General features: G+C 63.3%; 49 protein-coding genes, 1 tRNA gene, 1 other RNA gene and 2 pseudogenes. 38 read left to right on the plus strand and 15 right to left on the minus strand.

The annotated features are described in order from the left end of the window. Positions 1–125: 125 nt before the first annotated feature. The 6 genes from AAFX91_RS06035 to ssrA all read right to left on the minus strand — a co-directional run bounded on the left by AAFX91_RS06035 (position 126) and on the right by ssrA (position 5,134). Positions 126–1,700, minus strand: a complete 1,575-nt coding sequence (locus tag AAFX91_RS06035; protein WP_394565863.1) for an ABC-F family ATP-binding cassette domain-containing protein — start codon at positions 1,698–1,700, stop codon at positions 126–128. A 117-nt stretch (positions 1,701–1,817) separates the two neighbouring features. Beyond that, on the minus strand, positions 1,818–2,081 hold the full coding sequence (locus AAFX91_RS06040) for a ribbon-helix-helix domain-containing protein (RefSeq protein WP_394565864.1): 264 nt from the start codon (positions 2,079–2,081) through the stop codon (positions 1,818–1,820). Then, positions 2,078–2,266, minus strand: a complete 189-nt coding sequence (locus AAFX91_RS06045; RefSeq protein ID WP_130583017.1) for a DUF4169 family protein — start codon at positions 2,264–2,266, stop codon at positions 2,078–2,080. The genes AAFX91_RS06040 and AAFX91_RS06045 overlap by 4 nt, the downstream gene beginning before the upstream one ends. Positions 2,267–2,590: 324 nt before the next feature. Next, positions 2,591–4,012: a class II fumarate hydratase gene (gene fumC, locus AAFX91_RS06050; protein ID WP_394565865.1), complete on the minus strand. Its 1,422-nt coding sequence runs from the start codon at positions 4,010–4,012 to the stop codon at positions 2,591–2,593. A 72-nt stretch (positions 4,013–4,084) separates the two neighbouring features. Then, positions 4,085–4,606, minus strand: coding sequence for an SspB family protein (locus AAFX91_RS06055; RefSeq protein ID WP_130583016.1), 522 nt, complete (start codon positions 4,604–4,606; stop codon positions 4,085–4,087). Positions 4,607–4,770: 164 nt separating this feature from the next. Further along, positions 4,771–5,134: a transfer-messenger RNA gene (ssrA, locus tag AAFX91_RS06060) on the minus strand. Between the two features lie 88 nt (positions 5,135–5,222). Between ssrA and AAFX91_RS06065 the strand changes: the two genes are divergently transcribed. The 12 genes from AAFX91_RS06065 (at position 5,223) to AAFX91_RS06120 (ending at position 16,357) form a co-directional block, all read left to right on the plus strand. Beyond that, positions 5,223–5,834 (plus strand): chromate transporter, encoded by a 612-nt coding sequence (locus tag AAFX91_RS06065; protein WP_130583011.1) that lies wholly within the window; start codon positions 5,223–5,225, stop codon positions 5,832–5,834. Continuing rightward, positions 5,831–6,364: a chromate transporter gene (locus tag AAFX91_RS06070; RefSeq protein WP_130583010.1), complete on the plus strand. Its 534-nt coding sequence runs from the start codon at positions 5,831–5,833 to the stop codon at positions 6,362–6,364. Before AAFX91_RS06065 ends, AAFX91_RS06070 begins: the two co-directional genes overlap by 4 nt. 87 nt (positions 6,365–6,451) lie before the next feature. Then, complete coding sequence (locus tag AAFX91_RS06075; RefSeq protein ID WP_130583009.1) at positions 6,452–7,216, plus strand: tripartite tricarboxylate transporter TctB family protein; 765 nt, start codon at positions 6,452–6,454, stop codon at positions 7,214–7,216. 7 nt (positions 7,217–7,223) lie between these two features. Then, complete coding sequence (locus AAFX91_RS06080; protein ID WP_130583008.1) at positions 7,224–8,741, plus strand: tripartite tricarboxylate transporter permease; 1,518 nt, start codon at positions 7,224–7,226, stop codon at positions 8,739–8,741. A gap of 119 nt (positions 8,742–8,860) precedes the next feature. Beyond that, positions 8,861–9,844 (plus strand): tripartite tricarboxylate transporter substrate binding protein BugD, encoded by a 984-nt coding sequence (locus tag AAFX91_RS06085; protein ID WP_394565866.1) that lies wholly within the window; start codon positions 8,861–8,863, stop codon positions 9,842–9,844. A 352-nt stretch (positions 9,845–10,196) separates the two neighbouring features. Continuing rightward, the gene (locus AAFX91_RS06090; RefSeq protein ID WP_130581597.1) at positions 10,197–10,991 is read left to right on the plus strand and encodes a thymidylate synthase; all 795 of its coding nucleotides are present in this window, start codon (positions 10,197–10,199) and stop codon (positions 10,989–10,991) included. Between the two features lie 8 nt (positions 10,992–10,999). Next, complete coding sequence (locus AAFX91_RS06095) at positions 11,000–11,485, plus strand: GNAT family N-acetyltransferase (RefSeq protein ID WP_394565867.1); 486 nt, start codon at positions 11,000–11,002, stop codon at positions 11,483–11,485. Beyond that, complete coding sequence (locus tag AAFX91_RS06100; protein ID WP_394565889.1) at positions 11,485–11,997, plus strand: dihydrofolate reductase; 513 nt, start codon at positions 11,485–11,487, stop codon at positions 11,995–11,997. Before AAFX91_RS06095 ends, AAFX91_RS06100 begins: the two co-directional genes overlap by 1 nt. Before the next feature lie 163 nt (positions 11,998–12,160). Next, positions 12,161–13,303 carry an FtsH protease activity modulator HflK gene (gene hflK / locus AAFX91_RS06105; protein WP_130581592.1) on the plus strand — a complete coding sequence of 381 codons (1,143 nt, stop codon included), beginning with the start codon at positions 12,161–12,163 and terminating at the stop codon, positions 13,301–13,303. Further along, on the plus strand, positions 13,300–14,220 hold the full coding sequence (hflC, locus tag AAFX91_RS06110; RefSeq protein WP_130581591.1) for a protease modulator HflC: 921 nt from the start codon (positions 13,300–13,302) through the stop codon (positions 14,218–14,220). The genes hflK and hflC overlap by 4 nt, the downstream gene beginning before the upstream one ends. A 74-nt stretch (positions 14,221–14,294) precedes the next feature. Beyond that, complete coding sequence (locus AAFX91_RS06115; protein WP_130581590.1) at positions 14,295–14,495, plus strand: DUF2065 domain-containing protein; 201 nt, start codon at positions 14,295–14,297, stop codon at positions 14,493–14,495. Positions 14,496–14,851: 356 nt separating this feature from the next. Continuing rightward, positions 14,852–16,357 carry a Do family serine endopeptidase gene (locus AAFX91_RS06120; RefSeq protein WP_130581589.1) on the plus strand — a complete coding sequence of 502 codons (1,506 nt, stop codon included), beginning with the start codon at positions 14,852–14,854 and terminating at the stop codon, positions 16,355–16,357. Between the two features lie 132 nt (positions 16,358–16,489). Here the strand turns inward: AAFX91_RS06120 and serB are convergent, their stop codons facing one another. Next, entirely contained in the window at positions 16,490–17,383 is an 894-nt protein-coding gene (serB, locus tag AAFX91_RS06125) for a phosphoserine phosphatase SerB (RefSeq protein WP_130581588.1), read from the minus strand. Here serB and miaA point away from each other — a divergent pair. The 8 genes from miaA (at position 17,361) to ilvC (ending at position 25,610) form a co-directional block, all read left to right on the plus strand. After that, positions 17,361–18,386, plus strand: a complete 1,026-nt coding sequence (gene miaA, locus AAFX91_RS06130) for a tRNA (adenosine(37)-N6)-dimethylallyltransferase MiaA (protein ID WP_394565868.1) — start codon at positions 17,361–17,363, stop codon at positions 18,384–18,386. The genes serB and miaA overlap by 23 nt on opposite strands. Positions 18,387–18,709: 323 nt before the next feature. Continuing rightward, entirely contained in the window at positions 18,710–20,485 is a 1,776-nt protein-coding gene (locus AAFX91_RS06135) for an acetolactate synthase 3 large subunit (protein ID WP_394565869.1), read from the plus strand. 187 nt (positions 20,486–20,672) lie between these two features. Continuing rightward, positions 20,673–21,656 (plus strand): threonine dehydratase, encoded by a 984-nt coding sequence (locus tag AAFX91_RS06140; RefSeq protein ID WP_394565870.1) that lies wholly within the window; start codon positions 20,673–20,675, stop codon positions 21,654–21,656. Positions 21,657–21,679: 23 nt separating this feature from the next. After that, on the plus strand, positions 21,680–22,222 hold the full coding sequence (gene ilvN, locus AAFX91_RS06145; RefSeq protein ID WP_028161804.1) for an acetolactate synthase small subunit: 543 nt from the start codon (positions 21,680–21,682) through the stop codon (positions 22,220–22,222). 3 nt (positions 22,223–22,225) lie between these two features. Continuing rightward, positions 22,226–22,921, plus strand: a complete 696-nt coding sequence (locus AAFX91_RS06150) for a class I SAM-dependent methyltransferase (RefSeq protein WP_394565871.1) — start codon at positions 22,226–22,228, stop codon at positions 22,919–22,921. 28 nt (positions 22,922–22,949) lie between these two features. Continuing rightward, on the plus strand, positions 22,950–23,825 hold the full coding sequence (locus tag AAFX91_RS06155; protein ID WP_394565872.1) for an EamA family transporter: 876 nt from the start codon (positions 22,950–22,952) through the stop codon (positions 23,823–23,825). Positions 23,826–23,833: 8 nt separating this feature from the next. Beyond that, on the plus strand, positions 23,834–24,439 hold the full coding sequence (locus AAFX91_RS06160) for a LysE family translocator (RefSeq protein WP_130581584.1): 606 nt from the start codon (positions 23,834–23,836) through the stop codon (positions 24,437–24,439). Between the two features lie 151 nt (positions 24,440–24,590). Then, positions 24,591–25,610 (plus strand): ketol-acid reductoisomerase, encoded by a 1,020-nt coding sequence (gene ilvC / locus AAFX91_RS06165; RefSeq protein WP_394565873.1) that lies wholly within the window; start codon positions 24,591–24,593, stop codon positions 25,608–25,610. A 101-nt stretch (positions 25,611–25,711) separates the two neighbouring features. On the opposite strand, the gene AAFX91_RS06170 is transcribed toward ilvC, so the two are convergent. Further along, on the minus strand, positions 25,712–26,563 hold the full coding sequence (locus AAFX91_RS06170; protein WP_394565874.1) for an SDR family oxidoreductase: 852 nt from the start codon (positions 26,561–26,563) through the stop codon (positions 25,712–25,714). A 93-nt stretch (positions 26,564–26,656) separates the two neighbouring features. On the opposite strand from AAFX91_RS06170, the gene AAFX91_RS06175 reads away from it, so the two are divergent. Beyond that, positions 26,657–27,571 (plus strand): AraC family transcriptional regulator, encoded by a 915-nt coding sequence (locus AAFX91_RS06175; protein WP_394565875.1) that lies wholly within the window; start codon positions 26,657–26,659, stop codon positions 27,569–27,571. Positions 27,572–27,621: 50 nt separating this feature from the next. Here the strand turns inward: AAFX91_RS06175 and AAFX91_RS06180 are convergent, their stop codons facing one another. Then, the gene (locus tag AAFX91_RS06180) at positions 27,622–28,737 is read right to left on the minus strand and encodes a DUF2336 domain-containing protein (protein ID WP_394565876.1); all 1,116 of its coding nucleotides are present in this window, start codon (positions 28,735–28,737) and stop codon (positions 27,622–27,624) included. A gap of 137 nt (positions 28,738–28,874) precedes the next feature. On the opposite strand from AAFX91_RS06180, the pseudogene AAFX91_RS06185 reads away from it, so the two are divergent. The 3 genes and pseudogenes from AAFX91_RS06185 to AAFX91_RS06195 form a co-directional block, all read left to right on the plus strand. Next, positions 28,875–29,302 (plus strand): annotated as a pseudogene (locus AAFX91_RS06185) (SDR family NAD(P)-dependent oxidoreductase); the annotation flags it as partial. 54 nt (positions 29,303–29,356) lie between these two features. Then, positions 29,357–29,605 (plus strand): hypothetical protein, encoded by a 249-nt coding sequence (locus AAFX91_RS06190; RefSeq protein WP_130583227.1) that lies wholly within the window; start codon positions 29,357–29,359, stop codon positions 29,603–29,605. Between the two features lie 313 nt (positions 29,606–29,918). After that, a complete protein-coding gene (locus AAFX91_RS06195) occupies positions 29,919–31,325 on the plus strand; it encodes an adenylate/guanylate cyclase domain-containing protein (protein ID WP_282528371.1) in 1,407 nt (468 codons plus the stop codon). A gap of 212 nt (positions 31,326–31,537) precedes the next feature. Here AAFX91_RS06195 and AAFX91_RS06200 read toward each other — a convergent pair whose 3' ends face one another. Then, a complete protein-coding gene (locus AAFX91_RS06200; protein WP_394565877.1) occupies positions 31,538–32,356 on the minus strand; it encodes a Crp/Fnr family transcriptional regulator in 819 nt (272 codons plus the stop codon). Positions 32,357–33,187: 831 nt separating this feature from the next. Here AAFX91_RS06200 and AAFX91_RS06205 point away from each other — a divergent pair. After that, the gene (locus AAFX91_RS06205) at positions 33,188–34,897 is read left to right on the plus strand and encodes a sulfatase-like hydrolase/transferase (RefSeq protein ID WP_394565878.1); all 1,710 of its coding nucleotides are present in this window, start codon (positions 33,188–33,190) and stop codon (positions 34,895–34,897) included. A 112-nt stretch (positions 34,898–35,009) separates the two neighbouring features. On the opposite strand, the gene AAFX91_RS06210 is transcribed toward AAFX91_RS06205, so the two are convergent. Together AAFX91_RS06210 and AAFX91_RS06215 are read right to left on the minus strand one after the other, a co-directional pair. Beyond that, a complete protein-coding gene (locus AAFX91_RS06210; protein WP_282528374.1) occupies positions 35,010–36,569 on the minus strand; it encodes an ABC transporter permease/substrate-binding protein in 1,560 nt (519 codons plus the stop codon). Further along, positions 36,566–37,354: an ATP-binding cassette domain-containing protein gene (locus tag AAFX91_RS06215; RefSeq protein WP_130582998.1), complete on the minus strand. Its 789-nt coding sequence runs from the start codon at positions 37,352–37,354 to the stop codon at positions 36,566–36,568. The genes AAFX91_RS06210 and AAFX91_RS06215 overlap by 4 nt, the downstream gene beginning before the upstream one ends. 125 nt (positions 37,355–37,479) lie before the next feature. On the opposite strand from AAFX91_RS06215, the gene AAFX91_RS06220 reads away from it, so the two are divergent. From AAFX91_RS06220 to AAFX91_RS06280, 13 genes are all read left to right on the plus strand, one after another. Further along, the gene (locus tag AAFX91_RS06220; RefSeq protein WP_394565879.1) at positions 37,480–38,316 is read left to right on the plus strand and encodes an ABC transporter ATP-binding protein; all 837 of its coding nucleotides are present in this window, start codon (positions 37,480–37,482) and stop codon (positions 38,314–38,316) included. Continuing rightward, positions 38,316–39,098 carry an ABC transporter permease gene (locus AAFX91_RS06225; RefSeq protein ID WP_394565880.1) on the plus strand — a complete coding sequence of 261 codons (783 nt, stop codon included), beginning with the start codon at positions 38,316–38,318 and terminating at the stop codon, positions 39,096–39,098. The genes AAFX91_RS06220 and AAFX91_RS06225 overlap by 1 nt, the downstream gene beginning before the upstream one ends. A gap of 175 nt (positions 39,099–39,273) precedes the next feature. After that, positions 39,274–40,302 (plus strand): ABC transporter substrate-binding protein, encoded by a 1,029-nt coding sequence (locus tag AAFX91_RS06230; protein WP_394565881.1) that lies wholly within the window; start codon positions 39,274–39,276, stop codon positions 40,300–40,302. A gap of 9 nt (positions 40,303–40,311) precedes the next feature. Further along, on the plus strand, positions 40,312–41,013 hold the full coding sequence (locus AAFX91_RS06235) for an NUDIX hydrolase (protein WP_394565882.1): 702 nt from the start codon (positions 40,312–40,314) through the stop codon (positions 41,011–41,013). 10 nt (positions 41,014–41,023) lie between these two features. Continuing rightward, entirely contained in the window at positions 41,024–41,980 is a 957-nt protein-coding gene (locus AAFX91_RS06240) for a polyphosphate kinase 2 family protein (protein ID WP_394565883.1), read from the plus strand. A 653-nt stretch (positions 41,981–42,633) separates the two neighbouring features. Beyond that, entirely contained in the window at positions 42,634–44,193 is a 1,560-nt protein-coding gene (locus AAFX91_RS06245; RefSeq protein ID WP_130583003.1) for a 2-isopropylmalate synthase, read from the plus strand. Between the two features lie 347 nt (positions 44,194–44,540). Further along, positions 44,541–44,969, plus strand: a complete 429-nt coding sequence (locus AAFX91_RS06250) for a hypothetical protein (RefSeq protein ID WP_394565890.1) — start codon at positions 44,541–44,543, stop codon at positions 44,967–44,969. A 77-nt stretch (positions 44,970–45,046) separates the two neighbouring features. Beyond that, positions 45,047–45,751, plus strand: a complete 705-nt coding sequence (locus AAFX91_RS06255; RefSeq protein WP_394565884.1) for a lytic transglycosylase domain-containing protein — start codon at positions 45,047–45,049, stop codon at positions 45,749–45,751. Positions 45,752–46,792: 1,041 nt separating this feature from the next. Beyond that, on the plus strand, positions 46,793–47,794 hold the full coding sequence (locus AAFX91_RS06260) for a TRAP transporter substrate-binding protein (RefSeq protein WP_394565885.1): 1,002 nt from the start codon (positions 46,793–46,795) through the stop codon (positions 47,792–47,794). A gap of 167 nt (positions 47,795–47,961) precedes the next feature. Then, entirely contained in the window at positions 47,962–48,537 is a 576-nt protein-coding gene (locus tag AAFX91_RS06265; RefSeq protein WP_130582369.1) for a TRAP transporter small permease, read from the plus strand. Next, complete coding sequence (locus AAFX91_RS06270) at positions 48,534–49,859, plus strand: TRAP transporter large permease (protein ID WP_394565886.1); 1,326 nt, start codon at positions 48,534–48,536, stop codon at positions 49,857–49,859. Before AAFX91_RS06265 ends, AAFX91_RS06270 begins: the two co-directional genes overlap by 4 nt. Before the next feature lie 113 nt (positions 49,860–49,972). Beyond that, the gene (locus tag AAFX91_RS06275) at positions 49,973–50,518 is read left to right on the plus strand and encodes a Spy/CpxP family protein refolding chaperone (RefSeq protein ID WP_130582367.1); all 546 of its coding nucleotides are present in this window, start codon (positions 49,973–49,975) and stop codon (positions 50,516–50,518) included. A 173-nt stretch (positions 50,519–50,691) separates the two neighbouring features. Beyond that, positions 50,692–50,767: transfer RNA gene (locus AAFX91_RS06280), tRNA-Lys, on the plus strand. 175 nt (positions 50,768–50,942) lie between these two features. On the opposite strand, the gene AAFX91_RS06285 is transcribed toward AAFX91_RS06280, so the two are convergent. The 3 genes and pseudogenes from AAFX91_RS06285 to AAFX91_RS06295 form a co-directional block, all read right to left on the minus strand. Then, positions 50,943–52,469, minus strand: coding sequence for a hypothetical protein (locus AAFX91_RS06285; RefSeq protein ID WP_394565887.1), 1,527 nt, complete (start codon positions 52,467–52,469; stop codon positions 50,943–50,945). 672 nt (positions 52,470–53,141) lie between these two features. Further along, positions 53,142–54,362 (minus strand): tyrosine-type recombinase/integrase, encoded by a 1,221-nt coding sequence (locus tag AAFX91_RS06290; protein WP_394565888.1) that lies wholly within the window; start codon positions 54,360–54,362, stop codon positions 53,142–53,144. Positions 54,363–55,220: 858 nt separating this feature from the next. Further along, positions 55,221–55,613, minus strand: a pseudogene (locus tag AAFX91_RS06295) (recombinase family protein); the annotation flags it as partial.

The raw sequence follows: 55,613 nt of genomic DNA on the forward strand, positions 1-55,613 counted from the left end.
CTATCCTTATCGCCATCCTTACAACTATCTTTTGACATGGTGACCTCGTGACGAAACAATCCACGAGATCTTCCTAGCCGACCAGATCAGCCCTCAGTGCGTGGTCGCCGGATGACGCTCACGATTCAGAGCCCAATCTCCCGTTCGATCCCGATCGCCTGCAGGAACGCCTTGTCGTGGCTGACGACGACCAGCGCGCCATCGAAGTCGCGCAGCGCGCTTTCCAGTTCTTCGATCGCGGCGAGGTCGAGATGGTTGGTGGGTTCGTCCAACAGCAACAATAGCGGCGGTTCCGGCCGCGCGAACACGCAAGCCAAGCCTGCGCGCAGGCGCTCGCCGCCGCTCAACGTATCCACGATCTGCAGCGCGGCCCTGTTGCGGAAGGCAAATCGCGCCAGCGCGGCATGCGCTTCATTGGCTGACAATTCCGGATTGAGCCGGCGCAGATTGTCCAAAATGCTGGTGTCGGCATCGAGCAGGCCGACATGCTGGTCGAGCATCGCGATTCGGTCGGTGCGACGATGGATCGTGCCGGCAGTCGGCTGCGCCGCTCCAGTGATCAGGCGGAGCAGCGTGCTCTTGCCAGTGCCATTGGCGCCGCCGATCGCAACGCGCTCGGGGCCGCGCAGCTCGAACGACAGCGGGCCGAACAGGTGGCGGGCGGCAAAGGCCATCGCCACGTCGTTGAAGGTGAGGAGCTCGCGATTGGCGGGAAGGGCGGTCTTCGGCAGGTCGATCGACAGCGGCGTCACGATCTCCACCCGCGCGCGGGCTTCCTCGAATGCATCCGCGCGCTCGCCGATCAGGCGCTCGGCGAGATGGCCTTCGCGCGCGGCGCTGGCCTCCGCGCGTTCCTTCTCGCGGTCCATGAACATCTTGTCCTCGATGCCCTTGGCGCGCCAGGCTCGGCCGGCCTTGTCGCGGCGCGACTTTCTTTCGCGCGCCTTCTGCGTCGCGCGCTCGGCGCTGCGCAGCGCATCGGCCGCCCGCTCCAGTTCGGTTTCAGCGCGCGAGCGCGCCGCGTCGCGCTGCTCGGCGAAATCAGGCCACGCGCCGCCGAAAATCGTGACGCCAATCGGCGTCAGTTCGACGATGCGGTTGACATGCTCCAACAGCATACGGTCGTGGCTTGCGACCACGATGCCGCCTTGCCATCGCACGAGCAATTGCGCCACCGCCTCGCGGCCGTCGGCATCGAGATTGTTGGTGGGCTCGTCCAGCAGCAGCACGTCAGGTGCCTGGATCAGCAGCCGCGCCAGCGCGAGGCGCGTTCGCTCGCCGCCGCTGAGCGACGCTACCGCGCGATCGAGCGATAGGGCGGGCAGGCCCACTTCCACCAACGTGGTCTGTAGTCGTGCTTCCAGTGTCCAGTCAGCCGCGCTGGCATCCTCGAGCGTGCCATCACCGCGCTCGAGCCGGTGCAGCCGCGCGAGCTCGCCATCGACGCCGAGGGCTTGCGCCAGCGTCGCCCGCCCGTCGGCGATCTGCGCGAGCATGCCGATCGATCCGGCACGGTGAACCGATCCGGCTGCTGGTTCGACCTCGCCCGCGATCAGGCGCAGCAGTGTCGATTTGCCGCAGCCGTTGCGTCCGACGATGCCGGTGCGCTCGCGTCCGATCGCGAGCGTCAGCTCATCGAACAGTGGGCGGCCCTCAGGCGCGTGAACCGAGATGGAATCCAGGACGACAAAGGCAGGCATGGAGAGCTTCCGAAATGGACAGGTTTCGCGGCGCGGTTCGCTTGGCGATATCCATTTCGCTCTCCACTCTGGTTTGTCGGTGAAGCCGGTGCCAGAGCACCGGCTATCTACAACGGATCAGGCTTGCGGCCTGTTGTCCGGTACCTGGGTCGTCGTCGCGGCGATTGCGCGCGAACGGAAATACTCCAGCACGAAAAGCCGGATCGCGGACGACAGATTGCCCTGCTGGCGATTGCTGTCGATCTCGCCGACCAGCTCCGACAGCGTCATGTTCCGGAGGCCCGAGATTTCCTTCATGCCATTCCAGAACGCTTCTTCCAGGCTGACGCTGGTCTTGTGGCCGGCGACCACGATCGAACGTTTGACGACGGGCGATTTCATGATGCGTCTCCGCCGTCGATGCGATGCTGATCCAACAGCTTCTTGTCGCGCGCGTTACGAAGCTCATCCGCTTTCCGTTCAGACTTGTTGCGACCAAATCGTGCGCGGTTGGTTTCAGCCTGCTTCGCAGCTTCTTTGCGCTGCTCTTGTTTTCTTACTCGGTTCAAATTGATCACGTGCCCCATGCCCACCCCATCATCCAGCGATCCCGAAGCGCAAATGCCTGTTGGCGAAACAGCCGCAGCCAAGTTGCGCGCAAGCACAGCACATGCCCATCCGAAATCACTATATAGCGCCTAGTGATAGCATCAAAAGGTTAGCTTCGCCCCGCGAAAACCATATATTTCGCCGCTGTCCCATGCGTCAACGCAACGCCCGTTGCAACCAATCTCATTCTTTAGGCGTTATGATCCATAATTATATCAGTCGAGGGGCTGCGCTAATTCGTAGCGCGCCAGCACATCCTATCACCGCTTTTTCCCGGGAAAATTATGCAATTCGCGGTTCACTTAACCCGGATGTGTCATTTTGCCCGGCTGCACCAGGGAATCGAATTCACGTTCCGATACATAGCCGAGCCGCAACGCCTCTTCCTTGAGCGTAGTGCCACGCGCATGTGCTGCTTTCGCGACTTTCGCGGCGTTGTCGTATCCGATCTTCGGCGCAAGCGCAGTGACGAGCATGAGCGATCGCTGCATCAGCTCGCCGATGCGTTTCTCATCGGCACGTATCCCGACCACGCAATGCTCGGTGAAGGAGCTGATAACATCCGACAGGAGCTGAACGGAACTCATCATGCAATATGCCAACACTGGCTTGTAGACGTTCAGCTCGAAGTGTCCCTGGCTGCCCGCGATGGTGACGGCGGTTTCGTTCCCGAAGACGTACGTGCATACCATCGTCATCGCCTCGCATTGCGTCGGGTTCACCTTGCCCGGCATGATCGAGGAGCCCGGCTCGTTCTCCGGCAGGATCAGTTCGCCGAGGCCTGAGCGCGGGCCCGAGCCGAGGAAGCGGATGTCGTTGGCGATCTTGAACAGCCCGGTCGCCACCGAATTGATCGCACCGTGCACCAGCACATAGGCGTCGTTGGAGGCCAGCGCCTCGAACTTGTTCGGCGCACTGATGAACGGCAGCTTCGTGATCTTGGCGACGTGCCTTGCGAACAGTCTCGCAAAGCGTGGCTTGGAGTTGAGGCCGGTGCCGACAGCGGTGCCGCCTTGCGCCAGCGGCAGGAGATCCTTCGCCGCTGTACGCAGCCGCGCGATGGCGCTCTCGACCTGCGCGGCATAGTCGGAGAATTCCTGACCCAGCGTCAGCGGCGTCGCATCCTGGGTGTGGGTGCGGCCGATCTTGACGATCTTCGCGAACGCTTTCTCCTTGCGGCGCAGCTCGCGATGCAATTCGCTGAGCGCAGGAATCAGCCTGCTGAAAATTCCCTGCGCCGCTGCGATGTGCATCGCCGTCGGAAACGAGTCGTTCGACGACTGGCTCATGTTGACGTGGTCGTTGGGATGAACCGGTTTCTTCGCGCCGAGTTCAAAGCCGAGCAGTTCGTTGGCGCGGTTGGCGATCACCTCGTTGAGGTTCATGTTGGTCTGCGTGCCCGAGCCGGTCTGCCACACCACCAGCGGGAAATGATCGTCGAGCTTGCCTTCGATCACTTCTTTCGCGGCGCGCGTGATCGCATTGGCACGGCGCGCGTCGATCAGGCCGAGCTCGCGGTTGGTGAGCGCTGCCGCCAGTTTCACGATGCCGAGCGCATGCACGATCTCGATCGGCATGCGGTCGCGGCCGATGCGGAAATTCTGCCGGGAGCGTTCGGTCTGCGCGCCCCAATAGCGGTCGGAGGCGACGTCGATCGGACCGAAACTGTCGGTCTCGACGCGGATGGTTTTGTTTTTTTGTGAGGAGGATGTTGATCGAGCCATTGCCAATGTCCGTTGCGCCGTGAAGCGGCGTAACGTTCATTCTACAGCGTCGACGATTGATGCGTGTTTAGATTATTTCTTGCGGAAGCGGTCGAGCCGAACCACCTCGGCGCCTTCGCTCGGCTTTTCCGAGTCTTCCTTCTCTTCCGAAGCAGTCTCGGCCGCCTGCGCAGGCGGCGATGGTGCAGGCGAAGCCGCAGGCAGCTTGGGCTCGGGCTTCTCGGGCGCGACCTCCTCCTCGGACGGTTCGAAATGCAGGCCGAACTTCACGGAGGGATCGAGGAAGCTCTTGATGGCGGCGAAGGGCACGACGAGCCGCTCCGGAATGCCGCCGAACGAAAGCCCGACCTCGAAACGGTCATCCGTCACCACCAGGTCCCAGAACTGGTGCTGCAGGATGATCGTCATCTCCTGCGGATACTGCGCGAGCAGCCGCGGCGAGATCTTCACGCCGTCGGCGTTGGAGATGAAGGTGATGTAGAAATGATGCTCGCCGGGAAGTCCGTGCTCCGCGGCGTCCGCCAGCACGTGGCGCACCACCCCGCGCAGCGCGTCGCGCGCCAGCACGTCATATCGGATGTGATCGGTCGCCATGATGGTCCTGTCGCGTTCAAAAATGGCCGGCCGCATGCCGGTCGCCCGACTCGCCTTTAGCAATATGGTATCCCGGCCACAAGCCAAGGTCAGCAGGCCTTCCGGATCGAATTTGCGGCGCAAGCACCCGCTTGGGATGCACGCACTTTACCATGCAAATGTGAAGTGGAGGCTTCTGTTGCCAGGTGCCTCCGAACCCCGCCTAGCGGAGCTTAACCCGCTAGGGCTTTAAAGTGGTCTTTCAAACTGCGTTACGCAGCCTGAGCAACCGGAGCATAGTTGTCGTTGGCAACTATTGCATTGGCCCGATATCGGCGGAACCATACCGAGAAAAAACACGCCCTTTACGCCCTCGTCGATCCTATTTCGCCCCCGCCGGAACCCACGGCTCTCGGTTCCGCATGGGCTCTGGTGGAGGCGCCGGGTACCGCCCCCGGGTCCGAATGGTTTATTTCGACGGTCATTTATTTCCATAGCCGGCAAGCCGGCACTCCCAATATAGGGGGTAAAGCAACGGAAAAACAGGCCCTTGGCGGCCCCATCCCGGCGTTTCATGCATGGAACGGCTTCGGTTTATCGCCTTGGCCGGCGGGATGCGGCATTTTAGGGTCTTGCCATGTCCTCCGATTCTCCGCCGGCCGCCGCCCCCGTGGCGGACCTTCCCGCCTCGACCCCGCCCATCCAGCCCAGTCTGGGGGAACTGTTCGTGGCCTTTGCAAAAATGTCCCTGGCCGGCTTCGGCGGGGTCCTGGTCTGGGCGCGCCGGGGCATCGTCGAGCAGCACCGCTGGATGACCGCGGACGAGTTCAACGAGACCTTCGCCCTGTGCCATTTCCTGCCAGGGCCGAATATCGTCAATCTGTCGTTCGTGTTCGGCTCCCGCTTCCGGGGGCTCGCCGGCGGGATCGCGGCCTTTGCCGGGCTGGTCGGCCCGCCGATGCTGATCGCGATCGTGCTGGCGGCGCTCTACAAGCATTACGGCGAGCTCGAAGCGCTGCGGCGGACGCTCGCCGGCGTAGCATGCGTCGCCGTCGGCCTTCTGCTGTCCGTGATGCTCAAGATGACGATGCCGCTGGTGAAGCGGCGCGATATCGCCGGGCTCGTAGTCCTCATGGCGGTCTTCATAGCGATCGGGGTGTTGCGGCTGCCGTTGGCGGAGGTGCTGCTGGTCGCCATCCCCGCGAGCCTAGCCGTCACGCTGCTGATTCGCCAACGGGGGCGGGCATGAATGAGGATATGAATCCGATTGCGACGCTGATCTGGACGTTCGGCCTGATGTCGCTGTTTGCCGTCGGCGGCGCCAATGCGGCCATTCCCGAAATGCACCGGATCGCGGTCGAAGTCCACCACTGGATGACCGACAAGGAGTTCGCCGACGTCTTCGCGATCTCGCAATTGTCGCCGGGGCCGAACGTGCTGATCGTGACCCTGATCGGCTACTCCGTCGCCGGCATCGCGGGGGCACTGGCGGCGACACTCGCGATGTGCGGGCCGACCGCGCTGCTTGCCTATTATGTGAGCGGGCTGCTCACGCGCTCGCGCCATTCGCGCTGGCCGGCGATCATCCAGGCGGCACTGGTTCCGCTTTCGATCGGGCTGATGGCCGCGAGTGGGTTCATTTTGGCCCGGACTTCCGACCAAAGTTGGATTGCCGCTCTTACGACGGTGATAACGGCCATTGTTGCCTTTGCGACGCGGCTTAACCCTTTTTGGCTGTTGCTGGCCGGGGGCGTCCTCGGTTTCGCTGGCGTTATTTGACGAAAATCGCTAGGCAAGGCCGGGGCGGGTTGCAAATCCAGCCGATAGAATAACAGGGCCCGCGGTGCGGGCACGGAGGAGACATGCATGGCCGAAACGATGGGCCAAACCGCATCAAGCACACGTAACACGAACGCCGCCATCGGCATTTTCGTGCTGGCGCTGGCGCCGCAGCTTTTCGAGCTGGTGTGGTCGTTGGGCACAATCTTCGGACTGGGCACGGGCCGCGGGCCGGCGCAGGTGCTGCTCGCCCATGGCGGAGCGCTATTGTCCGCCGCCCCCAACGCGGTGTTCGGATCGGTCGCCGCCGACGCCAAGAAGGGCTTTTCCTCGGATGTGCTGCTGGCGCTGATCTATTCCTATCCGCTGTTTGCGGTTGCGATCGTCACGCTGTTCGTCAAGATTCGCGCGCCGCAGGATTATATCGGCGGCATCGTGCTGATGGCGCTCGCGCTACTGGCGCTATGGGCCTCGAGCGATCTGCAGGGCATGCGCGGCTTCTCCTTCGGCGCCGGCACCGCACCGCGGATGTTCGGCGTGCTGTTGGTTGGGCTCGGCGCCGGCATTGCCGTGACGGGGCTGTTCACCGAGGGACCGGGACTGGCGCACTATTCCTGGCGCGGACCGCTGTTCGTTTGCGCCGCGATCGTTTTCTTTGCATTGGCGATCCGTCCACTCGGTTTGGTGGTGTCGGCCTTCGCAAGCTTCATGATCGCGGCACTGGGCACGCATGAAACACGATGGATCGAGGCTGTCATCGTCGGCGCCTGCCTGACGCTCGGTTGCGCGCTCCTCTTCCCCTATGTGCTGGGGCTGCCGATGCCGATGTTCCCGCGTTTCCTGATCCAGTGAGGGCGTGATGGTCGATCTTTTTGCTAATCTCGCCCACGGTTTTGCCGTCGCCTTCTCGCCGATCAATCTGTTGATGTGCCTGATCGGCGCGCTTGTCGGCACGCTGGTCGGCGTGTTGCCGGGCATCGGCACCATCGCCACGGTGGCGATGCTGCTCCCGATCACGTTCGGGTTGCCGCCGGTCGGCGCGCTGATCATGCTCGCGGGCATCTATTACGGCGCCCAATATGGCGGCTCGACCACCTCGATCCTGGTCAATATCCCGGGCGAGGCGACCTCGGTCGTCACCGCCCTTGACGGCCACCAGATGGCAAAACAGGGCCGCGCCGGCCCGGCGCTGGCGATCGCCGCGATCGGCTCGTTCTTCGCCGGCTGCGTCGCCACCGTCCTGATTGCCATCCTGGGCGCGCCGTTGACAAAACTCGCGCTGGCGTTCGGGCCGGCCGAATATTTCTCGCTGATGGTGCTCGGCCTGATCTTTGCGGTGGTGCTGGCAAAGGGCTCGGTGCTGAAGGCGATCGCGATGATCGTGATGGGGCTGCTGCTGTCGATGGTCGGTTCCGACATCGAGACCGGCGCTTCCCGCATGGCCTTCAACATCCCCGAGCTCGCCGACGGCCTCGGCTTCGCCACCGTGGCGATGGGCGTGTTCGGCTTCGCGGAGATCATCCGCAACCTCGACCACGGCGCCGAGATGAGCCGCGATCTGGTGCAGCAGAAGATCACCGGCCTGATGCCGACGAGAAAGGACCTCATCGACTCCGCGCCCGCGATCGGACGCGGCACGGTGCTGGGATCGATCCTCGGCATCCTGCCGGGCGGCGGCGCCGTCATTGCCTCCTTCGCCGCCTATACGCTGGAGAAGAAGCTCGCCAAGGATCCGTCGCGGTTCGGCCGCGGCGCGATCGAGGGCGTAGCTGCGCCGGAGAGCGCCAACAATGCCGCGGCGCAGACCTCGTTCATCCCGCTGCTCACGCTCGGCATCCCGCCCAATGCGGTGATGGCGCTGATGGTCGGCGCGATGACGATCCACGGCATCGTGCCGGGGCCGCAGGTGATGCAGAAGCAGCCGGATCTGGTCTGGGGCATGATCGCCTCGATGTGGATCGGCAATCTGATGCTGGTCATCATCAACCTGCCGCTGGTCGGCATCTGGGTCCGGCTGTTGCGCGTGCCGTACCGGCTGATGTTCCCCTCGATCGTGATCTTCTGCGCGATCGGCATCTACTCCGTGAACAACGCTCCGGTCGACGTCGTCCTTGCCGGCGTGTTCGGCCTGGTCGGCTACTGGCTGATCAAGCACGATTTCGAGCCGGCGCCGCTGCTGCTCGGGATGGTGCTCGGGCCGCTGATGGAGGAGAACCTGCGCCGGGCGCTCCTGATCTCGCGCGGCGACTGGAGCGTGTTCGTCAGCCGCCCGTTGTCGGCGGTGCTGCTGGCGATCGCCGCAGGACTGCTGGTGCTGGCGGTCCTGCCGACCCTGCGCGCCAAGCGCGACGAGGTGTTCGTGGAGTCCGAGGGCTGAGGTTAGCCTGCGTCGGCGTGTCGCAGGCGGAAGTCGTATCGACTCCCCGAAGTTCGTTATGAAAGGAAATGCCGGCCGTTTGGCCGGCATTTTCGTTTAACGGACATCAGGGGATCTCGATGAATTGGTATGGTCGCTCGCTTGCGAGTGCTTCTCTCGCGCTGGCAGCCTTGCTGTCGGCTGTCGTCGCGCCAGCACGCGCGCAGGACTATCCGACGCGCAGCATCACCATGATTGTGCCGTTCGCGGCTGGCGGCCCGACCGACGTCATCGCGCGCATCGTCACCGGCCATATGGCGCAAACGCTCGGCCAGAGCATCATCATCGAGAACGTGGTCGGAGCTGGCGGCACCACGGCGAGCGCACGCGCGGCGCGCACCGCCAATGACGGCTATACGCTGATCACGGGGCACATGGGGACGCACGCGGCCTCGGTGCCGCTCTATCCCAATCTGGCCTACCATCCGGAGAAGAGCTTCGAGCCGGTCGGGCTCCTGGCCGGCACGCCGATCCTGATCCTGGCGCGCAAGGACTTTCCGCCGAAGGACCTGAAGGAATTCGTGACTTACGTGAAGGCCAACGCCGAGAAGGTCAACGCGGCGCATGCCGGCGTCGGTTCGGTCTCCCACGTCTCCTGCCAGCTCCTGAACTCGGTCCTCGGCATCGAGCCGGTCGGCGTGCCCTTCAACGGCACGGGCCCGGCGATGAACGCGCTGGTGGCCGGGCAGGTCGACTATATGTGCGACCAGATCGTCAACGCCGTGCCGCAGATCAATGCCGGCACCATCAAGGCCTATGCGATTGCGACCCCCGAGCGGAACCCGTCGCTGCCGAATGTTCCGACCACGGCGGAGGCTGGTCTGCCGGCCTTCCAGGCCCAGGCCTGGAACGCGATCTTCGCGCCCAAGGGGACACCGGCGCCGATCATCGCCAAATTGAACGCGGCAGCCGTCAAGACGCTGGACGACGAAACCGTCCGCAAGCGCCTGCTCGAGCTCGGCAGCGTCATCCCGCAGCCGGCCGACCGCACGCCGGAGGCGCTGGGGACGCTGGTCAACAACGAGATCAAGAAGTGGACCCCGGTGCTCAAGCCGGCTGGCTAGAGTGACCCCGTAGCCCGGGTGGAGCGAAAGCGCAACCCGGGGACACCTCGCTGTCATTCCGGGGCGTCCGAAGGACGAGCCCGGAATCCATCGGGCGGCATGCGCCAGCGGCGAAATGGATTCTCTGATGTGCAATTGCACATCATAGCTCGCGCTCCGCGCGCCCCGGAATGACAGCGAGCGGTCCCGGGTTGCGGACGTGGAGAAGGGCGGAACGCGGGTTCCGCCCTTGTCGTTTAAGAACGGGCCATCATTTTTCCGGGTATAATCGCCAGGGAAGGCCGAATCGCCGTGTCGACGGCCGTTTGTGGCCGGTACATTCGCCGTTCCCGAAAGGCCCGAAGCTCACGCCATGAACCAGTATCACGACCTGCTCGAACGCATCCTCGCCGATGGCGCGGAGAAGCACGACCGTACCGGCACCGGGACGCTGTCGATCTTCGGCCACCAGATGCGCTTCAACCTGTCGGCCGGCTTCCCGATGCTGACGACCAAGCGGCTGCCGCTGAAGGCGATCGTGCATGAACTGCTCTGGTTCCTCGCCGGCGACACCAACATCAAATATCTGCGCGACAACGGCGTCACCATCTGGGACGAATGGGCCGACGCCAATGGCGATCTCGGCCCGGTCTACGGCTCGCAATGGCGCTCCTGGCCGGCGCCCGACGGCCGCAGCATCGACCAGATCGCGAACGTGATCGACATGATCAAGCGCAATCCGGATTCGCGCCGCCTGATCGTCAGCGCCTGGAATCCGGCCGACGTCGACAAGATGGCGCTGCCGCCCTGCCACTGCCTGTTCCAGTTCTATGTCGCCAACGGCAAACTGTCCTGCCAGCTCTACCAGCGCTCCGGCGATGTCTTCCTCGGCGTGCCCTTCAACATCGCCTCCTATGCGCTCCTCACCATGATGGTGGCGCAGGTGACGGGACTGAAGCTCGGCGATTTCGTGCACTCGCTCGGCGACACGCACCTCTATTCCAACCATATCGAGCAGGCGCGGCTGCAGCTCACGCGTCCGACCCGGCCGCTACCGGTGATGAAGATCAATCCCGACGTGAAGGACATCTTCGCCTTCCGCTACGAGGATTTCAAACTCGAGGGCTACGACCCGCACCCGCACATCAAGGCCGAAGTCGCGGTGTGAGCTTAAGGATGTCGCTGACCATCCGCCGTGCGCGTGCCGATGAAGCCGGGCTCGTCTACGCGCTCGTTCGCGAGCTTGCCGAATACGAGAAGCTGCTCCACGAGGTGAAGGCCACCGAAGCCGACATTGCCGAGGCGCTGTTCGGCGACAATCCGCGGCTCGCGTGCGACATCGCCGAGTGGAACGGGGAGCCTGCGGGCTTTGCGCTCTGGTTCGTCAATTTCTCCAGCTTCGCCGGCAAGCACGGGATCTATCTGGAGGATCTGTTCGTCCGCCCGGCGCTGCGTGGCAAGGGCATCGGCAAGGCGCTGCTCGTCCATCTTGCGAGGAAATGTGTCGCCAACGGGTGGGCGCGATTACAGTGGGCGGTGCTCGACTGGAATACGCCCTCGATCGAATTCTACAAATCGCTCGGCGCCGTCATGATGGACGAATGGACATTGTGCCGCGTCACCGGTCCGGCGCTGCAGGCGCTGGCGGATGGGGCGCGCTGATGGAGATCGTGCTGATCGCAGCGGTTGCCGAGAACGGCGTGATCGGGCGCGGCAATGCGATCCCGTGGCGCTTGAAGAGCGACCAGCAGCGCTTCAAGGCCATCACCATGAACAGGCCGGTGGTGATGGGGCGCAAGACCTTCGAGTCCCTGCGCAGGCCGCTCCCCGGTCGGACCAACATCGTGGTGACGCGCGACGCGAACTATCGCGCTCCCGGCGCGATCGTCACCCAGTCGTTCGAGAACGCCCGCGCGATCGCGCTCGGCGATGCGCTGCGGCGTTTCGCCACCGAAATCGCCGTCATCGGCGGCGCCGAGATCTACGCGCAATGGATCGATAGCGCCGACCGGCTCGAAATCACCGAAGTGCATGCGCGGCCGGGAGGCGATACGCATTTCGCCACAATTGACACGGCGAAATGGGAAGAAGTGGCGCGGGTGCGAAATCCGGCCGGGCCGACCGACAGCGTCGATTTTTCCTATGTGACATATAGTCGGCGTGTCCAGCGTTAACCCCGCTAGCCAATGTTTGCATTGACAATTATGTCCGCAGGCATAGCTCGTTCAGCTTGGAAGCTTGCGTTGTAAGGGGCCATTCGGTCCCCTATAAAGCCGGGCGGACTGACGAGGCCGGGCGTCCATCAATCCATCCCGGGCTTGCCGAGGAGAAGCTTTAATGCCGTGGAAGAATCAAGGCGGGGGGCCGTGGGGCTCGGGTCCGAAGGGCCCATGGGGCTCCGGTCCACAATCGGTCGGGCCGCGCCCGCCGGATCTTGAGGACCTCCTGCGCCGCGGCCAGGACCGGCTGCAGCAGCTCCTGCCCGGCGGCCATTTCAGCAGCATGGGGATCGCGCTTGTCGTCGTCGGCGCGCTCGCGATCTGGGGCCTGTCCGGCTTCTTCCGGGTCCAGTCGGAAGAACTCGGCGTCGTCCTGCGCTTTGGCAAGCACGTGCGCACGGTGCAGCCGGGCTTGAACTATCATTTGCCCTATCCGATCGAGACAGTGCTGCTGCCGAAGGCGCTGCGCGTCTCCACCATTTCGATCGGCATGACCCTGATCGACGACCCGGCGCGGCGCGGCCGCACCATGCGCGACGTGCCGGAAGAGAGCCTGATGCTGACCGGAGACGAGAACATCGTCGACGTCGATTTCACCGTGCTGTGGCGGATCAAGCCCGACGGCGTCGGCGACTTCCTGTTCAACATCCAGAACCCCGAAGGCACCGTGAAGGCGGTGGCGGAGAGCGCCATGCGCGAGGTGATCGGCCGGTCACAGATCCAGCCGATCCTCACCGGCGCGCGCACCACCACCGAGCAGAACGTGCAGGAACTGATGCAGAAGACGCTCGATACCTACGGCGCCGGCGTCCTGATCACCCAGGTGCAGATGCAGAAGGTCGATCCGCCGCAGCAGGTGATCGACTCGTTCCGCGACGTTCAGGCGGCGCGCGCCGACCTCGAGCGGTTGCAGAACGAGGCGCAGACCTATGCCAACCGCGTGATACCGGAGGCGCGCGGCCGCTCCGCCCAGATCGTGCAGGCGGCCGAAGGCTACAAGGAGCAGGCGGTGGCGGAGGCCAAGGGCCAGAGTGCGCGCTTCCTGAAAGTCTATGACGAATACAAGAAGGCCCCCGACGTGACGCGGCAACGCATTTACCTGGAGACGATGGAACGCATCCTCGGTGGCTCCGAGAAACTGGTCTATGACGGCGGCAACGGGTCCGGCCAGAACATCGTGCCGTATTTGCCGCTGAGCGAGCTGACGCCGCGGCGTCCGTCCGCCACCACCGGTCAGCAGCAGGGCGGAGGCACGCGATGAGGTCGCCCGTCACCGGCATTGCCGCGCTGATCATCCTGCTGGTGCTGGTCATCATCGGCTACAGCTCGGTCTTCACCGTGCAGCAGACCGAACAGGTCCTGGTGGTCCGGCTCGGCGAGCCCGTCCGCGTGGTCACCGAACCCGGCCTCAACTTCAAGGCGCCGTTCATCGATTCCGTGATCTCGATCGACAAGCGCATCCTCGACCTGGAAAACCCGTCGCAGGAAGTAATCGCCTCCGACCAGAAGCGGCTGGTGGTCGACGCCTTCGCCCGCTACCGCATCAAGAACGCGCTGCGCTTCTATCAGAGCGTCGGCACGATCCAGGCGGCCAACGTGCAGTTGACGACGCTGCTCAACGCGGCGCTGCGCCGCGTGCTCGGCGAGGTCACCTTCATCAACGTCGTCCGCGACGAGCGCGAGAGGTTGATGGCGCGGATCCGCGACCAACTCGACCACGAGGCCGACGGCTACGGCATCCAGGTCGTCGACGTCCGCATCCGCCGCGCCGACCTCCCGGAGCAGAACAGCCAGGCGGTCTACCAGCGGATGCAGACCGAGCGTCAGCGCGAGGCGGCCGAATTCCGCGCCCAGGGCGGTCAGAAGGCGCAGGAGATCCGCTCCAAGGCGGATCGTGAGGCAACCGTCATCGTCGCTGAGGCCAATTCGACCGCGGAGCAGGTGCGCGGCGAGGGCGACGCCGAGCGCAACCGGCTGTTTGCCGAAGCCTATGGCAAGGATGCGGATTTCTTCGCGTTCTACCGTTCGATGTCGGCCTATGAGAACGGCCTGCGCGCCAACGACACCCGCTTCCTGTTGCGCCCGGACTCCGATTTCTTCAAATATTTCGGCAGCGCGTCCGGCCGTCCGCTGGCCGTCGGTCCGTCGGCAACGGCCGCCGCGCCGAAGCAGCAGTAACCGCATCACGAGGGCGAAGCATCCGCTTCGCCCCTTAGCCAAGAAGAAACGCCCGGACGAGAGGTCGCCATCCGATGAGGTCCATAGCGTTCGCCGACTTCCTCATCGGTGTGGGAATTCTGTTCGTGCTCGAGGGCCTGATGTTCGCGGCAAGCCCGAACTGGATGCGGCGCGCGATGAAAAGCGCGCTGGCAACCCCGGACAATGTGTTGCGCGTGGTCGGGATCGGATCGGCGGTGGGTGGCTTGATCCTGATCTGGCTGGTGCGGCGCTGAGCATCGTTGCGAACTCTCGGGTCGTCATGCCCGGGCAAAAGCGCGAAGCGCGTCTTCGCGCAGATGTCCCGGGCATCCACGTTCTTCGCCGCCGTCGCAAAGGGCGTGGATGGCCGGGACCCGGCTACGCCAAGGCTTCGCCGGGCACGCCAGTGTTGGTCCGGCGAAGCGACAGCGAAGACGGACAAGCCCGGCCATGACGGAAAAAATTGGCTGGCCGGAACTTATCGGCTCAACGCAATCGTGAGCCGCAAGGCGCCGGTTTTTCGCCGAAATGGTTGTCTCAAATGCTTGCGCGGCCACCCCGTTCGGGCGCACTGTGGGTGGAATATCGTATTTCCTGGAGAGAAGCTGACATGACCGGTGCCAGACCCGCCTTGAGCCGTCGCCTGCGCCTGATGGGAGCCGCGATTGCCATCGGCGCCGCCGGCGTGCTTGCCTCAGTGCCAGCGGCCTTCGCGCGAGGACCCGACGGCATCGCTGACGTTGCCGAAAAGGTGATCGATGCGGTCGTGAACATCTCGACGTCGCAGACGGTGGAGGCCAAGGGCGGCGGCGCCATGCCGCAACTGCCGCCGGGCTCGCCCTTCGAGGAGTTCTTCGACGACTTCTTCAAGAACCGCCGTGGCCCCGGTGGCGGCAAGGGCGGGGACAAGAACGGCGAGTTTCAGCCGCGCAAGACCAACTCGCTCGGCTCCGGCTTCATCGTCGACACCGCAGGCATCGTGGTGACCAACAACCACGTGATTGCCGATGCCGACGAGATCAACATCATCATGAACGACGGCACCAAGGTTAAGGCGGAGCTGGTCGGCGTCGATAAGAAGACCGATCTCGCCGTCCTGAAGTTCAAGCCGCCGAAGCCGCTGACTGCGGTGAAGTTCGGCGATTCCGACAAGCTCAGGCTCGGCGAATGGGTAATCGCGATCGGCAACCCCTTCAGCCTCGGCGGCTCGGTGACCGCCGGCATCGTGTCGGCGCGCAACCGCGACATCAGCCAGGGTCCCTACGACAGCTACATCCAGACCGACGCCGCCATCAACCGCGGCAATTCGGGTGGACCGCTGTTCAACCTCGATGGCGAAGTGGTCGGCGTCAACACACTGATCATCTCGCCGACCGGCGGCTCGATCGGCCTCGGCTTTGCCGTGCCGTCGAAGACGGTCGCTGCCGTCGTGGATCAACTGCAGAAATTTGGCGAGCTGCGCCGCGGCTGGCTCGGCGTCCGAATCCAGCAGGTCACCGACGAGATCGCCGACAGCCTCAACATCAAGCCGGCGCGTGGCGCGCTGGTCGCGGGCATTGACGACAAGGGGCCGGCGAAACCCGCGGGCATCGAGCCTGGCGACGTCGTGGTCAAGTTCGACGGCAAGGACGTCAAGGATCCCAAGGATCTCTCGCGCGTCGTTGCGGACACCGCCGTCGGCAAGGAAGTCGACGTCGTCGTCATCCGCAAGGGCAATGAGGAGACCAAGCGGGTCACGCTCGGCCGGCTCGAGGACACCGACAAGGTGCAGCAGGCCAACGCCAAGACCAAGGACGAGCCGGCGGAGAAGCCGGTGACGCAGAAGGCGCTCGGGCTCGATCTTGCGGTGCTGAACAAGGATCTCCGCACCAAGTACAAGATCAAGGACAGCGTGAAGGGCGTGATCATCACCGGCGTCGATGGTACCTCCGATGCCGCCGAAAAGCGCCTGTCCGCCGGCGACGTCATCGTCGAGGTCGCGCAGGAAGCGGTCGCGAGCGCCGCCGACATCAAGAAGCGCGTCGACCAGTTGAAGAAGGACGGCAAGAAGTCGGTCCTCCTGCTCGTCTCCAACGGCGACGGAGAACTGCGCTTCGTGGCGCTGAGCGTGCAGTAACGCGCCGCAGGGCGTTCCGCGCTCGACTGTCATACTCCGCGAAGGCGGAGTATCCAGTAATCGCCGGCGTGAATAACAGGCCGCGCTGGAATACCGGGTCAGCCGCCTTCGCGGGTGACGACGGGTGAGGGCCTATCCCTCGACGAATTCATCCCGCCGATAGCCCTGTGCGTAGAGCAGCGCGGTGAGGTCGCCGTGGTCGATCCGCGCTGCCGCGGCCGCTGCGACCGCGGGCTTGGCGTGGTAGGCGACGCCGAGGCCGGCGGCCTCGATCATGCCGAGGTCGTTGGCGCCGTCGCCGACGACCAGCGTGTCGATGGCATCGAGGTCGAAGGCCTCGCGCAGCTCGATCAGCGTGGCGAGCTTGGTGGCGCGGCCGACGATTGGCTCCTTCACCTCGCCCACGAGCTTGCCGTCGCGCGCGATCAGCTCATTGGCGCGGTTCTCCTGGAAGCCGATCTTGGCGGCGATCGCGTTGGTGAACAGCGTGAAGCCGCCCGAGATCAGGCAGGTCCAGGCGCCGTTGGCGCGCATGGTCATCACCAGTTCGCGGCCGCCCGGCGTTGGCGTGATGCGCTTTTCCAGGACCTCGTCGACCACGCTCACGGGTAGGTCCTTCAATAGTGCGACGCGCTCGCGCAGCGCCGGCTCGAAGGCGATCTCGCCGCGCATCGCGCGCTCGGTGATTTTTGAGACATGCTCCTTCAGCCCGGCGAAATCGGCGAGCTCGTCGACGCATTCCTGACCGATCATGGTGGAGTCCATGTCGGCGAGAAAAAGCTTCTTGCGCCTGAAGGCGCGAGGCTGCACCACAATATCGATCGGCAGGTCGCCGCGCGCCTGTTGCAGGCGGGCTTCGATCGCCTTGATATCCTCGCTGCCGTCAAAGGGGATGTCGACGGCGACCTCGTCGAACAGCCACTGCGCCGCGCCGGGCGAGGGCAGGACGGCCAGCGCGCCGTCGACGATGGTGGAGTCGAGCGCCGGATTGGCGGGATTGCAGATGAGGGTGGCGACGAGCGACATGGCGGCGGCTTCGCAAGCTGGGACAAGAGCGGTGCTTATCGCAGGGCCGACCGCCAGCGGCAAGTCGGCGCTGGCACTCGACCTTGCGCAAAGAGCTCGCGGTGTCGTGATCAACACCGACTCGATGCAAGTCTATCGCGACCTCCGCATCATCACGGCGCGGCCGACGGTCGAGGAGGAGGCGCAGGTCGCGCACCGGCTCTACGGCCATGTCGACGCAGCCACAAATTTCTCCGCCGGCGCCTGGGTCGCGGATGCCGCGAAGGTGCTTTCCGAGGTGCGCGCCGAGAACCGGCTGCCGATCTTCATCGGCGGCTCGGGCCTGTATTTCAAGGCGCTCACCCATGGGCTGTCGGCGGTGCCGGCGATCGCTGCCGAGGTACGCGAGGGCGTGCGCGCTCGGCTCGAACGTGACGGCGTCGAGGCGCTGCATGCGGAACTCTCCCGGCGCGACCCCGCCTATGCCGAGCGCCTGAAGCCGCGCGACCGCACCCGCATCGCCCGCGCGCTCGAAGTCGTCGAGGCGACCGGCCGCTCGCTGACCGAATGGCACCGCGACGGCCTGCCGCCGCTATTGCCGCCAGGCGAATTCACCGCCCTGTTCCTCGCCCCCGAGCGCGACCAGCTCTATGCGCGGATCGATGCCCGGTTCGAGGCGATGCTGAACGCCGGCGCGCTGGACGAGGTGGCAAAGCTCGCGGCGCGCCATCTCGATCCCTTGCTGCCGGCGATGAAGGCCCACGGCGTGCCGGCCCTGATCCGGCACCTCAACGGCGAGATCAGCCGCGAGGAGGCGTCCGAGATCGGCCGCGCCGACACCCGCCATTATGCGAAACGGCAATTCACCTGGTTCCGCCACCAATTGCCGGAATTCGAATGGGTGGCGCCCGAAGCGGCGAGAGGATGGCTGGAGGCCAGCGTCATTCCAGGGCGCGAAGCGAACCCGGAATCTCGAGATTCCGGGTCTGGTCCTTCGGACCATCCCGGAATGACATCGTCGTGAGTCTGGTCGCGCATGGCTGGGAGCAGCAATTTCGCACTCGCCGAAGGCCAGGAACCCCGCTACATTACGAAAAGTCGCGCTGAACGCGTCCCTGCCTTGACATTCGGGCATTGGTCGGTATGTTCGCGCAACCTTTGGGAAGCCTGAGCCGCCTATGCGTAACATTATTACCAAACTCATCGTCGTCGTACCCAGGCACACCGCCGGGGATGGCTAGCGGCCATCTGACAGACAGGCGGTGTGCATGGGGCCTCTCGGGCCCTTTTTTATTTCCCAAATCAAAGACTTAACGCCGCGCCAAGACAGCGCATCCGGAGCCAGCCATGAAAGACAAGAGCCACGATCCGAACCAGATGACGGGAGCCGCGATGATCGTCCGCGCGCTGATCGATCATGGCGTGCAGCACCTTTTCGGCTATCCCGGCGGCGCGGTGCTGCCGATCTATGACGAGATCTTTCAGCAGAGCGAGGTCGAGCACATCCTGGTGCGCCACGAGCAGGGCGCCGGCCACGCCGCCGAGGGCTACGCGCGCTCGACCGGCAAGCCCGGCGTTGTACTGGTGACCTCCGGCCCGGGCGCCACCAACATGGTGACGGCGCTGACCGACGCGCTGATGGATTCGATTCCCCTGGTCTGCATCACCGGCCAGGTGCCGACGCATCTGATCGGCAACGACGCGTTCCAGGAATGTGACACGGTCGGCATCACGCGCCCCTGCACCAAGCACAACTGGCTGGTGCGCAACGTCAACGATCTCGCGAAGGTCCTGCACGAGGCGTTCTATGTCGCGACCTCCGGCCGTCCGGGTCCGGTCGTGGTCGACGTCCCGAAGGACGTGCAGTTCGCGGTCGGCACCTACCATCCGCCGCGCAAGTCCGACGTTCACATCTCCTACGCGCCGCGCGTCAAGGGCGATGCGGCCCAGATCCGCAAAGCGGTGGCGCTGCTCGCGTCCGCCAAGCGTCCGGTGATCTACAGCGGCGGCGGCGTCATCAATTCCGGCCCCGAGGCCTCCAAGCTGCTGCGCGATCTCGTCGAGTTCACCGGCTTCCCGATCACCTCGACCTTGATGGGCCTCGGCGCCTATCCGGCCTCGGGCAAGAACTGGCTCGGCATGCTCGGCATGCACGGCACCTATGAAGCCAACATGACCATGCATGATTGCGACGTCATGCTGTGCGTCGGCGCGCGCTTCGACGACCGCATCACCGGCCGCACCGATGCGTTCTCGCCGGGCTCGAAGAAGATCCACATCGACATCGACCCGTCCTCGATCAACAAGAACATCCGCGTCGACGTGCCGATCATCGGCGATGTCGGCAACGTGCTCGGCGACCTGCTGCAGGTGTTCAAGGCGGAAGCGAAGCGGCCGGACATCAAGGCGTGGTGGCAGCAGATCGCGCAATGGCGCGCGCGCAACTCGCTGTCCTACCGCAAGAACAACGACATCATCCTGCCGCAATATGCGATCCAGCGCCTGTTCGAGCTGACGCGCGGCAAGGATACCTACATCACGACCGAAGTCGGCCAGCACCAGATGTGGGCGGCGCAGTTCTACGGCTTCGAGGAGCCGCACCGCTGGATGACCTCCGGCGGCCTCGGCACCATGGGCTATGGCCTGCCGGCCGCGGTCGGCGTGCAGGTGGCGCATCCCGACAGCCTCGTCATCGACATCGCCGGCGACGCCTCGGTGCAGATGACGATCCAGGAAATGTCGACGGCGGTTCAGTATGAACTGCCGATCAAGATCTTCATCCTCAACAACCAGTACATGGGCATGGTGCGGCAGTGGCAGCAGCTTCTGCACGGCAACCGCTTGTCGCACTCCTATACCGAGGCGCTGCCTGACTTCGTCAAGCTCGCCGAGGCCTATGGCGGCGTCGGCTTGCAGGTGATCAAGCCGGCCGATCTCGATGGTGCGATCAAGGAGATGATCGCGATCAAGCGCCCGGTGCTGTTCGACTGCCGCGTCGCCGCGCTCGAGAACTGCTTCCCGATGATCCCCTCCGGCAAGGCGCACAACGAGATGCTGTTGCCCGAAGAGGCGACCGACGATGCAACCGCGACCGCCTTCGCCGGCGGCAAGGCTCTGGTGTGATGATGACGTCTTCGCCGCGAGGCACCTTCTTCACCTCGCCCCGCTTGCGGGGAGAGGTCGGCACGCAGCGCCGGGTGAGGGGGACTCTCCGCGAGTCCAACTCTCACCGTTCTCGCGGAGGCAGCCCCTCACCCCAACCCTCTCCCCGCGAAGGGCGGGGAGAGGGAGTCACTTGTGAGATGGACTGATGTTCGACCTTGGACAGCTCGAGCGCGCGCAAGCGATTGTCGGCACAGCGGTGCCGCCGACGCCGGTGCATGCCTGGCCGCTGCTAGCTGAGCGGCTGGGTGCGGATGTCCTGGTCAAGCATGAGAACCACACGCCGACTGGCGCCTTCAAGGTGCGCGGCGGGCTCGTCTATCTCGATCGTCTGAAGCGCGAGCAGCCTGATACGCCGGGGATCATCTCGGCGACGCGCGGCAATCACGGCCAGAGTCTCGCCTTCGCCGCGCGCCGTCATGGGGTGCCGGCGACGATCTACGTGCCGCATGGCAATTCGGTCGAGAAGAACCGCGCCATGCGTGCGTTTGGCGCCGAGCTCGTCGAGCACGGCCAGGATTTTCAGGCAGCGCGGGAGGAGGCGTTCCGGCGCGCCGAAAGCGCAGGCCTGCACATGGTGCCGTCGTTCCATCCCGACCTGGTGCTGGGCGTTGCGACCTATGCGTTGGAATTGTTCAAGGCGGCACCCGATCTCGACCTGCTCTATGTGCCGATCGGGCAGGGCTCCGGCATCTGCGGCTGCATCCGCGTCCGCGATCTCCTCGGCCTGAAGACCGAGATCGTCGGCGTGCAGTCGACGGAGGCGCCGTCCTATGCGCTGTCGTTCGCGGCCGGCACCGTCGTCACCACCGAGACCGCCAACACCCGCGCCGACGGCATGGCGACCCGCATTCCCGATGCCGACGCGCTCGCGATGATCCGCAAGGGCGCTTCCCGCATCGTGCAGGTTACTGACGACGAGGTCGGTGCCGCCATCCGCTGTTACTGGACCGACACGCACAACCTCGCCGAAGGCGCCGGCGCCGCCGCGCTCGCGGCCGCGCTGCAGGAGCGGGACGGGATTCAAGGCAAGCGCGTCGGCCTGGTCCTGAGCGGCGGCAATATCGATTTCGACCTGTTCCGCCAGTGGGTCGGAACGGACGCCGCCATCGCCGAACGGGCGATGGCGTGACAGCATTCCTTGAGGGGACGACCATGAACCAGCCCGCATCCGCCTACTTCCTCGAAGAGCGCCACGACCCGAACGAGTCGCACACGCTCTCGGTGCTCGTGCAGAACGAACCGGGCGTGCTCGCGCGCGTGATCGGGCTGTTCTCCGGCCGCGGCTACAACATCGAAAGCCTCACCGTCTCCGAGACCGAGAGCCAGAAACACCTATCGCGCATCACCATCGTGACCACGGGCACGCCGATGGTGATCGAGCAGATCAAGCATCAGCTCGACCGCATGATCCCGGTCTACCGCGTCGTCGACATGACGCTGTCGGGACGCTCGATCGAGCGGGAGCTGGCGATGGTGAAGGTGCGCGGCACCGGCGACCACCGCGTCGAGGCGCTGCGGCTCGCGGATGCGTTTCGGGCACGGGTCATTGATGCCACTACCGAGAGTTTTGTGTTCGAGATCACAGGCAATACCGCCAAGATCAATCAGTTCATCGACCTGATGCGCCCGCTCGGCCTGGTCGAGGTGTCACGCACGGGCGTTGCCGCGATCGGACGCGGGCCGGAAGGGATGTGAACCATGTTGGCGCGCGACTGGTACTACACGCAAAGACGCCGGGTCGGCATCGATACCGCGGTCGCCTCGATCTATGGCCGCCATGACGATGCCGATCTCCGCGCCCGCCAGACGCTCAAGATGCTCGGCGTCGAGCCGGGCTGGCGCGTCGCCGATATCGGTTGCGGCAACGGCGTGCTCGCCTGCGAAGCGGCGCTGATGGGCGCCGACGTCGACGCGATCGACATCTCGCCGGCGATGCTGACGCTCGCCAACATCTACGCACGCGACCGCAGGGCGCGCATCCGCACCCAGCCGGCGGGGCTTCTGAGCTTCGCCTATCAGCCGAATTCCTATGACCTGATCGTCAGCGAATTCACGCTGCATCATTTGCCGGATTTCTGGAAAGCGGTGGCGCTGTCGCGGATCTTCAACGCGCTGAAGCCGGGCTCCGAGTTCTATCTGCGCGACATCGTGTTCGTCAGCATGCCCGACGGCGTCGAGCGCGACGTCGAGGGCTGGGCCGATTTTTCCATCAAGAACCATGATTTCGAGCGCGAGGGCGTGATGATGCACATGCGCGACGAATATTCGACCTTCGGTTGGGTCATGGAACGCATGCTGACCGAGGTCGGCTTCACCTTGGTCTCCGCCGACTACCACGCGCCGCTGCACGGCACCTATCTCCTGCGCAAGCCGAAGCTGGAACAGAAGAGCTAGAAACAAAAGAGCTGGAAAAGACGAGCCAATGAAACCGGCCGACGTCTGCATCGCCGTCATGGTCGCGGTGATCTGGGGGCTTGCCTTCGTCGCGAGCCGGCTCGCGCTTGACGAATTGCCGCCGGAATTGATGACGGCGCTGCGCTTTGGGATCGCGGCGCTGCCGTGCCTGTTCCTGCGCAAGCCGAAAGTGTCCCGGCCGCTTCTGATCGCGATCAGCCTGAACCTGTTCCTCGGCCAGTTCCTGGCGCAGTCGATCGCCATTGCGCATGGCATGCCGGTCGGGCTCACCAGCGTGATCGTGCAGAGTCAGGCGCTGTTCACGATCGCCTTCGCCGCCATCATTTTCAGCGAATGGCCGAGCCGGATGCAGATGGTCGGCATCGGCATTGCCGCGATCGGCCTCTTGATGATCTCCGGCACCGTCGGCCATGATTTCAGTGCCGGCGCGTTCGCGATCCTGATGATCTCTCCGGTCTGTTTCGCGGTTGGCAATCTCCTGCTGCGGCCCGCGCAGGGCGCACGTATGTTCGATCTGTTCGCATGGCTGTGCCTCTGCGCCGCCGTTCCCTTGTTCGCGTTGTCGCTGATCACTCTCGGCCCGAAGCCGACCTGGCAGGCGTTGTCGCAGATGTCGATGACCGGCATCGTCTGCATGCTGTTCATCGGCGGTGTCTCGACCAGCGTCGCCTATTGGCTGTGGGGCCGGCTCTTGCGCGACTATCCGGCGGCGCAGGTGGTGCCGTTCGCGCTGCTGGTGCCGTTCGTCGGCTCCGCCGCCTCCAGCATCGTGTTCGGCGAAAGGTTCGGGCCGCTGCGGCTTGCGGGCATGGCCGCCGTGATCGGCGGCATCGCCGTCATGCTGCTTTCGAAACCTCCGCAACCCCAGGCGAAGATCGCATGAGTGGTGCCATGTCGCAGTCGGTTCTGATCGCCTTCGTGATGTTCGCCGTGGTGATGTTCTTCACGCCGGGGCCGAACAACATCATGCTGCTGTCCTCGGGATTGACTTACGGCTTCCGCCGCACGGTGCCGCATATGGCGGGCATCACGGTCGGATTTGCATTCATGGTCGGCGCCGTCGGCCTTGGCCTCGGCACCGTCTTCATCGCCTATCCCGTACTGCAGACCATCCTCAAATATATCGGCGTCGCCTACCTGATCTATCTCGCCGCAGCGATCGCGATGGCCGAGCCATCCTCGCCGGAATCCGGCGACAGAAGCGGCCGCCCGATGACGTTCTGGGGCGCGGCCATGTTCCAATGGGTCAACGCCAAAGGCTGGGTGATGGTGATCGGCACCATCACCGCCTATGCGGCGATTGCCGCATTCCCCTGGAATATCGCGATCCAGGTCGGCTTGAGCCTGATCCTCGGCACCTTGTCCTGCATCGCCTGGGCGCTGTTCGGCACCGCGCTGCGGCCGATCCTGACCTCGCGCCAGGCCGTGCGCGCTTTCAATATCGTGATGGCGATCCTGTTGCTCGCCTCGCTCTACCCGGTCTTCATGGACGCATGATGCCGCACCGCGCCATGCGAGAACGGGGTTTCCCCTGAGCCGGAAAATGCTCTAGACAACGCCGGAAAATTCGCGGGCGTCCGGCGGTCTGATCCACCTGAAAAGCCCAAATCCATCGGCCGATGTTCGGCCCCCTCAAGAGGAAACTACGATGCGAGTTTACTACGATCGCGATGCCGACCTGAACCTGATCAAGGGCAAGAAGGTCGCTATCGTCGGCTATGGCAGCCAGGGCCACGCCCACGCGCTCAACCTGAAGGATTCCGGCGTCAAGGAAGTGTCGATCGCGCTGCGCCCGGGCTCGGCTTCGGCCAAGAAGGCGGAGGCCGCCGGCTTCAAGGTGCTGAGCGTGGCGGATGCCGCCAAATGGGCCGACCTCGTGATGATGCTCACCCCCGACGAATTGCAGGGCGATATCTATCGCGAGCACCTGCACGACAACATGAAGAAGGGCGCCGCGCTGGTGTTCGCGCACGGCCTCAACGTGCACTTCAACCTGCTCGATCCGCGTCCCGATCTCGACGTCCTGATGATCGCCCCGAAGGGCCCCGGCCACACCGTGCGCTCCGAATATCAGCGCGGCGGCGGCGTGCCCTGCCTGATCGCGATCGCCAAGGATGTCTCCGGCAACGCGCATGATCTCGGCCTGAGCTATGCCTCCGCGGTCGGCGGCGGCCGCGCAGGCATCATCGAGACCACCTTCAAGGAAGAGTGCGAGACCGACCTGTTCGGCGAGCAGGTGGTGCTCTGCGGCGGCCTGGTCGAACTGATCAAGGGCGGCTACGAGACGCTGGTCGAAGCCGGCTACGCGCCGGAGATGGCCTATTTCGAGTGCCTGCACGAAGTGAAGCTGATCGTCGACCTGATCTATGAAGGCGGCATCGCCAACATGAACTACTCGATCTCCAACACCGCCGAATACGGCGAATACGTCACCGGCCCGCGCATCGTGACCGCGGAGACCAAGGCCGAGATGAAGCGCGTTCTCGCCGACATCCAGGGCGGCAAGTTCGCCCGCGACTGGATGCTGGAGAACAAGGTCAACCAGACCTCGTTCAAGGCCACCCGCGCCAAGCTCGCCCAGCACCCGATCGAGGAAGTCGGCGCCAAGCTGCGCGACATGATGCCCTGGATCAAGAAGGGCGCCCTGGTCGACAAGACGAAGAACTAAGCCGCAATCGTAGGGTGGGCAAAGCGCAAGCGTGCCCACCCTACGCACTCCGCTCGTGATGGTGGGCACGCTTCGCTTTGCCCACCCTACGGCTTCGGCTTCTATCGCACCGCGACGACACCGTCATCGCGAGTGCAGCGAGGACCGAAGGCCTCGTGCATTGTGCGCTGGTAGTGCTCCTCTGAGGTGCTCCAGCGCAGGTTGGCGAGAAACTTCGTGTCCGCTCCAGCGGGATATCGGAGCCGCAAGCCTTGGTCCGTCGCTGCCGCGTAGACGGCTGCAGCCACCGCTTCGGTGCAGAATGCCGTCGGATAGTTCGCCATCCTTGCGAAGCAAGCCTGGGCGAAATCGGTGTATTCGGCGGGGATGAGGCCCTCCATCCGCGCGGTGCCGTTCGCGGTGAAGTTCGTGGTTGGCGCATAGCCGGGCTCGACCAGACGTGCCTTGATGTTGAACGCGCCCAACTCGTATGAGAGGGATTCCGTGAAGCCCTCCACGGCGAACTTGCTGGCGGCATAGATTGCGACCAGCGGCATCACGCCGACCGTGACGCTGGACGTGACGTTCACGATCACGCCGCGCCCCTGCTTGCGCATCGAGGGAATGATGGCCCGACACGCGGCGATCACGCCGAAAGTGTTGGTCTCGAAAATCTCGCGCGTCGTTCGGTCGGGAGTTGCTTCCACGATCGACGCGAGGCCGAGGCCGGCATTGTTCACCCAGACGTCGATCGCGCCGAATGCGGCAACGGCGGCTTCGATCACATCAGCAATGCTCTTCTCGCTCGTGACGTCGAGCGGCAGCACCTTGAGACGCTCCGAAGCCCCACCGAACACGGCAGGGTCCGGATGCCGCATGGTGGCTACAACATTCCAGCCCCGTTCGAGAAAGAGTTGTGTGGTCGCCTTGCCGTAGCCTGACGATGTTCCGGTGATGAGAATGGTCTTTGGCATGCGCCTCTCCATCGTTTCGATGGGGCCCTATCTAGACCTCTCGAAAGGACGATCTATAATCAACCGACGCAAAATGATCATGGATCGTCCACGATGGACCCTTTGAGCGATACCATCGCTCTCCTTCGCCCCAGCACGGCAATCGCCAAGCCCATCACAGGCCGGGGGCGCTGGGGCGTCCGCTATGCGGCGCATGACGCGCCGGGCTTTACGATCATTTTGCGGGGCGAGTGCTGGATCACACTCGAGGGCAAGGAGTCTGTGAAGTTTCAGAAAGGGGATTTCCTGCTCCTGCCATCGACCCCGGCCTTCTCGCTCTCCAGCCATCCGGGGCTCAAATGTGAGCTCAGGGAGCCGGTGAACGCCGCTGTCCGCCATGGAGATCAGGAGGGAGAACCTGACTTCGTCTCACTCGGCGGGACATTCCGGATAGAGCAGGTCAACGCGCCTCTGTTGCTCGCTCTGCTTCCCGGCTTCATTCATATCCCTGCGTCCGAAGGGCGGACGGGCAGGCTTGGGCGCGTGATCGAACTCGTCGTGGACGAGTGCGCGTCCGACGATCCGGGAAAGGAGATGATCCTGCAGCGCTTGCTGGAGGTTTTGCTCGTGGAGGCGCTCAGGTGGCGAAGAATCGATCCCGATGCCGTTGCCACAGGCGTGCTCGATGGCATGCGCGATCCGGTCCTCGCACGTGTCCTGCGCGCGATGCATGCTGATGTCCGGACCGGCTGGACGGTCTCGGACCTCGCCGGGATCGCCGGCATGTCCCGGTCAGCGTTCGCAGCGCGCTTCGCTGACGTTCTCGGGTGCGGGCCGGCCGAATATCTGACGCGCTGGCGGATGGCGCTGGCGAAGGATGCGCTCATCCGTGGCGCGAAGGGGCTGGACCGGATTGCCGACGAAATCGGATACGAATCCGCGAGTGCGTTCAGCACGGCATTTCGGAAGCGGCTGGGCTGCTCACCCGGACGCTTTGCACGATCTTGCGCCGGGAACGGCTCTCAGTAGCGGTCCCCCCCACCCAATGCGCGAATAACGGCTCGCCATGACGGCCGCGATCAGCTCGCCGCCGTTCGCCCCTCCGCCGGCTTCTCGATCCGGTTGTGGAGCTGCCAGAAGCGCACGGTGCGCTGGGCGGTCTCGATCGACAGGCGGCGGAAATCCCGCTGTGCCTGCTCCATGGTTTGGGCGGAGATCGGCTGCGCCGCCGGGCGGTTGCTCAGGATCGTCTCCACTGTCGGCCAGTTCAGCCTGGCCGCGCGGCAGGGGATCAGGATCAGGTCGGAGCGGTGCCCCTCCATCAGCCGCGCGATCATCTCGGGCTCAACGTCGTTGAGCAGCGCAATCGCGACGATCACCTCGTCGAACTTGCCCGCTTCGGCGAACTGGAACACCGCCGCATCGTCCAGCTCGTTCAGCTCCTTCATCAGCTTGACGAGCTGTTCGGCAATGCCGAAGCTGCGTCGCACCGCAGGCTCCTCGCGCGCGATCTCGTCGAGCACCTCGCGGATCTCCTCCTGCAGCGCCGGCGGCGCGATCGAGAGCAGGCGGGCGCGCACGGCGTCCTTGGCGCGGTGCAGCAGCTCGCGCAGGAATTTGGTCGGAAGATCGATGCGCAGTCCCAGGATCTCGACCAGCTGGTCGTCGCTTTCCGCGTGCGCGACGATGCCGGAATAGCCGGCTTCCGAGAAGCGCGCGCCGGCATTGTTGGCGAGCCGGCGGATCACGCGCACCTCGCCGCGATCGACGATCACGTCGGTGACTTCTTCGGGAATATTGGCGCGGCCGGAGATCGCAAGCAGGTGATCCTGTCCCTTGGTGCTGGCAACTTCGACCAGCGTCTCCGTGGAGACGCGGCTCGAATGCGCCAGCACTTCGCCGGCGACCTCGATCTTGTCGTCCTTTGCCAGGTGCTGGATTACCTCGAACGGCGCGTAGTCGATCGGCGCGAGGCGCTTGCTGAGCTCGGCCTTGGCCCGGCTCTCGACGCGCGTGATCAGGAGGCACAGGACGTCGTCGAAAACCTTGACCTGTTCGTCGCTCAAGCGTTCGCCGTCGTGCAGGAAGAGGTCCGTCACCCGCCGAAGGGTCTTGATCCGCTTCGCCGACGAGCCGTCTCTCACGGCTTCCTCGAGTTCGGCGATGATCGAGTGGGCCGGCTGTTGCGCCATCATTGGAATTGTTCTTGTTGCAGGTTCTCTGGTTGGTTCGGAAGATGGCAAGCGCGGCCTTACGCCCGCGTTAAGCTGGAACCTGATCCTGGGCGGAGCTCGCGGGGAAGGTTAGCAGGACGTAACCAATTCAACTCAAGATCGCCGGATCGTGCCTGCCGCCTGGCTGGATCAAGCATGCGGCCTCCAAACACGCGATCGAGGGTTTTCGGAGAGCCTGCGCCGCGAACTGATGCTGTTCGGCATCGACGTCATCATCGTTGCGCCGGGCGGGGTGAAGACGCCGATCTGGGACAAGGCGGAAGAGGTCGATAATTCCGCCTACCAGAACTCACCCTATTTCTCGGCGCTGCAGCGGATGCGGAAATGGTTGCTGCAGTTCCGCTCGACCGCCCTGCCGCCGGAGAAGATCGCCGAGACCATCTTCGATGCGCTGACGTCGCCGAACCCAAAGGTGCGTTATCAGATCACGCCGGATCCGATGCAGCACATCATGGTGTCAATCCTGCCGAAGCGCACGCTCGACCGGATCATCGCCAAGCGTCTCGGCCTGATGCCATCAGCGTGAGCATGCCGGCGACATGTCATGCCCTCGCCGCATTCGCCCGTCACCGGAGCTTGCATGTCCACCATCGGCAAGAACCATGCGGAACTGACCGCGATCGCCAATGACGCGCTGCGCAGCCAGCCGGGATGCGAGACGGCGCAAGTTGTCGCTGTCTCCGCCCGGCCGCATGCGAGTGCGGGCCGCAATTGGGAAATCCCGAACGTCGTCCTCGGCGACAGTCTGATCAGCGACGTCGACCGCGCCGTCATCACCGTGCATCACCAGCTCGGCCGCAGATTCCATCTCGTCGGGGACCAATCCTAGAGCGTTTTCGAGCCAAGTACGGCGTGGCTCTCAAATCGTCAGCTTATCGGGGCAGATCGGAAGTGATCGCCAGACGATCAAGACGACGCTTTTGACCCATTAGCGAACATGGAGCGAAGTGGGGTTCAAAGCTCGGCGGTAGTCGGACTAATGCGACGCCCCGTCGGTGTTGGGAAACGTGATGGCCACCCCAAGCTTGTCGCCAAGGCCGACATTTTGCTTTGTGTCCAACGGTAAACAGGACACTCAACGAACACCCAAGGGATGGGTGAGTGGGGTTTCGGCTTTGCCTTTTTTCGTGTAGCATTGTCGCATGGACGAAGCGGAGACTTTGTTTGTGGCCCTGCGTCAGTCGGCCTACGACGACGTGGTGGAGATGCTCGAGCGCATGGTGCGGGATGCCCCCGATCATGCCTTGAACAGGATGAACGCACTTGATCTCGCGGCCCGCAACGGTATCGATGAGGAGCGGGTCATTGCCGCGCTCCTGAATGCGGTGGGGCTCGGCATTTTCGAGATGACGTGGAACGTCATGTGCCCAAGTTGCGCCGGTGTTCTTTCCGCTAATAAGAGCCTAAAGACCCTGGACCGGGCGCAGTATAATTGCGCTTTCTGCGCCGCGGGCTATGAGACGACGCTCGACAACCTGATCGAGGTGAGCTTCACGGTAAGCCCGCGCGTTCGGAAGATCGCGGCCCACAATCCCGACGAACTGTCCGCGGCCGAATATTATCGTCAGATCTTCTGGAGTTCGGCCATCGATCTCCCAGCCGATCTGGAGAAGCTGCTGCAGGAGGTCACGCTCGAAAGCGTCGACTTGCCGCCAGGAGAAAGGGCCATCCTTTCGTTGCAATTGCCGAAGGGCACGTTGATCGTATTCGATCCCGTGACGCATACGGCCCAGTTCCTTGATGTCGGCGGCGAGGAGGCGAGCGAGCGCCAGAACCTGTCCGTGATCTTCAACAAGGTCCAGGTTCCGGTCGACACCATTGCCTTGCGCCCAGGGCCACTGCGCCTGGCTTTGGAAAACCGCACCGAAAGTCGCGTGTTGCCGGCTATATGGGTGGCGAACCAGGCGCTGAACGACCTCCTGAAGCGACGCAAGCCCATTCTCAATGCAAAGCGCCTCCTCACCAATCAGACCTTCCGCGACATCTACCGGACCGAAACGCTCGCCATTGGTCAGCGTCTCAAGATTTTGAGCCTGACTTTCCTGTTCAGTGATCTCAAGGACTCCACTGAACTCTATGAGCGCGTCGGTGACCTCGTTGCCTTCGATCTCGTCAACGAGCATTTCAGGCTGCTGCAGGAGATTATCGCGTCCGAAAGGGGGGCCGTGGTGAAGACCATTGGCGATGCCGTGATGGCGACCTTCGAAACGCCTGACCGTGCCATCGCCGCTGCGATCCGCATGCGCGAGGCGATGAGCGATCTTGGCGCCGAGCGTCAGCATCAGAGCCTGCGCCTGAAGATGGGCATCCATGAAGGATCATGCCTCGCGGTCACACTCAATGCCCAGCAGGACTATTTTGGCCAGACTGTAAACATCGCGTCGCGCGTCCAGGGCCTTGCTGCCTCACGCTCGATCGTGGTGACGGAATCGGTGCTGGAAAACGCGCATGCCCGGGCTCTGCTTGAGAGCAACGGGCTAAAGCCAACGCTCAGACGCGTGGCGTTGAGCGGCATCGCGGACAAGGTGTCGGTCTACGAGATCCCTTGAGCGCAACTTAGTCGGTGGGTAGTCGGGCAGCAGGGCGCTACCCGTCAAATGGCCAACTACTAACGAATGTCGGTCTTGGTGGTCGCGCTTCGCCGCAATGGCCCCGAGCACTCAGCGCTCAGGTCCAAAAATGACCCCAACCGGAAATGGTTGCCTCACGAGACCCGCACTGCGTCGGGACGTGGCGGTGTGGGGCAATCAAGAGCCAAAGGTTAAGTTATGTTATCTGGGGCTGTAGTCTGCCGCCCGGCTTTCTCTTGTGCGATAGTTCCTTCTAGCCGCGAGATGTTCTCCAGCAGGCGCTGGCTGGTGAGGACGAGAAAGTAATAACCGAATTGCGGATTTTGAAAGTAGATTTCGAGCAACCTCTCATAAGTTATGGTCAGCACTTGCCCGTCTTCCATGCATTCGACCGTCGCGGTTCGCCGTTTATTGGGAGTAAGGAAGCCAAGTTCGCCCATGAGACGTCCCGGTGGAAGTTCGACGCCGATTTCTGTGACCAAAAACGTTCCTGTGACCGTCAGGAACATTTCGGTGGCTGCATCGTCCTTCTTGAACAATATGTCGCCCCGGCGATATCTGCGTTCGGTCATGAACGGTTTGAGCCATTCCATCGAGGTATCGCCCACCGTCGCGATGCGCGCCTTCTTGATCAGATTGAGCATTTGACGGAGGCGAACGGCGTTGATCGGCAGCAACAGCAGATACAGGAGAAAGGTCGCGACGTTTCCGGAGAGCGCGCCAAAGGCGACGAAGAATGTACAGCCAGCCATGTTCGCGACGCGCAGCGGCACCATTGTCTGCATCAGCAAGGTGGCGACAAAGAAGATGGCGCCAACGAGGGCGAACATGTTGGCAAGCGTGATGTTGGCCAGTACAATTTCGAGCAGCCGGCTGAATAGTGCGTCATAGGTGACGTTGTTGGGATCGAGACCCAGTTGAATCAGAATCTTTGCGATCCTGAGATTGTCCGCCGCCGTATCAAGAATGCGGTTTAGTATCGTCGAAAAGTCTGCCCTGCTGGACTCCATCGGATCATCCCCCGCGCAAAGCCGCCGGTATTCGTCGGATATCGAAGTCGGATAACAACCGTTGAGTAAGATTAGTAGATCATGATCCGATTAAATGGAATCGGATCATGATCTCATCTGTTTGTTTGAGCACGATCTTCGCGCAAAAGCTTCGCGTTTGTCGCGAGGGAAAACCGGTTTCCACTTTTCCGGATCATGCTCTCGCGGTCTCGATGCAATCGATCAATTTTACCCTGAGCGGCGGTGTCGGCAATTACCCGCTCTCGTTGGTCTTGCCGTTGTATCTAACCCTGAGCTGAAGAGAAGTAACGTCGGCTCTTAGGCGACTTTCGCAGGTGGAGAGCAACAGTTTCGCAAAATCGGAACTTCCGAGTTTGGCACTTCCCTGACATTGGTTTCGGACTGCGTTGTGTCCGCTCCAGCAGAACGGACGTGCGGCTGCATCGGGCAGCTTTATCCCAGAGGGCGGCGCCCTCACCGAGCAGATCGCCGACGACCACGAGGCCCGTGGCGATACCGATACGCACCTGCAACCAGGTCGTATGGCCCGCATCGAGCTTGGCCACGGCTTCGATCAAGGCGGGGTCCGCGCGCACCGCCTGTTCGGCGCCCTCCTCATGTGCCGTTGGATTGCTTGCAGGGGACGTCCTTTGCCCGTCTGCCGCACGTGGATTTACCCTGCCTCCCGCCCGCGGCCGCAAATTCATTGCGCATTCATGACGATTACATTACGGTTTTGTGACGCGACGCGGGTTCCGGCTGCGTCGTCCGCCTCCTGGTCACCTCCAGCCAAGGCGAACTACTGCGCCGGGGAATGTTGCGTCGTCAGCCATGGCGCCCGCGCCAAATCAAGGTTCTTCGATTGCCGCGATTGCGGGCGGCTTGGCCGCGATCGGCATCTGGAGCCTGCTCGCCGTCGCCGCGCCACAGATGGCGGCGCTCGCGATCCTGGTGCAGACCGAGACCGATTTCGGCTCGCGCCTCTGCTTCCTCTTGTCCTGGGGTACACTTAACTTCTTCTTCATTGCGCTGCTGCGGCGGCCGGCGCTATCGGGGGCGCTGTCGCTGACGCTGGTGGTGGCGTTGGTGCTGCTCTCGCGGTTCAAGCACGAAGTCGTGCAGATGACCGCGAACTTCGTCGACCTGATGGTGGTCGACCACGACACCGCGTCCTTTCTGCTGACGATCTTCCCGAATCTGCGCTGGTCGTTGATCGGCGCAGGCGCCGTCACGCTGCCCTTGATGTATGCGCTGTGGTGGCTCGATCCGTTTCGCGTCCGTCGCCTGCCGGCGCTGGCCTGCAAGCTGGCGTGCCTTGCCGCGCTGGCCGGATACGCCGTCACCTGGCCGGATGAGGATTGGCGCGGCTATTACGACGACGGCTATCTCTCGAAATTCGCTCGCTCGGGCGTCACGGCGGTTTCCGATTTCATCAACTACGGCTTCATGGAGTCGGATGCGGTCGCGAGCGAGCACCTCAAGATTCCGCTGGTGGATTCCTGCCATCCGGCCGGCCGCCGGCCGAACATCATCCTGATCCACGATGAATCGAGCTTCGATATCCGTGCGGCCGAAGGCGTCAGGATGCCGCCGGGCTACGGCGCGCAGTTCAAATCCTATGACGGCGTGGAGCGAAAATTCCTGGCCGAGAGCAATGGCGGGCCGAGCTGGTTCACCGAATACAACGTGCTCGCGGGGCTCTCCTCGCGCTCCTTCGGCCGTTTCGCCTACTTCGTCACCCGCATCGCCTCCGGCCGCGTCGAGCGCGGGCTGCCGCTTGCGCTTCGCCGCTGCGGCTACAACACGCTTTCGCTTTATCCGGCGTTCGGCGCCTTCATGAGCGCGCGCAGCTTCCAGGCCACGACCGGCATCCAGCGCTTCTACGACGCGCGCGATCTCGGCGCAAAGGATGTCGAACCCGACCGCTTCTTTTACGACAAGGCGCTGCGGCTGATGGCGGAGCAGCCGCCCGGCGCGCCGCAGTTCACCTTCGTCTATCTCGCCGCCAACCATTTCCCGTGGAAGACGCCCTTGCGGGCGGACCTGACGCCGTCCTGGCGCCCGCTCGGCAACACGCCCGTCATCGACGAGTATCTGCGCCGGCAGGCGATGAGCGCCAGCGACTATGCCGCCTTCGTCGCGGGACTGAAGAAGAAGTTTCCGGCGCAGCCGTTCCTGATCGTGCGCTATGGCGATCACCAGCCGGAATTCGCGCCGCATCTTCTTGACCCGAGCCTCGATGCGGCCGGAATCGGCAAGAAGCTCGAGAAGTACGACCCGCGCTATTTCGCGACCTACTATGCAATCGACGCCATCAATTTCGAACCGGTGAAATCGCCGGCCGTGATGGAGACGATCGATGCGGCCTATCTGCCGCTGGTGATCCAGGAAGCCGCCGGCATTCCGCTCGATCCCTCGTTCGAGGAGCAGAAGCACATCATGCTCCGCTGCAACGGCCTGTTCTATGCCTGCAAGGACGGCGCCGAGGCGCGCCGCTTCAACCGCCTCCTGATCGACGCGGGTGTGATCAAGGGGCTGTGAGGGGCGCTATTCCCACTTCTCCGTCATTGCGAGCGAAGCGAAGCAATCCATCTCGCCGCAAGCGGAGGCATGGATTGCTTCGTCGCTTCGCTCCTCGCAATGACGAAGGGATTCACTTCGTCCCGATCTTCTCCCACAGCCAGCGCGCCACCGCGTCCGGCGAGGAGGAGCCATCATTGCCGGCGGCGCGCAAATTCGCTTCCCGCATCGCGGCGATATCGATCCGTCCGAGCAGCGGCTGCAATGCCGCGCGCAGCTTTGCATCATCCTTGCGCTTGGGCGCGAGCAGCATCACCGCGTCATAGGGCGGGATCGCGTGTTTGGGATCGCCGAGCACGACGAGATCATATTTCGCGATCAGCCCGTCGCTGGTATAGCCCGCGATCACGTCGACATCCCCTGAAGCGATGGCGGCATACATGAAATCCGGCTGCATCTGCCGCTGGGTCCGGAACGACAATCCGTAGGCTTGTTTGATGCCGGCCCATTCCGGCCGCGAGAAGAATTCGTAATCGCCGGCGATCGACATCGACGGCGCGAGTGCCGCAAGATCGGCGATGGTGTGGATGCCGAGCGCTTCCGCACGCTGCTTCGGCATGATCAGCGCATAGGCGTTCGCAAAGCCGAGCTCGCCGAGCAGCGTGATGTCCTGTTTCGCCAGGATCGCCTTCAAGTCGGCCAGCAGCTCTTCGCGCGGCCGGATGTCGGTGTGATGGAACTGGTTGGCCCACAGCGTGCCGGAATAGTCGACATAGACGTCGATATCGCCGGCCTTGAGCGCATCGAAGATCACGCTGGAGCCGAGACCGGCGCGCGTGGTCGCGGACAGCCCGTCCGCGTTCAGCCGCTGCGCGATCAGGGCTGCCAGCACATATTGCTCGGTGAAGGTTTTCGCGCCGACGACATAGTTCGACGCCGAGCGCGCCATCGTCGGCACTAGCGTCGCTGCGACCAGCGCCGCGATGCCGACGGCGCCGAGCGCGGCGCGCAGCCGGCTGCGGTGGCGCAGGCCGTTCTCGATCAGCGCCAGGAGCTGGTCGACCGCGAGCGCCAGCGCGGCGGCGGCGAGGCAGCCGAACACGACGAACACCCAGTTCTGGGTCTGCAGCCCAGCAAAGATGTAATTGCCGAGGCTGGTCTGCCCGATCGGCGTCGACAGCGTCGCGGTGCCGATCACCCACACCGCCGCCGTGCGGATGCCGGCCATCATCACCGGCAGCGCCAGCGGCAGCTCCACCATGAACAGCGATTGCCGCGGCGTCATGCCGACGCCCTGCGCCGCCTCCGTCAGCGCCGGGTCGACGCCCGACAGGCCGGTGATGGTGTTGCGCAATACCGGCAGCATCGAATAGAGCGCGAGCGCCAGCACCGCCGGCAGGAATCCGAAGGCGGAGAAATCGAAGCCGAACCAGGACAGCGTCAGCGCCGCCAGCACGAGTAGCAGCGGATAGAAAAGCGCCAGCAGCGCGAGCCCCGGCACGGTCTGCACGATGCTGGCGAAGCCGAGCAGCGCGCCGCGCAGCAGCGGCCGGTTGCGCGCGACGATCGCCAGCGGCAGGCTGACGATGAGCCCGAGCGCGAGCGCAGCCAGGCTCACGCGCACATGGTTGCCGAGATAATCGGGCAGATGTGCGAGCGCCTCGGTCCAGCGCGGATCGGAAAACAGGCTCATGCGGCGCCGTCCCCCGGCAGCAATTTGCCGAGCCGTTCCGCCTGCCGCCGCGGCGTGTGCAGGAGTTTTTCGACGTAAGGGTCGGTGCTCTCGGAAAGCTCCACCGGGGTGCCCTGCGCGAGCAGCCTGCCTTCGTGCATGACGGCGACGCGGTCGGCGAGCAAAAGCGCCTCCGTCATGTCATGGGTGATCATGACGGTGGTCAATTTGAGCCTGCGGTGCAACTCGCGGAAATCATCGCCGAGCGCATCGCGGGTGAGGGGATCGAGCGCGCCGAACGGCTCGTCCATCAGCACGATGCGCGGCCGTGCGGCCAGCGCCCGCGCGACGCCGACGCGCTGGCGCTGGCCGCCGGAGAGCTCATGCGGCAGCCGCTCCCGATACTGCGCGCCATCGAGCTGCACCAGTTCGAGCAGTTCGTCGACACGCGCGGCGATCTCCGCCGCCGGCCAGCCGAGCAGCTTCGGCGTGATGCCGATATTGGCGCCGACGGCAAGATGCGGAAACAGCCCGCCGCTCTGGAAGACATAGCCGATGCGCCGCCGCAAGCGGATCGGATCGACATTGCGCACGTCCTCGCCTTCGACCATGACGCTGCCGCTGTCGGCCTCGATCAGCCGATTGGCTAGCCGCAGCAAGGTGCTCTTGCCCGAGCCGGAGCGGCCGACGATGGCGAGGAACTCGCCCTCGGCAACCTCCAGCGAGACATCGTCGACGGCGACCACGCCGCCGTTGGCGAAGGTCTTGCCGACCTTGGTGTAGGCAATGAGTGGTCCGTTGGACAATGCTGTTCAAACCTCGCGCTGCGGCCCCATCCGGGAGATCACAGATCAACTAGCACGTCGCGATGCCGCGTTGAACTTGTCCGCACGAGAGGCTAAGGCATCCTCCCGAACAGGGAGGGAACGTGGTGGACAAGGCCAAGCCCACAGCCAAGCCCACAGCGGTGGCGCTCGAGGATGCGACGGTGGCGTTTCGCCTTGCGGACGCCCGCGTCTACACCGCCGTCGAGAAGGCGCGCCTTGCGGTCGCGCATGGCGAATTCGTGGCGATCGTAGGCCCCACCGGCTGTGGCAAGTCGACCTTGCTGAACGTGGCCGCCGGCCTGCTGAAGCCGGCCGCGGGCGCGGTCAGGATCTTCGACCAGCCGCTCACCGGATTGAACCGCGATGCCGGCTACCTGTTCCAGGCCGATGCGCTGTTCCCCTGGAAGACCGCGATCGACAATGTCGCGATCGGGCTCGAGATCAAGGGCACGCCGCGGCAGAAGGCGCTGGAACAGGCGCAGGCCTGGCTGACCTCGGTCGGGCTCGGGGCGTTCGCGAACCGCTATCCGCACATGCTCTCCGGCGGCCAGCGCAAGCGCGTCGGGCTCGCACAGGTCCTGATCCGCGATCCAAAAATCCTCTTGATGGACGAGCCGTTCGGCCCGCTCGATGCCCAGACCCGGCAGGTGATGGGCAATCTCCTGCTCGAACTGTGGACCGCCGACCGCAAGGCGGTGCTGTTCGTCACCCATGACCTGGAGGAGGCGATCGCGCTCGCCGATCGCGTCGTCATCATGTCGGCCGGCCCCGGCTCGCGCATCATCGGCGACTGGCGCGTGGAGCTGCCGCGTCCGCGCGATATCTTCGAGGTGCGGCTGGACGAGCAGTTTCACGAACTGCATCGCGAAATCTGGGGCGTGCTGAAGGAAGAGGTGATGAAGGGTTACGCGCAATCAACGCAAGCCGGGGGAGCCGACTGATGTCCCGCGCCGCGCTGCTGCTCTGCCAGCTCCTGGTCGCCGTCGTCGCGCTGGCGCTGTGGCAGCTCTTTGCCACCGTGCCGGTGTTCGGCCGCATCTGGCTGCCGCCATTCTTCTTCTCCAATCCCATCGACGTCGTCAGCCAGATCGTCAATTGGTTCTCGACCGGCGTGATCTGGAAGCATCTTGCGATCACGCTGTGGGAATCGATCCTCGCTTTCGTGATCGGCTCGGCGCTCGGCATTCTGGTCGGCTTCTGGTTCGCGCGCCAGCCGCGCGTCGCCGCCGTGTTCGACCCTTACGTGAAGATGACGAACGCTCTGCCGCGCGTCGTGCTGGCGCCGATCTTCGCGCTATGGTTCGGCCTCGGCATCTGGTCCAAGGTCGCGCTCGGTGTGACCCTCGTTTTCTTCATCGTGTTCTTCAACGTCTATCAGGGCGTCAAGGAAGTGAGCACGACCGTGCTCGACAACGGCCGCATGCTCGGCATGAGCGAGCGGCAATTGATGCGGCATGTCTATTGGCCGTCGGCGCTGTCGTGGATGTTCTCCTCGCTGCATACGTCCGTTGGCTTTGCGGTGGTCGGTGCCGTCGTCGGCGAATATCTCGGCGCCGCCGCCGGCCTCGGCTATCTGATCCAGCAGGCGGAGGGCGTGTTCGACGTCGCCGGCGTATTCGCGGGCATGTTCGTGCTGTCGGCCTTCGTCATCCTGATCGACATGGCCGTGACGCTGGTCGAGCGGCGCCTGCTGGTCTGGCGGCCAACGGTACGCGCATTGTAGGATTGTAGAATCGTAGGGTGGGCAAAGCGCAGCGTGCCCACCTTTCTTGCACCGACCGTGGATGGTGGGCACGCTTCCCTTTGCCCGCCCTACGGGACCGCGCCTCGCGATGACGGCGGAGCTTCTCAACGCCTGCGCGCTGCTTTATCTTGCGGCCAATGGAATGGAGACGATCATGAGGAAACTGTTTGGCCGGTTCGCGGGCGCGCTGCTGGCGCTGGTGCTGACGTCGGGTCTCGCTGCGGCGCAAAGCAAGGTCACGATCGCGGTCGGTGGCGGCGCCTGCCTGTGCTATCTGCCGACGGTGCTCGCCAAGCAGCTCGGCGAATATGAGAAGGCGGGGCTCGCGGTCGAGCTGGTCGATCTCAAGGGCGGCTCGGATGCGCTGAAAGCCGTGCTCGGCGGCAGCGCCGACGTCGTCTCCGGCTATTTCGATCACTGCGTCAATCTCGCCGCCAAGCGGCAGGAATTGCAGGCCTTCGTGGTCTATGACCGCTATCCCGGCCTGGTGCTGGTGGTGTCGCCCAAGCACACCTCAGAGATCAATTCGATCAAGGACCTCGCCGGCAAGAAGGTCGGCGTCAGCGCGCCCGGCTCCTCGACCGATTTCTTCCTCAAATATCTGCTCAAGAAGAACGGGCTTGATCCCACCAGCGCCTCCGTGATCAGCGTTGGCCTGGGCGCGACCGCGGTCGCAGCGATGGAGCAGGGGCAGATCGATGCCGCCGTGATGCTCGATCCCTCCGTCACCGTCCTGCAGGGCAGCCATGCCGACCTGAAGATCCTGAGCGACACCCGCACCCAGCACGACACGCTCGCGGTGTTCGGCGGCGAGTATCCGGGCGGCGCGCTCTATTCGACCGCGGCCTGGGTCAAGTCACACGAGAAGGAGGCGCAGGCGCTCACCAATGCGATCCTCGCCACGCTCGCCTGGATCCATTCGCATTCGCCTGATGACATCATGGCCAAGATGCCCGAGGAGATGGTCGGCAAGAACAAGGAGCTCTATCTCGCCGCCCTGAAGAACACGATCCCGATGTATTCGGAGACCGGCAAGATGGACCCGAAGGGCGCCGACGCGGTGCTGGCGGTGTTCAGCGAAGGCTCGCCGGAGGTCGCCAAGGCCAATATCGACGTCAGCAAGACCTACACCAACAGGCTGGTCGAGCAGGCGAAGAAGACCACGGGGACGGGTGCGAAGTAAGCCCGCCTGATGACGCCACCTTCCATTCATCGGGTCACCTCGCTGGACCTCAAGGTGCAGCCATGGGCGTGGCCGTTCGCACAAGCGCGGCGCGCCGAGATCGATGCGCATTTCGCCGAGGCACAGCGCGAACGGCCGAACCTCTGGAACGGCCGCGTGCTCCTGGGACGCAGCGCCGCGTTCGAAGGCGAGCGCTTGAGCGCGAGCTATTTCGAGACCGATTTCGCGAGCTTCCTCGCCTGGCGCGACTGGGGCTTTCCGGACAAGGGCGTATTCAACGGCTTTGGCATGGGCGCGCTGCTCTCAAGCGACGGCGCGTTCGTGCTCGGCGAAATGGGGCATCACACCTCGAACCCCGGACGGGTCTACTTCCCGTCGGGCACGCCCGATCTCGACGACATCAGGGGCGACATGCTCGATATCGCCGGCAGCGTCGCACGAGAGGTGGAGGAGGAGACCGGGCTCACGCCCGCCGACTACCGCCCCGATGCGCATTGGGATTGCGTCTTCACCGGCGTCGCCATCGCCATGATGCGGATCCTGTATGTCGACATGCCCGGCGATGCCTTGCGCGCGCGGATCGAAAGCAATCTCGCCTTGCAGGAAGAGCCCGAACTGGCGGCGATCCGCCTGGTGCGGGGGGCCGGCGACCTCACCGCCACGATGCCGCGCTTCGTCACCGCGTTCATCGAGATGCATCTGAGCAGGTAAGAAAGGGCCCATGGGCAAGAAATCGAAGCTGCTGGCCGACGAGCTGAAACCTTTCGTGGAGCCGTTCCGCGTCGACGGTTCGGAGCATTTTCACCTCAAATCGCTCAAGACCAATGAGAAAGGCGGCATCGACAAGGTCGTGGGCGAGGAGATCATCGAGGCCAATCGCAGGCGGCTGAACGATTTCCAGGAGAAGCTCTACGCCCAGGACCGCTGGTCATTGCTCCTGGTCTTCCAGGGCATGGATGCGGCCGGCAAGGACTCCGCGATCAAGAGCGTGTTCGAGGGCGTCAATCCGCAGGGCTGCGAGGTCAGCTCTTTCAAGCAGCCGTCTTCCAAGGAGCTCGACCACGACTTCATGTGGCGTTCGATGATCGCGCTGCCCGAACGCGGCCGCATCGGCATCTTCAACCGCTCCTATTACGAGGAATGCCTGGTGGTGCGCGTGCATCCCGAAATCCTCGCCAAGGAAAAGCTCCCGCCGCGGCTCGTCACCAAGAACATCTGGCGCGAACGCTTCGAGGATATTTCGGCGATCGAGCGCTACCTCTCGCGCAACGGCATCGTGGTCCTGAAATTCTTCCTCAACGTCTCCAGGCAGGAACAGCGCGCGCGCTTCCTGGGGCGGCTGGAGGAGCCGTCGAAGAACTGGAAGTTCTCGATGGCCGACGTCAATGAGCGCGCGCTGTGGCCCCGCTACATGGCCGCCTACCAGGACATGATCCGCCACACCGCAACCCGCGACGCGCCCTGGCACGTCGTGCCGGCCGACCACAAATGGTTCGCCCGCGTGGTGATCGGCTCCACCATCGTCAGCGCGCTCGACAAGCTCGATCTGCATTTCCCGAAGGTCGACAACTCCGAACGCAGCGAATTCAAGCACGTCCGCGAGGCGCTGCTGGCGGAAGGGAAGGGCGGGGCGGGGAAGAAGGCCAAGACGGGTAAGGCAGGGAAGGAGCCGAAGTAGCCCTCTGCCGTCATTCCCCGCGAAGGCGGGGAATCCAGTACGCGCAGGCTTCTCGGCTCAAACTCCAGTCTCTGGGATACTGGATCGTCAGGTCAAGCCGGACGATGACAGCTAAGCTCGTGAGCCACCCATCCTGCGACGCTGTCATTCCGGGGCGCGCCTCTTGGCGCGAGCTATGATGTGCAATTGCACATCAGAGAATCCATCAGGCCGCAGGCGCAGGTGGCGAAATGGATTCCGGGCTCGATGCTGCGCATCGCCCCGGAATGACGGCGGCCCCGTATTTAGGTCAGCCCCACTGACCATCTTTTTACCGTTGCGGCGGGGCGCTCACTTCGTCTAGAAACGCGCTCGGAGGTGGCCTCGGCAACCAACCGTCAACGGTTTTGACCGAGATTTTGGCCTCCAAAGGGTACTGGCAATGCTGATTCGCAGCGGAAACGATGGAATCCTGACGGGAACGGCTCAAGTCGCCCCCGCGATTCCGGCTGCGTCGCTGCCGACCCACCTTCTTGGCGGGCTTCTGCTTCTTATCGGCCCCTGAGGGCCGTCTGGGCATTTGCGCCTGGGCACTCAGGGGTTGCGTGAGAACGACAGAAACCCTTCAGCGCTCAGTGATAAGGTAGCGCGACCGACCCAAAGGAACTTTGCAGATGACCACCGCCAACAAGTCCGAGAAGGACCGCGTAATCATTTTCGACACCACGCTGCGTGACGGCGAGCAGTGCCCCGGCGCCACCATGACCTTCGAGGAGAAGCTCGAGGTTGCCGAGCTGCTCGACGAGATGGGCGTCGACGTCATCGAGGCCGGCTTCCCCATCACCTCGGAGGGCGACTTCCAGGCGGTCAGCGAGATCGCCCGCCGTTCCAAGAACGCTGTCATTGCCGGCCTGTCCCGCGCGCATCCGAAGGACATCGACCGCTGTGCGGAAGCGGTGAAATTTGCCAAACGCGGCCGCGTCCACACTGTCATCGCGACTTCGCCGCTGCACATGCGGGTGAAGCTGAACATGACGCCGGAGCAGGTGATCGAGACCTCGATCGCCAACGTCAGCCGCGCCCGCAACCAGATCGACGACGTCGAATGGTCGGCCGAGGACGGCACCCGTAGCGAGATGGATTTCCTCTGCCGCATCGTGGAAGCCGTGATCAAGGCCGGCGCTACCACGGTGAACATCCCCGACACCGTCGGCTACACCACGCCCGACGAGTACACCCACTTCATGCGCACGCTGATCGAGCGCGTGCCGAACTCCGACAAGGCGATCTTCTCGGTCCACTGCCATAACGACCTCGGCATGGCCGTGGCCAACTCGCTGGCCGGCATCGTCGGCGGTGCCCGTCAGGTCGAATGCACCGTCAACGGCATCGGCGAGCGCGCCGGCAACGCCGCGCTCGAAGAGATCGTGATGGCGATCAACGTGCGCAACGACAAGTTTCCGTACTGGAACAGGATCGACACCACGCAGCTGACGCGCGCCTCGAAGCTGGTGTCGGCGGCGACCTCGTTCCCGGTGCAGTACAACAAGGCGATCGTCGGCCGTAACGCGTTCGCGCATGAGAGCGGCATCCACCAGGACGGCGTGCTGAAGGATGCCTCCACCTACGAGATCATGCGGCCTGAAATGGTCGGCCTGAAGCAGTCCTCGCTGGTGCTCGGCAAGCACTCCGGCCGCCATGCCTTCGTCCACAAGCTGGAGGAGATGGGCTACAAGTTGGGTCCGAACCAGCTCGAGGATGCGTTCGCGCGGATGAAGGCGCTCGCCGACCGCAAGAAGGACATCTACGACGAGGACATCGAGGCGCTGCTCGACGAGGAGATCGCCGCCGCCTACGACCGTATCAAGCTGACCTCGCTGACCGTGATTGCCGGCACCCATGGCCCCCAGCGCGCGACCATGAAGCTGGATGTCGACGGCCAGACCCGGATCGAGGAAGCCGAGGGCAACGGCCCGGTCGATGCCGTCTTCAACTGCATCAAGCGCCTGGTGCCGCACGACGCCAAGCTCGAGCTCTACCAGGTGCACGCGGTGACCGAAGGCACCGACGCGCAAGCCGAAGTCTCGGTGCGCCTCGCCCATGACGGTCGCTCGATGACCGCGCGCGCCGCCGACCCGGACACGCTGGTGGCGTCGGCGAAGGCCTATCTCGGCGCCCTCAACAAGATCGTCATGAAGCGCCAGCGCGATATCCCCGCGGCAGTCGCGGGCTAGGGGCCACGCCCACCGCTGTCATTCCGGGGCGCGCGTCAGCGCGAGCCCGGAATCCATCGGGCCGCAGGCGCAGGCGGAGGAATGGATTCTCTGATGTGCAATTGCACATCATAGCTCGATGCTTCGCATCGCCCCGGAATGACAAGAATCAGTGGGGGCGGAAGTGAGCGAACGCCACTTCCAGCGCCCGCATTAACCTTAATCCCTGATCTTTTCCGCTCACCGTTCCGCGGTGTTCACTTCCGCCGCCAAGCCGCCGCATTGAAACTTAGCCTTCGATCTCCGATGAAACGCGAGATCAGATGAGGGCGGCTCTCATCCTTGTTGGCCTCGGTACGCTTGCGGTGATGGAGATGCAGACTCCGCCGCGCGCGACGAAGTCTGTCGAGACGCAGCCTGCTCAGGCAACCCTGAGCTTCGCGGCATCTGGCGATACGCTGACCGCAGCAGACCGGAACGAAATCCCGCATACGCAGCAGCAGGCGTCGGCCCAGCAGATCTTCTCTCCCGAACCAATCGCGCCGCCGGTTCAATCCGCCGCGGTTGCACCGGAACCCGCGCCGATCGTTGAAGCGACTGAGCGCGCAGTCCCAGCCGCAAAACCCGCTGTCGTGCTGCCGAAACCTCGACCGAAGCAACTGCCCAAGCACGAGCTTGCCAAAGCAACGGCAAAGACCACGCGTTCCAAACCGACTGTCGAGGCCAAATCCTGTCAGCCCGGCGCCTTCGACGGCCTGTTCAAAGCATTGAGCCTGCCACTGGGATGTCAGACCTAGCGCAACAATCCTTTGCCTTCGAAGGGGTGGCTGACGCCAGGCCGCGGCATCCCATGCCCAGGTCCATGCCGAAGTCCATGCCCACGTCGAACCCGGCAGGCCGCGCAGTTGAAATCAGGCCGCCTGACCCGGATGAGCGTCGGACGATTGTGCCGGCGCGGCAGTGGCGGTCGATCGAAGCCATCTCCATCGTGCTGGCGGTAGCGATCGCGTTGGCCGTCACGGCAAGCCTGTTCTTGTTTCGCGACGTTCAGTTGAAGGACGAGGCGATCGATCAGGCCGCGATCAGGGCGCTGGTCGAGCGCATCATCACGGCTGAATCAAACGGCGACCCGAATGCCAGGAACAAGCGCTCGAGTGCGACCGGAGCCGCTCAGTTTCTCGACGACACATGGCTCGAAGCCGTTCGAAGACACCGACGCGATCTGGTCCAGGGACGCAGCGACAAGGAAGTGTTGGAGCTGCGTCGAGATGTCGGGCTTGCCCGAGAAATCACCGCACGCACGATCGAACGAAATGCCGCGATGCTGAGCAAGCGCGGCCTGCCGATCACGCCGGGTTCTCTCTACCTCGTGCATTTTGCCGGACCGGCAGGCGCGGTGGCGTTGCTGACCGCGGCGGAAAACGCCGACGCCGCTTCCCTTATGGCCGCCGCCGACGTGACGGGCCGCACCACCCGCGAGAAGCTGGTCAATGCCAATCCGTTCCTCAAGATGCTGACGGTGGGCGATCTCAAAACCTGGGCCGATCGCAAGATGGTGGTGGGCAATTCACCCGGGTGATCGTGAGACGCTGTCATTGCGAGCGAAGCGAAGCAATCCATGCCTACGCTTGCGGCACTATGGATTGCTTCGCTCCGCTCGCAATGACGATGTGGATACTTTGGGTGCGACAAATCAACCCGACGGGCAAATCAGCAGAAACGTGTCCATCCCTCACGCGAAAAATAATCCGCTTTCGCCGTCGGGCAAATCAATGATTTAACTCCGCGCGTCTCACCCGAATGAGGGGCGGATCGCGATCGTCACGAACGTTGCGGTGAGATGCGGTGGACGCGGGTGTCACGACTGACGAGCGTGGCACGCGTGGACGGCGAAGTCGTGTGGTCCTGGCGCCCCGACGCTGGCGCTAAGTTTTTCGCGCGAAGAAGTTCGCGCTTGAGATGACGGTGGCAAGAAAGCCCGGTCACCGGGGAGAGCACGAAGTAAGCCGTAAACCATCGCGCAGGGAAAGCCGGAATGCTTCGGTTGAACCTGTGGTCCTACCCCCGTGCTTTTTGTTGCACGGGACCCATGGGTGCAACCGGCACCCGGCTTTCCCTGCGCCCTCTGTTCGATGAGAGGGTGAAACGAGACGCAAAGCTCGGGCGCAACGCGCTGCGAGAACGCGGACTCACATCCCGTCCGTTGCTTGACAGATAAATCAGGACTTATCCCGTCATTGCGAGCGGAGCGAAGCAATCCATGCCTCCGCGTGCGGCGCGATGGATTGCTTCGCTCCGCTCGCAATGACGCACCAGGAGAGAGCAGCGCACTCAACTCTTTCCCTCAGCCTGAGGAGGCCGCGCCGCGGCCGTCTCGAAGGCCGAGGCCACCCGGCGGGGCCTCATCCTTCGAGACGTCTGCTGCGCAGGCTCCTCAGGATGAGGGGCAAGCAGCGTGCACCTTGGACAGATCGTCGCACTTTTGCGGCGCAACATGCGCGGTGATGTCGGACCCTGCTAACGGGCAATGGCAATTTGGTCGGCTTCTCTGTATTGGTGCGGCTGGGATACGAAACTTGGGGCGGGTGATTGCGCGCCCCGCAATAAAGCGGGAGGAAACATGCGTAAGTTGGTGTTGGCTGCGGCATCGGTCGTGGCAATTGCGTTTGCCGGGCCGGCGGCGGCGGACGATCCGATCGTCATCAAGTTCAGTCACGTCGTCGCAACCAACACGCCGAAGGGGCAGGCGGCCGAGAAGTTCAAGGAACTGGCCGAGAAATACACGGGCGGCAAGGTGAAGGTCGAGGTCTACCCGAACTCGCAGCTTTACAAAGACAAGGAGGAGCTCGAGGCCCTGCAGCTCGGCGCGGTGCAGATGCTGGCGCCCTCGAACTCCAAGTTCGGCCCGATCGGGGTCAAGGAATTCGAGGTGTTCGATCTGCCCTACATCCTTCCTGACCTCGCCACGCTGCGCAAGGTCACCGACGGTCCGCTCGGCGCCAAGCTTCTGAAATTGCTCGAGCCGAAGGGCATGATCGGCCTCGCCTACTGGGACAACGGCTTCAAGCAGATGAGCGCCAACAAGAAGCTGATCGAGCCGGCGGACTACAAGGGACTGAAGTTCCGGATCCAGTCATCGAAGGTGCTGGAGGCGCAGTTCCGCGCGCTCGGTGCGATCCCGCAGGTGATGGCGTTCTCCGAGGTGTACCAGGCGCTGCAGACCGGCGTGGTCGACGGCCAGGAGAACACCTGGTCGAACATCTACACCCAGAAGATGCACGAGGTGCAGAAGTACATCACCACCACCAATCACGGCTATATCGGCTACATCGTGGTCGTGAACAAGAAATTCTGGGAGGGCCTGCCGCCCGACATCCGCGAGCAGTGCGACAAGGCGATGAAGGAAGCTACCGCCTACGGCAACGGCCAGTCGCAGAAGGAGAACGAGGACGCGCTCGCCGAGATCAAGAAGACCGGCAAGAGCGAGATCATCACGCTGACGCCGGAGCAGGACGCCGCGATGCGCAAGGCGATGGAGTCGGTCTACAAGGACGTCGCCAAGCGCGTCGGCCAAGGCCTGATCGATGAGTTCCTGAAGGAGACTAAGGGCGCGACCAACTGATCGTGTGATGGTTTTGCGTCGATCGTGAAGCGAGCTCTGATCGCCTCTCCCCGCGTGCGGGGAGAGGCCGGAATTCAAGCTGCGCTTGAATTCCGGGTGAGGGGCTGCCCTCTCCCCGTAAGAACGGGGGGAGGGCGCCGCGAGCGAAACTCCTTGGGGGAACATTGATCCTGCTCCGCATCCTCGACCGGCTGGAGGAGATATTGATCGCGACGCTGATGGCGGCCGCGACTCTCATCATCTTCGTGGCCGTATGCCATCGCTATTTGATCGGCATTCCCTTGCTCTATCCGATCCTGTTCCCGATCAACCTGTCCTGGGCGCAGGAACTGTGCATCTACATGTTCGTGTGGGTGGCGAAGTTCGGCGCGGCCTATGGCGTGCGCACCGGCATCCATGTCGGCGTCGACGTGGTCGTCAACCAGTTGAGATCGCCGTGGCGCAACATCGTGGTGCTGTTCGGCCTGTTCTGCGGCGCCTTCTTCACCGCCGTGATCGGCACCATGGGCGCGAAATTCGTCTACGGCCTGATGCACACCGACCAGGTCTCGCCTGATCTCGAGATACCGAGCTGGATCGTCTATCTCTGCATTCCGCTCGGCTCCTATTTGATGTGCTTCCGCTTCCTGCAGGTCGCCTGGCATTATTACTGGACCGGTCAACTGCCGCATCACGACCACGCCCGTGTCGAGGGCGTCGAGGTCGATGCGCCCGGCGCTGGCGTCGCGGAGGTGACGCGATGACCAGCCTCTTCATCTTCGGGCTGCTCATCGCCCTGATGCTGACGGGCATGCCGATCTCGATCGCGCTCGGCATGACCGTGCTCAGCTTCATCTTCACGATGACGCAGGTGCCGACGGAATCGGTGGCGCTGAAATTGTTCACCGGCATCGACAATTTCGAGATCATGGCGATTCCGTTCTTCATCCTGGCCGGGAATTTCCTGACCCATGGCGGCGTCGCCCGCCGCATGATCGCCTTTGCGACCTCGATGGTCGGGCATTGGTACGGCGGGCTCGGGCTCGCCGGCGTCATGGCCTGCGCGTTGTTTGCTGCGGTCTCGGGCTCGTCGCCGGCGACCGTGATCGCGATCGGCTCGATCATGATGCCGGCGATGGTCGCCCAGGGCTTTCCGAAGCGCTTCGGCGCGGGCGTGATCACGACCTCGGGCGCGCTCGGCATCCTGATCCCGCCCTCGATCGTGATGGTGATCTATTGCGTGGCGACGGGCGGCAGCATCGCGCTCGATCCGGCCGGCCATCGCGTCTCCTCGGCGTCCGTCGGGCAGATGTTCATCGCCGGCGTGATCCCCGGCCTGATGCTGGCGGCGCTATTGGGGCTCACGACGTTCTACCGCGCCTGGCGCAATGATTATCCGCGGCTGCCGCGCGCGAGCTGGGCGGAGCGGTTCACGGCGTTCCGTCGCTGCGTCTGGGGATTGTTGCTGATCGTGATCGTGCTCGGCGGCATCTACGCCGGCATGTTCACGCCGACGGAGGCCGCCGCCGTCAGCGCGGTGTACGCCTTCGTCATCGCCGTGTTCGTTTATCGCGACATGTCGCTGAAGGACGTGCCCAAGGTGCTGCTCGGCTCGGCCAATATGAGCGCGATGATCCTCTACATCATCACCAACGCCGTGCTGTTCTCGTTCCTGATGGCGAACGAGAACATCCCGCAGCAGATCGCGGCATGGATCACCGCGGCCGGCGTCGACTGGATCATGTTCCTGCTGGTGGTCAATCTGCTGCTGCTGCTCGCCGGCAACGTGATGGAGGCGTCCTCGATCGTGCTGATCATGGCGCCGATCCTGTTTCCGGTGGCAGTCAAGCTCGGGATCCATCCGGTGCATCTCGGCATCCTGATGGTGGTCAACATGGAGGTCGGCATGTGCCATCCGCCGGTTGGCCTCAACCTCTATGTCGCTTCCGGCATCGCCAAGATGGGCATCACGGAACTGACGATCGCGGTGTGGCCGTGGCTTTTGACCATGCTGATCTTCCTCGGTCTCGTCACCTACGTTCCCGAGATCTCGCTGTGGCTGCCGCGCGCGCTCGGCATGTTGTGAAGACTTAACCATGGGGGATTACATCTTGGTAAGGGAACGCTCCCTGTCCAAACTGTAAGTTGCGGCGCGGGCAGGGCGGTCTCATCCTCAGGCAACCTTCAAAGGAGGTTCGCATGAAGAAAGTTTTGCTCGCCAGCGTCGCGGCGCTCGCCATCGCCGGCTCGACCATCGCCTACGCCCAGCATCGCCCGTGGATGCATGGCCCGATGCGGATGAACCCGGAGGACCGCGCGGCCTTGCTCGATGCACGGATCGCCGCGGTCCATGCCGGGCTCAAGCTCAACGCCGACCAGGAGAAGCTGTGGCCGCCGGTCGAGGCCGCGGTGCGCGATTTCGCCAAGCTCCGGATCGACCGGGCCAATGCGCGGATGGAGGCGGAGAAGAACGCCGATGCGCAGCAGAAGCCGGATGATCCGGTCACCCGGCTGCGCGAGCGCGCCGACAACATGGCAGCCAGCGCCGCCGCGCTGAAGAAGATCGCCGACGCCGCCGATCCGCTCTACAAGACGCTCGACGACAACCAGAAGCGCCGGCTCACCCTCCTGACCCACATGGACCGCCGCTTTGGGGGTGAAGGCTGGCGCCGCCACCGCTTCGACCGCGACGATCGGGGCGACCGCGACGGCGGCTTTGACCGGGGCGGCTCCGGCAGGCTCTGAGCTCGCCGATTGGCAATCGACCAACCATCGGAAAAGCCGCCGGAATCCGTCGGTTTTTCCTAGTCCCGGGCGCCTTGCCAAAGCACGGGAAAACCTCATCCAGCTTGCTGGACATCGCGGGGGCGCTTTGCTAAACGACGGCCCTCGCAACGAGGTCCTCCGGACCCGTTTCCGGGCGCATAGCTCAGTTGGTAGAGCAGCTGACTCTTAATCAGCGGGTCCCAGGTTCGAGCCCTGGTGCGCCCACCATCCTTAAGGGATTGGCCCGCAAGGGCTTTTTTTAAATTCCTCGGCAGAACAAACCGGGTCTCGTGCGACGCTTTTAATGGTCGTACGTCGCACGCCGTGCGACGAGTCGGATAATTAGGGCCGAAGCCCATCCACCGCTGAAACGCGCAGCCAAATGAGACCTACCGGTCTGCGTTCAGCTCTTCATGCCTTCCTTCCGCACCTGCAATTCAAGCCTGTCGATACCGGAATCGGCGCGAGCCGCATTGCGGGCGCGGTAGTGCTTCACGATAGTCTGCGCGCTTCGGTATGAATGCCCAGTGATGTCGCAGATCGTCAGCAAGTCGCAGCCAGCCCGATCGAGAAGCATGACGCAGGTATCGCGTAGGTCTTGGTCGTGCTTTTGGTCGAGTTCGCCGGCGCCGTTGACGAACATCAGCGCCGGGCAAGGCTTTAGACGCCATGCTGTCTCATGGCCATTGCTGTCGCGAGCGGTCTGCGCATCCAGCCATTCCGCTAATGCGCGCTTGCGCTGATCGACCGCTCGAGCGCGCTGCGCCTTATTCTCCTCATCGAGAGGAAAGGGGGCGAACAGCTTGTCGCCGTTCTTAATCAGTTCGGCGTTCAGTCGCTCTGCGCGGACAATTGCCTGGCGCGCGTTGTCGCACGCAAGAAAGCCAAAGATTGCGACGGCTCGGGCGGTCGACACCCAATGGCGATAGGTACTCTCGTCGTAAGGCTCACCATTGTCCTCGTTGACCACGAGTTCGGGTGGGACCTTATCCAGTTGAAGCCGAAGCTTGAGTTCCTTTATTCGTGCACGCGAGGCATTTAGTCGTGCGCTGAGTTGTGGCGCCTCTTTGATATCGACAAGCTCGCCGGTCTTGCTCTGCCGGAACGCGTGCCGGCCCTCGACGTCGCTCTCATTGCGCATAATTAGACGGTCAGTCTGACGCTGCCCGGTGAACAACGCCAGATGGAAGCTGTCCCCGACCGAAGGCCGTTCGATCGCATCGGCTGCAGCGACCCAAGCGGAAAATTCGGACATCGCAACCTGTACGATGCGTCCGTCTGGATGATCGAACTCCATACCTTCTCGCGGGTTGGGTCCGAGGCGCCACAAGACGCTTTCCTGTCCCCAAGTGAATGCCGCTGAGAGCGTGGCTATCATCGAGAGCGCCATATGATGGCCGCGAGCCGATTTCGCATAATTATAGAAGGCGCGGAATTCCGGTTTGCCGATTGATGTCGGAGTGGCAGTTGCAATCGCCTCGAGTTCTCGTACGGGCTCGGCCACACCGAGCAGCTTGGCGGCACGGATCTCGGCACGCATCCTAGCCGCGGATTCACGTGATTGCGGTCGGTACAAGATGGCGGAGATACATTTGCGATAGGAAGATTGCGAGGCAGACGATAGCGCCTTGAATTCAACCGACTTACTCCAATCGTCCAATAGGTCTTCGATCGTAGAACGCTTCCGGATCGTAATTTTCTTCGGCAGCTTGCCGGCGCGGCGCGCCGCCTCGATTTCTGACTTTCGTTTGTCTGAAAAGTCTGATGCTTCTTGGAGATTGAACCACGCACCGACCGGACGTCCTTTTTCATCGTACGGCGGATGGCGCAAGTCGGCATCGACAAAGCCGAGAGCTCTGGTATAAGCGCCGTGCGACGAGCGAGGACGGCCATCACGCCACTTCACATGGGGAAACTTGGGATCGGCCATAAAGAGCCTCAGTGCCAGTAAGAGATGGCACCCATTGGAATCTAGCGCGATCTAGTCTGTCAAGAGTCGTGCTGGCCGTAAGCTCTCCGCAGCCGCTCGCGGTGATCCTCGTCGCTTGCTGCTGGCGGCGGCGCGAATGCGTCATTAGCAATCGTCTTTGGGCGCATAGGATGATGTCGGGTAAGCCAAGCATCGAAGCCGGTGCATTCCCATTTCAGCGGTCCTCGCTCGCTGATCGGCGAAGGCAAGCCATCGCGCTCGTGCCTGAGGCGGCGCGTGCGATAGAATGTATCCAGAGAGATGCCAATCGCGGCCGCGACCTCGGTCGAAGAATAGGGTGGCTGCATGCTCTCGGGGCGTAAATGCATAATGCCTCGCCGCTCTTGGCCTTTTGACTGAAGTCTTGGTGAAGCAAAATGAGCAGATAAGATTACAGGCGAAAAGCATTCCCCATCGCGCGGAGGGAATTCGGCTTCTTTAGAGTACGAATAGGATGCCCCGGTGCTAACATGTCCGACATTCGTCCGCCGCTCTCGGGGGTTCGCGTAACCGGTGCGGCGAACGAACTCGCGCATCACGAGGGCGCACATTTCACTGGCCGGTCAGCGGACTCGAACGTGCAACCAGACCGTTATGAGCGCCGGAAAGGTGCTTCGGAGCGCGCAAAACCCCTTATTTTGCAGGCATCTTTATCACGTTCGTTTTCGTTTGTTCGCTCCGTTTCTGTGGCGAAGCTGTGGCGGTAGATCGTCGCTTCGGTTTAGCCGTCATCTTCTCAACGGCGTCGGATAGATAGTCCGGGTGATGGTGACCATATACCTTCAGCAGCGTCTCAACGGACATTCCTAAATACCCGGCGGCCTGCCAGGGATCGGTGCCGTTTTGCATCAACCAGGTTGCGGCGGTGTGGCGCAGCGTGTGAGGCGAGATGTTCTTGCCCAAGTTTGCCAGCTTCACGGCGCGTTTGAAAGCTGTCTTGACCGAGGTCACCGGCTGCCCGTTGAATTCGACAAAATGTCGCTTGATGATGCCGCGGGCATGCCAGCGTCGCAGGTGTGCCAACAGACGAGGCGGGATCGGCATTGGAGGCTGACGTTTGTTCGTTTCCTGCTGACCTTGCCGGCGCCGGTAGTAGACCCCACGCTCCAGATCGACAAATGACCGGCCAATGGCCGCAATCGGTGAAGCGGACGCAATGGCGCCCGCACGCGTTCCGCTATAGAGGCCGATAATGATGAACCGCGCGAGATGGCGCAACGGGCGCTTGTCCGTCTGGACTTTCTGGCCCTTCATGGGACCACGATGCACAGTTTGGATCTCTCGAGCTCGCCAACAGATCCAAAGCAGCTTAGCGGCCTGTTCGCGTGTCAACCACGCATCGCGTGGCGGACCTTTCTTCGGCAGCTTTACCTTGACGAGTCCGCGGTGATATCCCTCATCAGCATGATGTTCAATCGCAGCCCGAAGATCCTCCAGATCACGCCTCGAACCGCCATTGTTTCCACGTTTCTTCACGTACTCGTTGCATTTGGCCTTATTGACGTCGCCCAGCATTAGCGTGCCCCAGAAGTCACACAGCCGCTTCATGCGGGAAACGTACTTTTTGGCATCTGCATTCTCTACGAACAGGTCTGGCCGATCGTCGATGAAGATGGAAAGCACATCCGCGATCGGTATTGAATCTATGTCGCGCTCTTTTCGCTGCGGCGAGTATTTGCCGCTGATGTAGTCTCTGAGCGCTTGCTCAGCCCTTCCAATTTCATGTTCAAGGCATCCTGTGCCTTGGTACTTAGTGCCGTCTCGGATGATCCAGGTGGCCGCGTGAGTGAGCTTTCCGGCCTCGTAGCGGGCTGGTCTGAGGTGGAGACGGGCACCTTTACTTCTACGCGGCATCGGCCACGCATCCTTTCAATCTCATTGAGCGTCGTAAACGCTTTACCAGCAATAATCTCGACCGTAAGTCGCCCCCGCTTGGCCTCTCGTCTCAAGCTGCTTTCCGAAATGCTCCGGTCCGGAAATGCGATTGCGGCCGCCACAGACAGCCTCAGTGGGGTATCAGGTCCTATACTCTCCAAAGATGTTGGCGCTGGTTTTCGCATAAATCATCTCACAAATGATTCAGCCGGGCAACGGCGAAGCTTTGACACGCTTCGTTGACTTCGTAGTCACACATTCCGGAGTATCGAGCGGATCAAGCGGCTGCGACGCCACGCCAGCGCGCGCATTCGTTCAGACCTCGGCGAGGCCATTGAATCGCCCCGCCAGAGAACATTCAGGCGATGAAACCAAGCACGTGCTCCGATTATCCCTGGCGTATTGCCAAGCGGTCTGCGAAAGCTGAATGGTCATGAAGCCTTCGATCAACAGAAGCGCACTGCTGTTCGCGGTTCAACTGCAGCTAAAGGAAGGCTGCCACCTCAAGACGCTGCATGCCGAAAGACCGTATCACTCAGTATAGTTTGGTCGCACGTGGAGAATGCGATCATCTTTTTGTAATCTTCGCGTTCGGCGCTTGTCCGTTGAGGGAGGTGATTGACGATAGTTGAAACGTATCAATTGCCGTGTAGGCCTCGAGTGGATAGGGCCGCGTAGGTCGGCGGATGTGCACGGCACGAATTTCAGGGCAGACAAGTGTCGACGACCGTTAGTGTCGGAGGTGGAAAGGCGCCTCCACCGCGCCTTCGCGCAGCTGCGCTGATCGCAACCGAGAACGAATGCTCTCGCAAATGTGGGGTTGGTAGCGTGCCCCCGCTACCAACGGTCACCCCCCCCGCTCGAACGTTTCAGCAGCGGTCCCGGCAACGTCAATTCCGACAAGGATGCCTTGATCTCGATTGCGAGTTCGTCGGTCCCCGGCGGCGCATGAACGATGACGGCTTGGACCAGCTGGCGCAGCGTTGCGACGAGCACGGGCTCGTCGAGTTCCGCAGCCTCTGCGGCGACCTCGGCTAGGCGCCTGATGTCGGCGAGATAGCGCTCGATCGCCGCCGGGTGCACGGTGACGATCTCGGAAGCGGCCGCGATCTGTGCGAGCTCGGCCTTGACACGCTTCCGTTCGGCCGCGAGCTCATTGACCTTCGGGTTGTAGGTGTCGAAATCCGCGCCCTTCGCAATGTTCGTGATCAGGCGATCGATCTCGCGGTC

This window comes from Bradyrhizobium sp. 31Argb, from assembly GCF_043638955.1.
GTDB lineage: Bacteria > Pseudomonadota > Alphaproteobacteria > Rhizobiales > Xanthobacteraceae > Bradyrhizobium.

Excerpts from the sequence above, each read along its gene's own strand:
- AAFX91_RS06035 (WP_394565863.1), bottom strand. The coding sequence starts at position 1,700 with ATGCCTGCCTTTGTCGTCCTGGATTCCATCTCGGTTCACGCGCCTGAG.
- AAFX91_RS06225 (WP_394565880.1), top strand. The coding sequence starts at position 38,316 with ATGTCCCGCGCCGCGCTGCTGCTCTGCCAGCTCCTGGTCGCCGTCGTC.
- AAFX91_RS06235 (WP_394565882.1), top strand. The coding sequence starts at position 40,312 with ATGACGCCACCTTCCATTCATCGGGTCACCTCGCTGGACCTCAAGGTG.
- AAFX91_RS06255 (WP_394565884.1), top strand. The coding sequence starts at position 45,047 with ATGCCCACGTCGAACCCGGCAGGCCGCGCAGTTGAAATCAGGCCGCCT.
- AAFX91_RS06115 (WP_130581590.1), top strand. The coding sequence starts at position 14,295 with ATGAGGTCCATAGCGTTCGCCGACTTCCTCATCGGTGTGGGAATTCTG.
- AAFX91_RS06285 (WP_394565887.1), bottom strand. The coding sequence starts at position 52,469 with ATGGCCGATCCCAAGTTTCCCCATGTGAAGTGGCGTGATGGCCGTCCT.
- AAFX91_RS06275 (WP_130582367.1), top strand. The coding sequence starts at position 49,973 with ATGAAGAAAGTTTTGCTCGCCAGCGTCGCGGCGCTCGCCATCGCCGGC.
- AAFX91_RS06290 (WP_394565888.1), bottom strand. The coding sequence starts at position 54,362 with ATGCCGCGTAGAAGTAAAGGTGCCCGTCTCCACCTCAGACCAGCCCGC.
- serB (WP_130581588.1), bottom strand. The coding sequence starts at position 17,383 with ATGTCGCTCGTCGCCACCCTCATCTGCAATCCCGCCAATCCGGCGCTC.
- AAFX91_RS06100 (WP_394565889.1), top strand. The coding sequence starts at position 11,485 with ATGGAGATCGTGCTGATCGCAGCGGTTGCCGAGAACGGCGTGATCGGG.
- AAFX91_RS06095 (WP_394565867.1), top strand. The coding sequence starts at position 11,000 with ATGTCGCTGACCATCCGCCGTGCGCGTGCCGATGAAGCCGGGCTCGTC.
- AAFX91_RS06120 (WP_130581589.1), top strand. The coding sequence starts at position 14,852 with ATGACCGGTGCCAGACCCGCCTTGAGCCGTCGCCTGCGCCTGATGGGA.
- AAFX91_RS06155 (WP_394565872.1), top strand. The coding sequence starts at position 22,950 with ATGAAACCGGCCGACGTCTGCATCGCCGTCATGGTCGCGGTGATCTGG.
- AAFX91_RS06190 (WP_130583227.1), top strand. The coding sequence starts at position 29,357 with ATGTCCACCATCGGCAAGAACCATGCGGAACTGACCGCGATCGCCAAT.
- AAFX91_RS06055 (WP_130583016.1), bottom strand. The coding sequence starts at position 4,606 with ATGGCGACCGATCACATCCGATATGACGTGCTGGCGCGCGACGCGCTG.
- AAFX91_RS06245 (WP_130583003.1), top strand. The coding sequence starts at position 42,634 with ATGACCACCGCCAACAAGTCCGAGAAGGACCGCGTAATCATTTTCGAC.
- miaA (WP_394565868.1), top strand. The coding sequence starts at position 17,361 with ATGAGGGTGGCGACGAGCGACATGGCGGCGGCTTCGCAAGCTGGGACA.
- AAFX91_RS06090 (WP_130581597.1), top strand. The coding sequence starts at position 10,197 with ATGAACCAGTATCACGACCTGCTCGAACGCATCCTCGCCGATGGCGCG.
- AAFX91_RS06170 (WP_394565874.1), bottom strand. The coding sequence starts at position 26,563 with ATGCCAAAGACCATTCTCATCACCGGAACATCGTCAGGCTACGGCAAG.
- AAFX91_RS06070 (WP_130583010.1), top strand. The coding sequence starts at position 5,831 with ATGAATGAGGATATGAATCCGATTGCGACGCTGATCTGGACGTTCGGC.
- AAFX91_RS06085 (WP_394565866.1), top strand. The coding sequence starts at position 8,861 with ATGAATTGGTATGGTCGCTCGCTTGCGAGTGCTTCTCTCGCGCTGGCA.
- AAFX91_RS06160 (WP_130581584.1), top strand. The coding sequence starts at position 23,834 with ATGTCGCAGTCGGTTCTGATCGCCTTCGTGATGTTCGCCGTGGTGATG.
- hflC (WP_130581591.1), top strand. The coding sequence starts at position 13,300 with ATGAGGTCGCCCGTCACCGGCATTGCCGCGCTGATCATCCTGCTGGTG.
- AAFX91_RS06250 (WP_394565890.1), top strand. The coding sequence starts at position 44,541 with ATGGAGATGCAGACTCCGCCGCGCGCGACGAAGTCTGTCGAGACGCAG.
- hflK (WP_130581592.1), top strand. The coding sequence starts at position 12,161 with ATGCCGTGGAAGAATCAAGGCGGGGGGCCGTGGGGCTCGGGTCCGAAG.
- ilvC (WP_394565873.1), top strand. The coding sequence starts at position 24,591 with ATGCGAGTTTACTACGATCGCGATGCCGACCTGAACCTGATCAAGGGC.
- AAFX91_RS06150 (WP_394565871.1), top strand. The coding sequence starts at position 22,226 with ATGTTGGCGCGCGACTGGTACTACACGCAAAGACGCCGGGTCGGCATC.
- AAFX91_RS06240 (WP_394565883.1), top strand. The coding sequence starts at position 41,024 with ATGGGCAAGAAATCGAAGCTGCTGGCCGACGAGCTGAAACCTTTCGTG.
- AAFX91_RS06140 (WP_394565870.1), top strand. The coding sequence starts at position 20,673 with ATGTTCGACCTTGGACAGCTCGAGCGCGCGCAAGCGATTGTCGGCACA.
- AAFX91_RS06230 (WP_394565881.1), top strand. The coding sequence starts at position 39,274 with ATGAGGAAACTGTTTGGCCGGTTCGCGGGCGCGCTGCTGGCGCTGGTG.
- AAFX91_RS06270 (WP_394565886.1), top strand. The coding sequence starts at position 48,534 with ATGACCAGCCTCTTCATCTTCGGGCTGCTCATCGCCCTGATGCTGACG.
- ilvN (WP_028161804.1), top strand. The coding sequence starts at position 21,680 with ATGAACCAGCCCGCATCCGCCTACTTCCTCGAAGAGCGCCACGACCCG.
- AAFX91_RS06040 (WP_394565864.1), bottom strand. The coding sequence starts at position 2,081 with ATGAAATCGCCCGTCGTCAAACGTTCGATCGTGGTCGCCGGCCACAAG.
- AAFX91_RS06200 (WP_394565877.1), bottom strand. The coding sequence starts at position 32,356 with ATGGAGTCCAGCAGGGCAGACTTTTCGACGATACTAAACCGCATTCTT.
- AAFX91_RS06180 (WP_394565876.1), bottom strand. The coding sequence starts at position 28,737 with ATGATGGCGCAACAGCCGGCCCACTCGATCATCGCCGAACTCGAGGAA.
- AAFX91_RS06080 (WP_130583008.1), top strand. The coding sequence starts at position 7,224 with ATGGTCGATCTTTTTGCTAATCTCGCCCACGGTTTTGCCGTCGCCTTC.
- AAFX91_RS06175 (WP_394565875.1), top strand. The coding sequence starts at position 26,657 with ATGGACCCTTTGAGCGATACCATCGCTCTCCTTCGCCCCAGCACGGCA.
- AAFX91_RS06075 (WP_130583009.1), top strand. The coding sequence starts at position 6,452 with ATGGCCGAAACGATGGGCCAAACCGCATCAAGCACACGTAACACGAAC.
- AAFX91_RS06065 (WP_130583011.1), top strand. The coding sequence starts at position 5,223 with ATGTCCTCCGATTCTCCGCCGGCCGCCGCCCCCGTGGCGGACCTTCCC.
- AAFX91_RS06045 (WP_130583017.1), bottom strand. The coding sequence starts at position 2,266 with ATGGGGCACGTGATCAATTTGAACCGAGTAAGAAAACAAGAGCAGCGC.
- AAFX91_RS06195 (WP_282528371.1), top strand. The coding sequence starts at position 29,919 with ATGGACGAAGCGGAGACTTTGTTTGTGGCCCTGCGTCAGTCGGCCTAC.
- AAFX91_RS06260 (WP_394565885.1), top strand. The coding sequence starts at position 46,793 with ATGCGTAAGTTGGTGTTGGCTGCGGCATCGGTCGTGGCAATTGCGTTT.
- fumC (WP_394565865.1), bottom strand. The coding sequence starts at position 4,012 with ATGGCTCGATCAACATCCTCCTCACAAAAAAACAAAACCATCCGCGTC.
- AAFX91_RS06210 (WP_282528374.1), bottom strand. The coding sequence starts at position 36,569 with ATGAGCCTGTTTTCCGATCCGCGCTGGACCGAGGCGCTCGCACATCTG.
- AAFX91_RS06135 (WP_394565869.1), top strand. The coding sequence starts at position 18,710 with ATGAAAGACAAGAGCCACGATCCGAACCAGATGACGGGAGCCGCGATG.
- AAFX91_RS06205 (WP_394565878.1), top strand. The coding sequence starts at position 33,188 with ATGGCGCCCGCGCCAAATCAAGGTTCTTCGATTGCCGCGATTGCGGGC.